Source organism: Allobaculum sp. Allo2 (genome assembly GCF_022701175.1).
In the GTDB taxonomy this organism is placed as follows: domain Bacteria; phylum Bacillota_I; class Bacilli_A; order Erysipelotrichales; family Erysipelotrichaceae; genus Allobaculum; species Allobaculum fili.
This window is the reverse complement of the sequence record NZ_CP078088.1, coordinates 2,540,562-2,596,124: the sequence shown is the minus strand read 5'-3', so window position 1 is coordinate 2,596,124 and position 55,563 is coordinate 2,540,562. Positions and strand designations below refer to the sequence as shown.

Here is a 55,563-nt window from a genome sequence, read left to right as displayed (position 1 = left end):
ATGGGGAAAAGGCAGATCCGGGAGATTGAAGGAAGGAAACCGGCAAAGTTCTGTGCGATAAACGGGCACTGCCGGAAGGGAAAGATATGAAACAGTTTTTAAGCCGAACCTGGATGGTTTACGGCATCGGCCAGATCTTGATGATGGCCCTTTGTGCCTATGTCGGCTGGTATGCGGTTGCCAATGCGGCGGTCGTCATTACGGCTGCGTATTGCGTGCATCTGGCCAGAAAGCGCAAAAACAGCTCGAAGACAACAAGGATGTCATCCGCAAAATGACGCGCAAGCAGAAGAAGACGCTTGAGGCGATCGACGATAAGCAGGTCCGCGAAATTTCCGCGACTTCGCGCATGATGCCGTATCTCTGCTTTGGCTGCCTGCTGCTCAACGGCTACACCTATTACTACAACACCGCCAATTCCCGCGCCGCAGCCGTATGGCTGGGAATTCCGGATGCCTGGAACGTATGGTTTCTGGTGATCGGAATGGTGTTTGGCTTTGTTTTCTACTTCGCGTTCTGCTTTAAAATGAACGAAATGATGACTCTGAAGGACTGATCTTCAGAGTCTTTTTCATGAGAAGCATGGTAAGTGTCAAACAATCGACGGGTATACGCGAGACTGAATATTAGATACGCTAAACGGGATCCCTTTCGAGATCCCGCTTGACGTATTTTTTATTCTTCATCGTTTTCTTCATACTTCGGATCCGGTCCACGGTATCCAATTCGAAGATATTCAGGTAAATCCTTTGAATACGGCAGAAGTGACTTCAATACATCTACCGCGATTTCATCGTCTTTGAACCATTTGAGTTCATCCAGAACGTACTCCATGTAGCGCTCTGGATTTAAGTCGTTCATTTCAGCCGATCGAAACAAAGTCATAAACGCTGCGACGACTTCCGCACCTTTGATACTCTTCGTAGTCTGGAAGTTTTTGCGATTGATCACGAATGGCTTTACGGCTCTTTCTGCCACATTATTGTCGATCGGATAATCACCGTCTTCCAGGTACCTTCCCAACGAGTTCGCTCGATCCATGAAGTACTTGGCTGCTCTGTAGGCGGTGCTTCTTTCCTCGAATCCACTCTGAATCTCCATCATGACTCTTGTGAGTCTTTCAAAGCAGGGCTTTGAAAGTTCCTGCCGAACTTCGGTTCTCGCCTCGTGCGAGTAAGAAGCAACGTGGGATTCGATGTGGTAGAGCTTCCCGAACAGAGACAGGGCTGTGAGCAGAATCTGGAGACCCGGACTTGGTTCGGGTCTCTCTGTTTCGTCCAGCTGGGCTGCCGCTTCTGCGGCCTCTTCGTCGTTCTCCAGTGTGGTCTTTTCCCACTTCAGGACGTCTGCCTGATACTGCGCGAAGTCTGACCGGACTTTGATGGCTTCGAAGATCTTTCTTCTCGCATGGGCCATACAGTTGAGCTTTCTGCAGGGGCCATAGTAGTTGGCATATGCATAAAGCCCGTCTGTCATAAGGGCATGACGAAAAGAACCGCCAAGGAGGGCGATTACGAACTCCTGTTTCTTGTAAGGGAAAAACTTATAGACAGCCATCTGGTTCTCTTCATAGATTCCGCTGACGGCGACAACCATAGAAGACTGTTTTCGATCTTTAACCTCCGTGCACTTTAAAACCGTCTCATCCATATGGACGACGTTACAGTTTGGGAGATCCTCAATCATTTGTTTTACGAGGGGCTTCAGATAAAGATCGTAAGTTTTTTCCAGGATGTTGCCCATGGTCTGACGGCTGATCGGCAGTCCCGTGAGACTCAGGTGCTTTTCCTGACGATAGGCCGGGGTTCCCATTACGAACTTATCGTAGGCAATTCCCGCGACCATAGAGGAAGTTGCGACACTCTTGTCGATCAGTGCAGGCTCGTCAGGTTCGGCGGTGCGGATGATGGCTTTCCCGTTTTCATCCGTACACTTGTTTGGGCACGCGACTGTCTCACGCAGCACTTCTTCCAGCCTATAGCGAGCGGGAATCCGATGAATCCTATAGTGACGTTTCATTCCAACAGTTTTCATCTCACAGCCGCAAACTGGGCAAATGCGCTTTTCCCCTTCTACACTGAAGGTAGTGGTTTCTTTGACCGCTTCCTGCTTTCTGCACTTGGTGGAAGGTTTTTCTTGCTTCCTTCAACAGAACTGAGCTTTAAATCTTCAGCTTCTTTACGATAGCGGTCTCCCTCTTCCTGATATTTCGCAGCCCGGTTAAAACAAACATCGGCTTTCAGATCAAGCTGAGCCAGCTGTTTATTCAGAATATTGATATCTGGGCCGCCGTCCTCGTTTTCAGAGTAATCCAGTTTCAAGGGAACCATCTTTTCCGTAGAAGGACCAAAGCGGCCGCTTTTCACGGCTTTATTGATTTCTTTAGCGAAATAGAGATCCAGGTACATATCCTCAATAAATTTGTCTTTCTCTTCTTCCGTCATGGTGCTGATCTGATGATGAAGATCTTCGAGGAGCTCGTTGCGGATTGTCTGGTAAGGGTTCGGCACATTCATGTATTAAATTTAACATATTTAGAGCGATAGATAAAGTAAATGGGATGATTTATCTTGATATTCCTTCAAGAAAATCATCCTTTTAAATTGGTTTAAACGTACTTATAAGTTCGTGGCAGAAATGCCGGCTGGGGAACAATCGACAGACCGGAAAGCAGAGAGGCCAGCTGCGAACAGTCAATTCGCATGAAGTCGGACTGGTCAGTGCTGACAGGCCACTGAAGGGAAGATCTGGAGAGTCGCTTATAAACAAGCCAGAATCCATTTCCGTCACGAAGGATACCTTTGATCTTGTTCTTCTGTCGATTAACGAAGAGAAAGAGGGATCCATCCAGCGGATCCAGAGCGAGAGGTCCTTGAACCAGGGAGACGTAACCGTCAATTCCTTTGCGAAGGTCAGCAGGCATCTGAGCCAGATAGATGTTTTTAACTTTGGAGAAATCGATACCGAGATCGATTGCAGGGATGATTGATTCCATGAAAAAGCCTCCTTGAATAAAGGAATTATCCCAAGGAGGCGGTCGAGAAAATACCCGTCTTTTATTTGACGCTTACGAAGCATGAATTCTCAGCCTGAAAGCAAAGGAAAAGCCGGTCCGTCAAAGTCTGAAAGAAAGGACGGGATCCGGCCAGAATAAAGAAAAAGACATCGCCAGACGATGTCCCTTTATTTGAGTCCATAAGCTGGACATGAATTTGCGATGGCTGGGGCAACTGGGATCGAACCAGTGAAATGCAGGAGTCAAAGTCCTGTGCCTTACCGCTTGGCTATACCCCAAGGCGCACAAAAAGCAAAGGTATTGTATCAACCGCGAATTTTCCTGTCAACGAACGCAGGAATGTGCGACTGAAGCCACTTGTGCTGCAAAGAGAGGCATTTGGAAACGACTTTTTCCAGCGCAGAATCGTTGATCCGGCGGCTTTCAAAACGAATCTGATCGTTTTCAAATAAGGAAATGGAATTGAAGGCGCTCTTGATCTGCCGTCCGAATACAGGGCGCATCTGAAGCAGTCCGGCTTCCGAAGCGATCCGGTAATCGGGATCAAACGACAGGTACGTATGGCAGTGAAACGTGGAAACAATGGCTTTGACAGAGCTGTCGGGGTCCTTGCCGCAAAGGACAAGATGGATCCGGCAGTTCAGTACGCCAAACCAGACTGACCACTCCTGCAGCAGCACGAGCTTTCTGGAAAGCAGGTCCGCCGTGGAAGAAGCAATCAGAATGTTTAAAACAAGCGGGTGGTCTTTCAACAGGTCTTTCATACTCTCTTAAATCCGTGGTTCTGTACGATATAATATTAGCAACTCAGGGAGGCATCGTCTAATGGTTCGAGCGGGTATAGATTTAGGAGCCCACAGTCTGCGGCTGATTGTGGACGGAGAGGGCGTTGTATTTGATGAGCCTTCTGTTGTCGCGTTCAATGAAAAGGGAGATGTTCTGGCCATCGGGGAGCAGGCGTACGATCTGCGCTCGTCCAGGGACCGGACGATCCGTTTAGTCCGCCCGATCCGTGATCAGGGCGTGGATACAAAAGCGCTCGAAGCCATGCTCAACGAACTGTGCTATGAATTCCGGCTGTTTCGACTGTTCCAGAAAACGACGCTTCTGTTAAGCTATTCTTCTGCGTTTTCGGAAGAAGATATTTTGCATCTGAAACAGACGCTTCTCGATCTGGGCGCCAGTCAGATTTATTTCGATCCGGAAATCTGGATGGCAGCCGTTGGATCCGGCCTGGATCTGTTCTTGCCGGTTTCGAGCTGCGTTCTTTCGGTCGGCTTTTCCAACTGCGATATCGCCATTTTCCGTCAGGGACAGCGCATTTATCACGCTTCGAACCCTTCGCTCAATGGCCGCAGAGCCAGCGAGCTGGCAGCAAAGTACCTGCTTCGCCATCACGATCTGATTCCGGATGAGCAGACGCTCGATTTGCTGATTCAGTCCATCGGCGCGGTACGTCTTTCATCTAAGGATCAGTACGTGCGCATCAAAGGGCGCCTGCGGGATACCGAAAAGCAAATTGAAATCCCGGTCAGCCAGAATGAAATGGCTGCGGTACTCGCACCGTTTGCCAGAGAACTCGGTCTGTGGGTTTCTTCGTTTGTGCGCGGCTTGCCGGAAAACATTCAGCTCGATCTTTCGGAACGGGGAATTGTCGCCAGCGGCGGTACGATGAAGATGCTTGGCCTGGCCGATCAGATCGGCGCGCTGGCCGGATGTCCCGTTTACTGCACCGATGAGCCCGATCGAACGGTCTCCCGGGGCATGGAAGCGCTTCTCGAAACCATTGGACGCTGAGAAAGGGCATACCTTTCAGGCTTTCGGACTTTTCGTTTGCAAACAAAGTGACAATTGAATATATTGATAGATGGCTATTTATACAATTCACGATAAATTTGCTTCAATTTGCGAACAGGATTCGCTAAAAATTGGCTGAAAATAGAAACTAAACAGGAGGAACTTGAGCATACATGGCTAAACAGGACATGATCGAACTTGATGGCTTGGTAACGGATACACTTCCAAACGCCGCATTTAAAGTAAAACTGGAAAACGGACACGAAATTCTGGCTCATGTTTCTGGAAAGATTCGTCTGCACCACATTCGTATTCTTCCCGGCGACAGAGTAAGAGTGGATATTTCCCCTTACGACCTCACACGCGGACGCATCACCTTCCGCTACAAATAAGGTATACCGCCTGAATAAACAGGATACATACGACAGGAAAGTTCAGAGTCAGCGAATTCTGAACAAGGAGGTACATCATGGAAGTTTTTACCCGGGCAGCATTCAATCAGCTTCCTGACGGCACGGATACTCGCGCCTCTTTTACATTTGAACCCCTCGCACGCGGGTTTGGAACCACCATTGGCAACGCCATCTGCAGAACTCTGCTCTCGGATCTTCCGAGCACAGCCGTTATGGCTTATAAAGTGGAAGGCGCTCCTGCCGATGCCGCTAAACTTGATGAAATCGAAGAAGATATTATTCGTCTGAAACTGAATCTGAAAAAGATCCAGCTTGAAACCGAAGATACGGGAATCACCGAACTGCAGTTAGTGAAAACCGGCCCTTGCACAGTAACCGCCGGCGATCTGATCTGCCCGGAAAACACAACGATTACCGATCCGGATCAGGTGATCTGCACCGTTAAGGAAAACCAGACACTGAACATGACGCTGTTTGCGGCGACCGACGGCGGCTACAAGACAGCAGGCGAAATTGAAAAAGAATACGACCTTCCCGAAGGAACGGTCTGCCTCGATACAACCTTTACACCGATTAAATCCGCAGAATATCTGTCCGAGCCGACGCTGCTTGGTCACGATACGAAGTATGACAAAGTCACATTCGACATTCATACCAACGGAAGCATTACGCCGCTGAACGCCGTTACGGAAGCTGCGCGTATTGTCATCGGCTATCTCGATAATATTTATCCGGCTGCGCAGATGGAACTCGAAGAAAGCTTCACCGTTCAGCCGCCGGTTACGGAAGAAGTGGCGAAGTCTTCGACAATGATGATCGAAGATCTTGAGCTGTCTGTCCGCTCCTACAACTGCCTCAAACGTGCAGGCATTCAGACTGTAGAAGAGCTGACCCAGAAGACCGAAGATGAAATGATGCACGTGAAAAACCTCGGCAAGAAGTCGCTTCAGGAAGTCAAGGACCGTCTCGAAGCCATGGGACTTGGTTTCCGGCAGTACGACTGATTCCAGGCAAGCAGGCTGCGCTGTATTCCCTGAGAAGAGGGAGAAATTTCAGCCCGCAAAGCGGGAACGGAATTTCAGAACACGAAGCGCGCTGTCAGCCAGCACGAAATCCATTATCGATACAGAAAGAGGAAGTCCGGATCGAATCGGACCTCCTCTTTTCTGCTTTCAGGGGCGTTATCGGCGTATAAAGGACGAAATCCACCGATATTCGACAGGCGGAAAAATACCATCCCAAGCGGCTGGATTTATCGTGAAGAAAAGGATCCCGTCCCTTTGAAAAACGTCTGTACATTGCATTAAGAAAAATGTAAGTATAGGGCAATTGATCTGGATTTTCGATTTAGCTATGATATTTTTATAGAAATGAAACCAAATGATTTGAAATGAACAGTATGAAAACAGCTTTCAGCGTTTGCGTTTACTCCCGTTTTTTCAATCTGCAGGGCAGTACAGAGTGAACAAAACAGGCAGAACAAGAACAGGCGTTCCGGATACCCAGAATCCAGAGAAGAAAGCCCAGACTTTTCACAAATCGAATCCCGAAAATGCTTCGGCCGCGCCGCATGCATTTACATACAGTAAGTACAGAAAGTGAGGAATTGCATATTTATGGCAAAAGATTTTTCAAAGATCGCAAAGCGATTATCAGCACGATTCTCGATAACATGCAGGGCTCGAATGAATTCGATGAGTCCAAATACTACACGATCGACATTCTCGACGTGGACGGTGAAACCGCCAAGGTAATGGTCTGCGATGATTACCGCTACCTGACAAAGGAAGAAGGCACCTGGAAAGAAGTGCCGCAGGCTTCCAAAGCGTAATCGCCAAAAGCCTGTTTTCTCGCGCAGCGTATGACGTTCGAGGACAGGCTGTATGACAGGCTTGCTAAAAAAGCACAAAACGTATTTAAAACGAAAAAGCGGCCCGTACCGCAGAACGTTCCCTTGAGGGAAGGCTCTGCGGTACGGGCCGCTTTCGTACAGGGATGTATGGGCAGGCTTAGTCTTCGAGTGTGCGGATTCCAAAGCGGAAGTAAAGGACGTGGCCGATCCAGACGGCCACAAGAATCCACTGGACCCAGGGCAGATGGAAGAGCATCAGCCAGCTGCAGAGAAGCACGAGCGAGATCGTCATCAGAACGCGCTTCTTAGCCTGCGGACGCATGGCACGGTGTTCAACCCAGTCTTTGGCATTGTCCTGATACAGCCGGGATGCGACAAAGCGATCGTGCAGCTTCTCGCTGCTTCGCCCAAAGCCAAAGGCGGCCATCAGCGCGAAAGGAAAGGACGGCAGAACGGGCAGGATGGCTCCAAGAACGCAAAGAAACAGTCCGACGAAGCCGATCAGCAGAAACAGCGGCTTTTCGATGCGGTTCTGGTTGTCGTAGTACAGATGGCGAAGAGCCATGACTGGATGATGGAGAAGCATGCGCGGGCCGGAATAGCGCATGACCTGACGAATCTGTTTGCGCCGCTCGTTTCGGTAACAGTGCACCTGGCACTGGGAACAGAATATTTTCGTTTCCATGAACGGGCATTTGGAAATGCGCACAACGGCGTATTCCAGCAGCTCTTTTTCTTCATGGGGATTGGGATACTTTTTGTAGTAGAGGGCGATCATTTCCTGGACGACACGTGCCTCAAAGGCCCGTTTCTTTTCAGCCCTGCGCTGCTTTTCGCCGGACGAAAGAGAACTTCCGCTTTCCGCCAGCATGGTATCCAGCCCCTGATCGAGGGAATCGATGAAGGTATCGATGCTGGCCTTTTTGCACGCTCTGCGAATTTCTTTGTCTGTCGCATCGGGTTTGGCGGCTAAAAGGTTATTGCGAAGGGTATCGGTAAACAGAACGCTCTCCTGCAAAACCACAGACTGTTTTGTACGCAGGAAATCCGTCTGTACGTCTTTCAGATTTTCATCGCCAAGGCGGGCTGTCCCGGCCTGCGGATCGAAAAAGCGCATGAGCAGGCGAAGCAGAGTGGATTGTCCGCAGCCGCTTCTGCCTTCGATTCCGGTGATTTTTCCTTCCGGAAAAGACAGGGAAAGACTTTCCAGGATCGCCTGATCGTCATAGGCAAAGGCGAGATTTTCCACCGCCATGGCGCTCGATTCTGGGCAGGCCCCTTTTTCGTTTTCCCTGACGGTAACTTCTTCATCAAACAGCGTCAGGACGCGGCGAGCGGCCCCAAGCGTGGAGGACAGACCGGTCGACAGATTGGCCAGCGCCAGAAATGGTCCAAAGGTTGAGGACTGGAGCACGAGACACGCAAGGAAGCTTTGTGCACCGATCTGATCGTGCCGGTAAAGATAGAGACCAAGAAAAAGCATGAAGAGCATCGAGAGAGTAACGATAGCCAGAGAGGCAGAAGAAGCGGCCACGGTCTGTTTTTCTGCTCGTCTTCCAGCACGAGCAGTTCTTCCGTCTTTTCGTTCATTCGTGCTTTGCGGACGCCTTCAAGATCGTACTGAATGATTTCGTCCGCGCCGCGCACGTTTTCCAGCACTGTCGCGCTCAGATCGCCGACAGCCTTACGACGGGCAATGCCGGTTTTCTGTGCGGCAGAACCGAAAATCAGCGGAATGCCAAAGGCAGCCAGCGCGTAGCTGCAAAGAAGCAGGACGCCGATGGACCAGTGAATCCAGAAACCGGCAGCTCCAAAGAGGACGGCGCAGCAGATCGCGATGCAGAACGGAGAAATCGTGTGGGCATAAAACACTTCCAGAAGTTCCACATCCGAAGTGATCAGAGCGATCAGATCGCCCTTTTACGCCCGTCCAGCCGGGCTGGACCGAGCCGGCACAGCTGACCGAAAACTTTATCGCGAATCGTGGCCAGAAGACGAAAGGCAATGTAGTGGTTGCACGCCTGCTCGCCATAGCGAAGGACGCCGCGCAAAACGGCGAACAGTCCCATGCAAAGGCAGGCTGTCCCGAAGGAGATCGAAATGGAGCCAGGTATATGGGAGAATGCGGCCAGGACGGCCATCATCCCGATTCCGGCAGCACACACGAATCCGGCGGTTCCGGCCAGAATGGCGAGAATCATCCAGCATTCCATGCCGTGCACCAGCTTGAGCAGACTGCGCAGTACGCCAAAGGTGGAGAGATTCTTATTCGTTTTCTTCGCGTTCATACAGACTTTCTCCTTTCACGTACTGTTCCAGTTTCTGCTGGGCAGAATAAATGCGTTCGAATTCGCCCCCGGCTTCTTTCAGATCTTCGAATCGTCCCTGTTCAACGAGTTTTCCATGGGCGAAAACGAGAATCTGCTTCGCGCGTTTCACGTTGGAAAGGCGATGGGTAATAAAGAAGACGGGATGCTCTTTGGAAAATTCCTCGATTAAATGAACGAGAATGGCTTCGCTGGCAGCATCAATGGAAGAAGTTGCTTCATCGAGCAGAAGCGCGGAGGGTTCGCTGGAGAGAAGCCGGGCGAACGCCAGCCGCTGTTTCTGTCCGCCGGATAGGTTGGATCCGCCTTCCTCCAGGACAAAATCCAGGCCGCCCCGCTTCTGGATGAGCGGCCAGATCAGCGTTTTTCTGAGAATCTCGATCAGGGTTGGATCATCGATTTCTCTTGATCCGCACAGGTTTTCGCGGACGGTTCCCGCAAAGAGGACCGGCTGGCTGTTCAGAACGCCGATGTGACGAGCCAGACTTTTTCTCGACAGACTTTCCAGCGGCTGATCGTTGAGCGTCAGCGTTCCATCGTCAAAACGCAGGCGTCCATAAAGCAGGGAAGCCAGAGTGCTTTTTCCCGAACCGGATTCGCCTGCGATGCCATACAGACCGTTTCCCTGAAGCGAAAAGGATACATGTTCGAGCGCTGGCTTTGTCGCCTCTGGATACGTGAAGGACAGATCTCTGGCTTCGATATCCAGAGCCGGAAAAGCCGAGTCCAGACAAAGTTCCTCGCTGCCGTCCTGAACGGGAGTGTCGAGAATTGCGAACATTTTATCGGCTGCCGCGGATCCATTCATGGAAATATGGAAATAACTGCCCAGCGTACGCATCGGCAGAAAAATTCCGCGGAAAGCAGGATGATCGAAAGCATTGTGGAGGCACCGATCTGTCCGTGCAGGCAGCCGTAAAGCGCCATACCCATGCCCAGCGCGCTTCCGCCGTAGGCAACAAGGTCCATGACGGAAATCGAGTTGAGTTGCATGATGAGAACGCGCATGGTAATGCGGCGGAAGTTTTCCGCCTGACGGTTCATCTTTTCGTGATAGAGGCCATCCGTTCCGTAAAGCTTGAGGGTGGTAAGTCCCTGCAGGTTTTCCAGGAAGTCATCCGACAGCCCCGTGTACTGATCCCAGTAGCGGGAAAGCAGTTTTTGGCAAATTTCTGTACGGCGATGATGGAAACAGGAATAAGCGGAACGCAGACAAACAGCACAAGGGCTGCCGGCCAGTAAAGAAATCCGACGATCAGAAACAGCGTGAGCGGAGCGAGCAGAGCGTAAAAGAACTGCGGCAAATACTGGCCAAACCAGACTTCGAGCTGTTCAACGCCTTCGCTGGTCAGCTGGGAAATTTCCGAGGTACTCCATCGGTTGCGATAGCTGCTGCCAAGCTGGCTGAGCTTGTCAAAAGACGTTCGCGCAGCTGCCGGCGAACAAGGGCCGCGGCCTGGAACGAAGCACGGGAGGCCATTTTTAAAGCCATCTGGCGCACAATCAGACAGGCAAGAACGAGTAAAGCGGTATTCCATACGGAAAGGGAAGGCGTCCCGAAAATGGAGGCTGCGCATACGCACAGCGCGATCGTGGAAAGGCTCGAAGCCAGCAGGGAAATCCACTGAAAGAAAATGTTTCTGCTAATATAAGGAAACGTATCCGGGAAGGCTTTCAGAAGACGTTTGTTCAGCATAAAGGGCTCCTTTCTGATGCTCCTTGCATAAAGACGGACATTCCGTCTCCAAATGAAAAAGGTCGCAATCCATGCTGCCGCGCTGACCCGGTCTGTTTTCAAAAGGCGGGGAGAGTCAGAAAGTTAGCGTGGATTAACGGTTTGCGCCGACTAACTATACAGATGGATTTTCCCGTGTGCAAGCCATTCCTTTCGCTTTTCGAACAAAAGGGATCCAATTTGTATGAATTCGCTTTCCGGACTGACGGACAGGAGAGCGGATGAAAGAATAGAAAATTTATCGTCTACGCAAAAAAATGAGCAGAAAATGAAAAAGGCCGCATGGCCGTAAGGAGAGGAGCGATTATATGCTGATATCGGCATCCCATCTGCATTTGGACTATGGAGACGGCCGTTCACCAATTCTCGACGATGAATCGATGGACGCCGAAGTTTCGGAAAAATCGGACTGGTGGGCCGCAATGGTGCAGGGAAATCCTCTCTGCTCAAAATCCTGGCGGATCCCCAGACCACAGCGGGCAAAATCATCCGCAAGTCCGGAATGAAAACCCACATTCTGGAACAGAATCCCGTCTTTACGCAAAAGACGATCTGGCAGGAGATGAAAGCGGCCAACGACGCACTGAGCGATCCGCGCGATGACTATGAACTCAAGGCCATTCTGACGCGTCTCAAGCTGGACGATTTTGACGCGCCGATCGAACCGCTTTCCGGCGGCCAGAAGCGCCGTCTTTCGCTGGCCCTGACGCTGGCGGACCGGGCGGATCTGCTTCTTCTGGATGAACCGACCAATCATCTTGATATTGAAATGATTGAATGGCTGGAAAACTGGCTTTCCAAAACGAAGGCGACTGTCATTACCGTTACGCATGATCGCCGCTTTCTGGAACAGGCATGCACCCGAATTCTGGAGCTGACCGACGGTCATCTGTACAGTCATCCCGGCTCCTACGCCGAATACCTGGAAGCCAGAGAAAAACGGGAAGCGGATGAACAGGCAAGAGCCGCCAAACGGGAAAACCTGTACCGTCACGAACTCGAATGGGTACGGGCTGGCGTGCAGGCGCGTTCCACAAAGCAGAAGTCCCGTCTCGACCGGTTTGAAGAACTGCGCGCGCAGCGAACCAGCCGGCAGAACAAGACGATGGAACTGCGCTTTCCCAGCGAACGCCTGGGCAAGAAGACGCTCGAATGGCAGAACCTTTCCTTTGGCTATACGCCTGAGAAAATTCTGTTTCATGACTTTTCCTACCACTGCAAAAGAACGGACCGCATCGCGCTCGTCGGACCGAACGGCTGCGGAAAATCGACGTTCCTCAATCTGGTCGACGGCGATCTGACGCCGCTCACCGGCGCCTTTAATTTTGGCTCCACAGTAAAAATCGGCTATTTCCGACAGATCCCCGATCCGGCGGATGGAAACCTTCGTGTTCTGGACTATATCGAAAAAGAAGCCAAGGCAGTCGTTACCCTCGACGGCGCACAGAGCGCTTCGGCTATGCTCGAACGATTCCTGTTTGATAAGACCAGGCAGTATCTTCCGTTAAACCGGCTTTCAGGCGGCGAACGGCGCCGTCTCGAACTCGTTCGCGTGCTGATGAAAGCGCCGAACGTCCTGCTGCTCGACGAGCCGGGAAACGATCTGGATATCGAAACGCTGGAAGTTCTCGAAGACTATCTCGATAATTTCCCCGGCATAGTGCTGTTCGTTTCTCACGACCGTTTCTTCATCGACCGTACCGCGACCGAGCTGTTTGAACTGCAAAGCGACGGAACCTTCCTGCGTATTAGCGGAGGCTATTCCGATCTGCAGGTGTTCAAGGAAGAAGAACGCCGCCAGGACAAAGCCAGACCGGCCAGTGCAGCCATTTCTGCCCGTCCAAAGGAAAAGAAGATTTCCTTTTCCTCCAAAGAGAAACGGGAGCTGGAAGAAATTCCACAGAAACTGGAAGCCAATACGGCTCGCATTGAAGAAATCGATAATCTTCTCGAGTCGGAAACGGATTATAAAAAGTGGCCGAGCTGAGCGATGAACGCGAAGCCCTTAGCCAGACCAATGAACAGCTTGAAGAGCGTTGGATGGAGCTCGAAGAAAAGCGGGAAGAAACCGCAAAACTTTACGCCGCGAAAAATAAGAAAACGAGTAAGAATACTAGACGAGTAAGAAGACGAACAGGAAAAACAAGAAAAAGAGGAAAGCCCGAAGAGCTCGCTCAAAAACGCTTCTCTCGAAAGAATTCGTTCGAAAAATTGAAAACTTAAAACGATGCGAAAAGCCGGTCTGGATTCGAGTCTGTCCAGACCGGCTTTTCGCATGGACGCTCTGGATCTGCAGGGCCTTCGGGCATAAGGCAGCCTGGCCTCTGGGGAGCATTTCTATAATGAATGCACAGCAGGTCTCTTTTTCGAGCAGAAGCCAGATGGAACGGATCAATGCTTTCAAATTAGGGCAAGATCTCGGGCCCAGGGCGCTCAAGAGTGCGGCCGACCTTCTGATCGACAGAAATTTGTTGGAGCCTGCAGAAAGTGAGTGGATAGCGATGAGTGATTTTCTGAATCATTTAAAAGAAGATGTCGAAAAGGGCGGCGAAGAAATCAAGGACGTATGGCATCATGCCAAAGAATCTTTTGAAGCCGATGCCGCTGCAGAAAATGCGGAACTGGATTCCTACCATGATCTGTTTGCCTGGGCAGACGGCAGTCTGCTCGCCCTTCCGTTTGACGAGAAGGAAATTTCGCAGAAAGACCAGGAAATGCGGACGCTGGCTGTCATGGCAGTGAAAGATCAGTCGATCTGTGCGCCAGCGGACGGTGTGATTGAATCAATCGATCTGCCGCAAAATACGATTGTGATCAAGACCAGTCCTGTGAATACGCTGGCGATTAAAGTATGCGTCGGCACTGTTTCCTTTGAAAAGGATGCGACGATTCTCGTTCATCCCGGTCAGGATGTACAGGCCGGCCAGCCGTTAGTTCGCTTCGCCCATCCGATCGAAGCTAAGTCGAAGCTGATGCTGGCGGAACCGAAGACGTTTGCGGATTTTAAAGGCGCCGGCTACGTTCCAAACCATGAACCGGGCGTCATCGGACGAAACGAAATTATTATCACCACCCAGCCGAAGGCAAAAGTGTACAAGGCGTAAAGACGGGCATATCCAAAAGGGCCCATGACAGGGCTCGATATAATGAAGTCAATCAAGGAGGTCTGAATCATGAGTGATTTCTTTAAAGATCTGGGAAAAGATGTGAAAGAGGGCTGGGACAAAATGTCCGACTCTGTAGAAAAGGAAGCGGAAAAGCTGAAAGCTGACTTCGAAAGCGACAAGGAAAAAGCCAAGGAAAAAGCCGCAGACGTAAAAAGAGACCGAAGCCAAAGAAGCTGAATGCAAGGCAGATCTTGCCAAGGATGATGCCAAGGCAAAAGCCGATACCAAAGCCTTCAACGAAAAGTCAAAGCCGGTGCAGAAGAATTTGCCAGCGATGTGAAAAAAGGCTATGACGACGCCAAGGACAAAGTCGAAGACGCTGCTGACAAAGCAAAAGCTGACGTAAAAAGACACAGCCGATGCGAAAGAAAAGTCGAAGCTTTCAACAAAGATGTGAAAGCCGACGTGAAAAAGCAGAAGACAAACTCAAAAAGTAGTCCCCAGGCATACCCAAAACTGAATAATTATCTGGCCGGATAACTCCGGCCTTTTTCCTGCTGAAAACTTTTTGTTCCGTAACGGACCGGCTGCCTTTACGAAGAACCGGTCAGTCGGAAAACGGGAAAATGAAGCATTTTTCCAGGGGATAACCGAGGCGAAAAATCATTGAAAAAGTGCCCGCAAAGCATCAGAAATGATCTGAATGCGATGGGACCGGACGGCTCCTTCAACCGGGATTTGAAAGGCAAAAAGCTGGATTCTGAGATGAAAAAGTTAAGAATTCTGATCAGATGTTTGTCTTTTTGCACTTGACATTTTTGTATGGAATCGATGGCTAAAATTGTTGTCGGATTCCCTATAAGCTTGTTAAAATCAACAATAAGAGGTTATAGCTATATCTGAAACGATTGCATATGTCAGGCGAAGCGGATATGCCTACAGGAATATTCGAAAAAAACGCCTCATGCGGCAAGAAATTCTAACGATTTGAGGTTTACAAATCAGGGAATGTTGATTTTTCAATCGTTACAGGTAGTATAAAGAACGTAGAAGAAATAGAAGGGTATCTTTATGGTCAAGAACAACATCGAAGTGGACATTAAAGTTAAAATTCTCGAAGGGGATATACCCAGGAACGTCTCGGCACCAAAATTGGAACTACTTCCCAGTACGTTAATCGCATCATCAAGAAGAAAGAGGGCCTTCTGAACAAGACCTTTATTCAGATGATGGAGGCTCTTGGTTACGATATTGAACTGGTTTATGTCCCTTGCGAGAATCACGACAATTAATAATCTCGAGCAAGTACAATCATCGACGAACTGATCATAGAAAAACAGAGAGATCCGCGCGGTTTCTCTGTTTCTTTTTCTTTACCTGGATTTTTGGAAAAGCGGAAGATTTCACCCGCCCATAAAAGCGTGAGGGAATCCTGCTATACTGAAAAACGAGCCCGATCCGCTCCTGCTGAAAGATCGATTAAAGTGCTTCTCCTGCAAATCTCGAAAGAGAGGAGTTCGAAACAATTCCAGAAGCCATGCAGGAAACGGCATCAAGAATACGGAGGAATACCATGTCGCAAGCTAACAACGGAAAAAAGTCATCGCCTACAACCGGAGCGCCCGGCATGAGTATGAAATTCTCGAAACTTACGAGGCAGGCATTGAACTCAAGGGAACCGAAATCAAAAGCGTACGAAAAGGAAAAGTGCAGCTGAAGGACTCCTATATTTCCATTCGCAATGGACAGGCCACGGTGAAGGATATGCATATTTCCCCGTATGAATTTGGCAACCGCTTCAACCATGATGAAACCCGGGACCGCCGTCTGCTGCTTCACAAAAACGAAATTCTGAAACTCGATCAGGCAGTCCGCCTGAAAGGGCTGACTCTGGTTCCACTGTCCATGTATATTTCCCATGGTCTGGCCAAACTGGAAATTGCGCTGGCCCGAGGCAAGAACATTCATGACAAGCGGGAAACCGCCAAAAGCGCGATGCGGAACGCGATATTCGCAAGGCGCTCAAAGGCAGCTGGTCCTGATCGCGCTTTACCGCTCTGGATCTGTACCGCCTGGAAAACGGTCAAAACCGGCCGCCGCTTAAAAAAATTGAAATCGAAAATCTTTTGCTTGCATACAGTTTGAATTTTGCTAGAATATTTAATCGAGGACGACATGCCGGGGATGTTTCTGGCATTCGATGAGTAATTGTTTGGACTCAGTCACAGCCGGGTGATTCCGTTAAAATCATTCAAAATAAACGCTAACACATTTAACTTCGGCCGCACCAACACTGGTGCCATGGCCTTCGCTGCTTAATTTATTCACTACGCGTGATCGCAGCCTGTTCAGATCAGTTCGCTTTCTTATCGTCTGAACAGATGGCGTAAAGAAGATAAGCTGACGAAGCGACTGGCTTCGCCGGACGAAAATCCAACAGTCACCCCATCAGAAATTGTGTCTGTCCAAGTCTGATGGTCAAATGACAGACTAAGCTGTAAACACTGATTCGTGGGACATTGCTTAGACGCGAGTTCGACTCTCGCCATCTCCACCAAATGAAGACCACAGTGATGCAAGTCCTCTGCAGAGATAGTGCAAGTCTATCCGTCTTCATCAAATATGGGGTGTTAGCTCAGCTGGGAGAGCGCATGGCTGGCAGCCATGAGGTCAGGGGTTCGATCCCCCTACGCTCCACCATATGGAAATAACCCTTTAGGTAAAGCGCCTAAAGGGCCTTTTTTTTGTTATGTGCGATTTGTGTGCGATTTTTCTTGGTCGTATGCAGTGCCGACAGAACATCGTCTTCTGATCTGTCGACCAGGTGGCCGATTATTCCTTTCCGGAAAAAGAAAAGAGTCGGTCAGGGATCTTAATAAATCGCTGAAACAGATTGAATTGGTATTTCGATTAGGTTGCCATCTATCCCTTCAATAAGCAAAGCATCATCATAATTGTCAAAATCATCTTTATCTAAAATCTGAATGAATATGCCGTTAACCGGCGGGCTATCTGTACAAACCACCGAAATGGGCTTATCTGTTTTCATTTTTACTCTGTTCATTACGTCTTCTAAACTCATTTGATGGTCTCCCGGAACTAGATGTGCTCCTGTCTTGGAAAAATTTATCACAACAGTATCTGTATCTTCATTTGAAGTCTTTGAGATATACTCTCAATTTTAGTTTTTATCAATTGAAAACTGTTCCACTTTGGTCGGAAGGGGGCCTCCCTGTCATAGTTATCGGAACCCTGCTCTTCCGGGTGAATACATCAGGCCACTTTTCTTGTTAAGGCACGAGAAATACGACCTGTTCAAGATTGATGGATATATACCATATTTAAATATAAAGCAGGTTTCTGAATTTTCTGAAACAGAAATGAGATCCTGTGTCTGCAAAACAGGAAGATCAGACCGCTTGTCGCTTGCATCAGAAATTGCACCTCCTTGGACAGACAAAAAAGCGCTGGCTAGGCAGCGCTCTCTGAATCGTGCTGCGGAATGAATTTTTCCATCTCCTGAGCAATGGCGTCATTCTCGTAAATGCCCTGGTCGCGGCAGGCGCAATGGAAGTCATAGCATAAATCCAGCGGCATACAAACATTTGATGATGATTTCGGGATTTACGTCTTTCTTCTTTTGGAAATATACCAGTGCAGGAAGACTCCAATAAGGACAATCACGATGAGGCTGGATATCGCCTGAATCAGATAGTAATGCGTGCTGTGCATGAATTTTGGTTACCATGTGCAGAAAAGACATTCGAATCCATTCCAAAGGCGGTGTGTCGATTTACCCGCTCGCTTACAGCAGCAGGGCGATTAGTGAACTGACCAGATCCACAAGGAATTGGGGAGCGGAAAGAAGCAGGGAACAGTAGAGAAGATCTTCCAGAGCTCTTTTGATTCTGGATCGGGTACGTGATTTGCTTTTGCAGGAGCGATCTTCAGTCAAATCGGGATTCGATTCATGGTACATCGGTTTTTACCTCGCTTTCTGCAGACTTGAAGTCCAAAGATGAAGAATAAGAAATTCAGAAGATTGAGGATTCCCAAACACCCGAATCCGAAAAGGCAGAATCCGGGCTTTCAGGATGCGCCCGAGAAAATGGATGAAAAAATGAAAAAGAAATGCGGACAGAGCACTGGAGAACGTGGAAAACTTTCAAAATGGAAATTTTACCCGTCTTCGCGGATCCTTCCGCCCTGTACCAGCGATGATTTTTGATTTACGCTTCCTGAATCGGACTGAGAATGCTGGCAAGTGAATCCCGCATTTCCAGGTGCAGGCATCTGCTGCTCAGTCTTTCTGAAAAACAGATCATTCAAAGGTTAGGAGAATCGCATATGACAACGAGGGAGAACGTATTAAGCGCAGAAGAAAAGAAATTAGTCTTACGCAAAGCGAACTGGCGGAGCGTCTTGGCTACACCAGCAAAGCTGCGATCAGCCGCATTGAACGCGGCGAGAACAATTTCCCGCTCAACAACATTGAGGCGTGGGAAAAGCTCTGCATACCACCCGCGATTACCTTCTCAGCAAATCCGACATGAATGATCTCAACGGCCAGTCCTTTACCTGGACAGCCAGGGATAATGTCATGAATAAAATCGACGCCGGCGATACTGTGAAATTGGACAAGACCTCCGCTGCGCAGAGCGGCGATCTGGTTCTAGCGGATGTGAATGGCGCCATCGTCGTGCGCCGCCTGATTCAGAAAGACGGCGTGACGATGCTGCGGGCTGACAATCCGGATTACGAAGATTTCTTCAATCCGAAGTTTCAAATTCTTGGGGTTGCGGTTTCGGTAGAGAAGGTGCTTCATTAAATGCTTTTGAACGGTACGTTCTAACCGTTTCTGCCGTATCTTCTCCCTATCCTGTCCGCGTTGAGTCGAGCGTTCGCTCCGGATTTGTTAAAATTCAGGAGCTGTCCACTCAGTCTGAATGGGACGAGCGAATCCTGCTAAAGCTGGCAGGCTGACCGGTCGCTTTGCAGGCGACACTTAAAAACGGCGGGAAGATTTACCGCGAAACAAAACGGGGAATCCGGCGCACGATAAGGTGAATATTACGCGCGGTTGTGCGGGACTGCCGGCAGGATGGACAGACGCAGCTGCAGGAGAGAAAACGGAAATGAAACTGGTATCGAGAATGACACCCGCTCTGCTAAAAAGTGGAACGAGACGCAGACGATGGAAGAAAAGGATCTTTGTGGACTGGTTTTCTGCATGCCCAATGGCGCAGATGCGCTCTGGTCCAGACCAGAGCCGGAAGATCTGGAAATTGTAGTGGACAGACAAAATCTCAAAAATCCCGTGGAAGGCAAAACGGATCTTGTGCGGACCTGGACGAGTGTGAAAGACACGCCGCTTCGCCATCCGCACGCGTTTTCCATACGGCCTGCGGCTTCAATTGAGCGGACCTGCGTACTGATGAACACGTCGATGATTGATGAAAAATGGGTTCGACCGGCTTTGAAGCCGCTCCTTGCCCCGGATGACGAAGTTTGCGTTCTGGCATTCAGCTTTTTTGACGATACGAAAACGCTTGAGGATTGGAACCGTCAGTACAAGAAGGGCCAGGGCATCTGGTACCGCTCGAATACGGATGTGTTTTTCGCCTACGGCCTGAAAGAAAAACAGATTCACTGGGTCAATTACTTCACCGACTCCATCCCGCAGATGAAAGAAGCCATTCTTAATTCCAGTGTGCTTCTTCTGACTGGCGGCGCGCCGGATCTGATGTATCGGCGCATTCGGGAAAAGAAGCTTTCCGGCCTGCTTCGGCGCTATCAGGGTCTGGTGATCGGCTATTCCGCCGGCGCCATGATCCAGCTTAGGGAATACCACATTACCCCGGATGAAGATTATCCGCAGTTCTGCTGGAAAAACGGACTCGGCTATCTCACGGACTTCGATGTGGAAGTGCATTTTCAGAACACGCCCCATCAGCTCCGGCATATTGAGCGGGCACTGAGCGAACGCCACCGTCCGGTTTATGCGATCGACGAAAAAGGCGGCATGATTGTTCAGCCCGATGGAACAAAAAGCTTCTTCGGAGCGGTGACATGCTTCGATCCAAAAACCAAATAAGCAGGAAAACGGAAAGTAAGAAAACTGACAAAGAGACAATCCGGGCGGCACAGAATGACGTGACATAGGATGACGTATAGTTACGCGTTATTCTTTAAAAACCGCCTGCCTGTCGATGATGAAATTCCGAAATATAAAGTCCAGGGCATGCCCTGGCTTTTTGGCAAAAGAAAAAGGCGGCTTTTGCTTTGATTTGCGAAGGCCGCCCTTTGAAGTTCATGGGTGAGGATAGATCCGTGAATTACAAGTCTAAGTTAAAACGTACGAAGTTCGAGTGTGGATTCCAAGATGGAACGTTCGATCCGGCGAAGCTCTTCTTTACGACGGCTAACCGGGATCATGGCTGTGATTTCGTCATCATCGTAGCCAACGACCATATTCTTTTCGGATAACATGATCGGTCGTTTCAGAACCGACGGGTTTCTCTGGATAAAACGAGTGAGCTGGGTCAGTGACATTTCATCGATTTCTTCCTTCAGTGTGAGATACGCTTTTGAACGTGTCGAGATAATGTCTTCTGTACCGTTTTCGCAACGGGAAAGCAGATATTTGATCTCAGCTTCAGAAAGCAGGTTGGAGAAGATATTCTTTTCAACAAAATTAATGTGGTTATCTTCGAGCCATCTTTTTGCCTTGCGGCAGCTTGCGCATCCAGGCGACGTGTAGAACAATACGGCATCTTTCATATTATTTTTCCTCCGAAACATAATTGTTTCCTTTTTCTTGATAGGTCAGTGTCTTAGATTTGCATTTCCTGAAGGAATGCATTTCTTAATTGCATCTTTATTTTATGTCTTACCCGAGTAAAGATGCAACCTTTTTAGAAAGAAAATCCGAAAACTTTATTTGCAGCAATCGTCCTTTAAATAAAGGGGGAATCAATAATAACTAATTTGAACGCGCTTTCATTGAGGTACATTTGAGTTCTTAATATTGTGGCGAAAGCGTTAAATTGATGAGAAAAGTGGCAAATAGAGCTAGTCTTGCCCTTTCTCGGTTTAAACGCAGAGCGGATAATTTGTACAATTTGTTTTTTATGAAGATAAAAATCAATCAAATTTGTACATTCGTTGCGTGAAATGGCTCTCATGAATCTTTATATTCTTTCTTAGCCTTAACATTATCTTTATACGAATTAAGGATTTTTTAATTTTTGATACTCAAAAGCCGCATTCCTTTTGCGGATATGTCCGATGATTTTCTTGCGATTTGCCCAGATTCAGGCTGCTCTGGGGCACATTCATTCTATGAGGATAAATATCCCATTAATATAAGACGGAATATAAATCCGAATCAGATGAAATAAAATGACGATATGCATAATATCCGCTCTCCAGCGGGCAAAAAATTGAAACGGCATCCATAAAATCCTCTATAATGATTTGTGACCCAGCAAGGAGAGAAACAAAATGGAAATTATTGAAGTACTTAACAATAACCAGAGTTACCTCGAAGATTTCATCACCCGGGTTGTCTACAACTCGAACGCTCTTGAGGGCAGTACCCTGACGCGTAATGAAACCTACGCGCTGACCTTTGACTCCAACCATTGCGCCATCAACGCCAATGCCAAGGAGATTCATCAGGCGATCAACCACAAGCGTGCCATGATGCAGATGCTAAAGCGTCTGAACGCCGGCGAACCGCTGACGGCCGAATATCTGATGTCCGTCAACGATACGATCAACGAAAACATCATGTTCGGCGGAGCCTATCGTGAAGATCCGGCTATCGTATCCGGATCGACCAAGGTATTCCCAGGACCTGATGAAATCGAATCCTTCCTGAACCGTTTCATTGCCAAATATAATGACCTCGTTAAAAACGGATTTACGATGGAAGACGTAGCGGACATGCACATTTCGTTTGAGAACATTCATCCGTTCTCGGATGGAAACGGACGCACCGGCCGCATTCTGATCAACTCTATGCTGATCGCCAACAACCAGACCCCGATTGTCATCCCTCTCGAGATGCGCAATGACTACATCAAACTGCTGGAAACCAACAATGTAAAAGACATGGCCAAGATGTTCACCGGCCTTCAGGAAAAGAAGCTGAACGTCTGAAAACGTTCGCGGATCTGCAGTAGTCTTCTCTTTCGCTTTACCCATTATCAGAAATCAGAAAAGCAGCTTTCGGGCTGCTTTTTTGCTGGGCGGGGAACGGGAGATGCGCATAGGAAGGAACATAGACAGGAAGGGACATAGATAGGAGGCCCACAGAAAGAAACAAAAGATACAAACAAAAGATACATAGGAAGGGCAAAGTGAGACGCAAAATTTTCTCACGGCACAGATCCCTGAAACCATATCCCTGTATATCCATATATGGGGAAGATATATGGGGAAGCGGGCCTCTGGTACGGATCGGCAGAAAAGAATGCAAAGAGGCCGGCAGCAGGTCTGGAAAACGGATACAAATTTTGCATTCTTCCGATGCATGAAAACGGTTTACAGGTACAATAGGGAAGCGCGCAAAGCGCAGAAGGGAATTTAAATCATGCTTACTCCAGGAACACCGGCTCCGGATTTCACGCTGCCGGATCAGGATGGAAATCTGCACACGCTCTCTTGCTATAGAGGAAAGAAAGTCGTTCTGTATTTTTATCCGAAAGACAATACGTCTGGCTGTACAAAACAGGCCTGCAGTTACCGGGACCATTTTGAAGACTTTGAAAAGGAAGGCGCGGTCGTCATCGGCATTTCCAAGGATACGATCCGCTCCCACGCCAACTTCAAAGCCAAATATGAGCTTCCGTTTCTGCTGCTCGCCGATCCGGAACGAAAGGTTCTCCATGAATACGATGTCGTAAAGGAAAAGACCATGTATGGGAAAAAGGTTCTCGGTACCGTACGGACAACGTACCTGATCGATGAAAACGGCATCATTCTCAAAGCCTATGAGAAGGTCAAGCCGGAAACCGACAGCGAGACGGTTTTAAAGGATATTGAAAACGCAAAGCTCTAAGCCAAACCGTGCAAGGCACAAATCCTGCTTGTGCCTGACTATGTTAAAATTGATACAGATTCATCCGTAGAACGGAGGACGAATTCTGCCCAGCGCTTCCATTGCCCGCCATTCCTTATTAAGCGAAAGGGAAGGTTTATCATCGAGCGGCACTGCGAGGCACCGTTTAAACAAAAATCAGTTGCGGATGAGGGAGGATAAGATGATTAAACGAATTGGCATTCTTACTTCCGGCGGCGATTCCCCGGAATGAACGCAGCGGTACGTGCCATCACTCGTGTAGGCATCAATGCCGGACTGGAAGTCTATGGAATTTTCAACGGATATAAAGGAATGGTTGAAGGCTATATCGAGCCGCTCACTTCCGAATCCGTCAGCGAAATTCTTACCCGGGGCGGAACCGTTCTCGGGTCTGCCCGTCTGCCGGAATTCAAGGATGTGGAAGTCCGTAAAAAGCCATCAAGCAGCTTGAACGCCGCGGCATTAACGCTGTAGTTGTTATTGGCGGTGACGGTTCTTACCGAGGCGCGCTTGAACTGACTCACATGGGCATTAACTGCATTGGTCTGCCGGGAACGATTGATAATGATATTACATGTACGGATTTTACGATCGGATTCATGACAGCTCTCGAAACAATTGTCGATGCAGTCGATAAACTGCGGGATACATCCAACTCGCATCACCGCTGCTCCATTGTAGAAGTCATGGGAAACCGCTGCGGCGACCTCGCCCTGTGGGCAGGTATCGCCTGCGGAGCGGAAATCGTTGTTACCAGCGAAAGCGGTTTTGATGAGCAGGATATTCTCGATCGTCTGCGCGATCTCGATCAGATTAAAAAGAAAAAGCACGCGATCATCATCATTTCGGAAAAAATTACCGATGTTCACCAGTTTGCGAAAAAGTTACGCTCAATACCGGCTTCTCCGGCCGGGCTACCGTTCTTGGTCACATCCAGCGCGGCGGCTCGCCCTGCCCGTTTGACCGTATGCTCGCCAGCCAAATGGGCGAGAAGGCCGTGGACTTGCTGATGCAGGGCATCGGCGGACAGTGTGTCGCTATCCGGAATAACAAGATCACGTCTTTCCCGATCGAAAAAGCACTTGTTATGCCGTCTGAATCGAAAAACCGCTCACCAACCTGTTCGAACGTCTCGGATAGAGAGATCATTCGTGCAATTGCGAGGGGAATGGTTTAAAATCTCAACGGATTCAACTCTAGAGGTGTATGTATGGATAAAAAACAAAAGTTGTATGTACGATCGGCCCAGCCAGCGAAAACCCTGAAATGATCGCAAAGCTGGTCGAAGAAGGTATGAACATCTGCCGTCTGAACTTCTCTCACGGCGATTATGAGGAACATGGAGCACGGATCGAGCGCATCCGCCAGGTTTCCAAGGAAATGAAAAAACCGATTGGTATCATGCTCGATACCAAGGGCCCGGAAATTCGTCTTGGCAAATTTGAAGACGGCGGCGTCCAGTTTGAAAAAGGCGACGTAGTGACCATCGTCAACGATGCGGAACTGCTCGGCAACCGCGAAAGATTTGCGATCAGCGTACCGGAAGTTTTTAACGATGTAAAACCCGGCGACTTCATCCTGATGGATGACGGTAAAATGCGCGTGGATATTACGGAAGTTACTCCAGGCAAGGAATTCAAAGGAATTGTAGCCAACCCCCACTTCCTGAAGTCTAAGAAGGGCTGCAACCTGCCAGGAATCATTCTTTCCATGCCTTTCCTTTCCAAGAAAGATGAAGCGGATCTGCGCTTTGGTGCGAAAAACGATATCGACTACGTAGCTCTGAGCTTTGTACGTCGTAAAGAAGACGTTCTTGCGGTTCGGGATGTTCTCATTTCCGAAGGCAAGGATGATATTCAGATCATTGCGAAAATCGAAAACCAGGAAGGTTTCGACAACCTGCCTGACATTCTGGAAGTAGCCGACGGCATCATGGTTGCCCGCGGTGACCTCGGCGTGAACGTATCACTCGAATACGTACCAATCTACCAGAAACAGATGATCAAAATGGCAAACGATGCCGGCAAGCCGGTTATCACCGCTACCCACATGCTCGAATCCATGCAGGGCAACCCGCGTCCGACTCGTGCAGAAGCCAGTGACGTTGCCAATGCGATCATGGATGGCACCGATGCGGTTATGACTTCCGCTGAAACAGCTGCAGGAAGCTATCCAGCAGAAGCCGTTCATACATTCACAAAAATTGCCAATGCCATCGAACCGATGATTGACTACAAGAAACGTCTGGCTGATGGTATTGCTTCTTCCAAGCGCAACATGAGCGACTCCATCGCCATTTCCGCTGCGGAAACCGCTCTGGCCATGGACATCAAGGCCATCATTGCCTTCACACAGTCCGGCCTGACCGCTAAACGTCTGGCGAAATTCCGTCCGGAAGCACCGATCATTGCGGTAACTTTCGATGAAAAAGTTCAGCGCTCTCTGCTTCCTGTCTTCGGTGTACAGCCTGTCGTTACCGACGTGCAGAACACCCAGCAGAACGACGTTCAGCTCGCTCGCAACATCGCTCTGAAAAACGGTCTGCATCACGGAGACAACATCATCGTTGTAGCCGGCTATCCAGTTGGAAGCGGATCGACCAACATGATGAAAATCGTTACTGTCTAAACCGACTGACGATTCTTCCGCTTAATTTGATTTCCTTTCAGGAGCTGCAATAAAACTCTGTGGCTCCTGTTTTTTATGCATTTATTTTTATTTTTTGCTTATTTATTTGCGTCCGGCCAGGAGAGGGGCGATCTGTCCGGTTCTTCCATCGCAAAACCGGCCAATCCGGTTCGTGAAGGCTATACGTTTGAGGGCTGGTTTACGGATTCCGAAGGCAAAAACGCCTTTAACTTCGAAACGGCAAAACCAGAAACCGATACCGTGATTTACGCCAGGTGTACGCGGATCCTCACAGCCCTGGATGCCCCGGCTAAACTCAGAGTTAGCACATCCCGTAGTGAAACCGGCGTACTGAGCGGAACATTCCGCTGGGATGCAGTAGAAGCGGGTGAAGGAAAAGTCAGCGGGTATGGCGTGACGCTGACGGATCCGGATGGAATCGACTGGACGCAGGGCGGCATGGCCGGAACGTAAACCGAGTTTGCGACGGCTCTGACCAAAGAAGGCGATTGGACAATTACCGTTACCGCAGTGGGCAGCGAAGAAAACGGTTCGAGCGACAGCCAATCGGCAACGCTGACCGTCCGCGTCACCTTCGATGCGCAGATCGAGGAAGAATCGGAAGATGTTCTCTGCCTTTGTGCATCTTCCATCACGAAGCTGAGCGATCCGGTTCCCACCGGCTACACGTCTGAAGGCTGGTTTACAGAGGAAAGCTGCACGAACAAATTCGATTTTGCGCAGGCAAACCGGAGCAGAGCCTGACCCTGTACGCCTAGTGGGCCGAAGAAGAACCGGTTGTGGAACTGAACTGGACGCTTCTGAATCAGGCCATTGCCAAAGGCCAGAACGTCAATACGAAGCTGGCCAGCTATCAGGACAAAGACAAGAGTGAATTCTCCGCAGCCTTTGGACGCGCAAAAGCGCTCAGAAGTGCAGAAGAGGTCACGCAGTCGGAAATTGACCGCATGGCCAGAGAACTCGCTTCGGCAGAACTTGTTCTTCGTCTGAAATCCAGTAAAGATCTGCTGAACCTTGAATAATCCGGCTGATCGAGCAGGAAATCAAGGCAGTCGGATTCTTCCCGATTTACAATGGAAACCGAATTGCCAAAGAATTCAAAGGCCGGCTGCAGAGCGAAATCTGCAGCCGCCTTTCTTTATATGGTTATGTTCGAGTTACATGGTTATGTTCGAGTTCGTCAGGGAATGGGTATATTCGTGTTCTTCCGGCGTAAGTTCTTCGGATTGGGTTCTGGGTTCTGCGCCCGGTCCGGTTTCAGGCCCATGCTGCCGTGCAGGGCTGCCTGCTGACCATCCAGGAAAACGCGGAAAGAAGAGTAATGAAGATCGCTCAGGACAGAGATCGCAGGCAGATATAAAAATAGATAGGCAGTATCAATTCATAATCATTTCCCTTCAGTTTTATGCGCAAATCACTCACTTCATCGCGGAAAAACAAGCGGGGTGCTCTTGAGTGTAAGCGTGCACAATGCTAACCTGAAATCATGAGACCATCTGTGATGGATGGAAAGAGGAGGAAACATGAGGAAAGCTTCCAGAAAGATCGCAAGCAGCTTTTTAGCCGCTGCTATGCTGATCCCCTCATTCCGTTGTTTACGCAACTGGAACGACGACAATCAGCAATGACGTGAACGTTGTCTACTCTGCAGGCATTGACCAGTACACGAAAGATCATGCAGCAGATGTTTTCAAGCTTCTTGGCGAGGATGTAAAACTCACGACGAGCGATGCTGCTGTTGAGGGAAAAACAAACCTGCTGGTCGGAATCCAGGGCGAGGATTCTCCGGCGAAAACCTACTTTGACACGCATACCATTACGGCTGAGGATCTCTTTTCCAAGACCGATAGCTATGCGCTTGAAATTCAGGATGGAACGATTGCCATTCTGGGCGTTTCTACCGATGCCGCCTTCTATGGCCTGACTTCGCTGAAACACATCTTCAAACAGGTGGAAAACAAGGAAGTTCGAAACCTGCGCATGGAAGACTTCGCGGACGTTAAGACCCGCGGATTTATCGAAGGCTACTACGGAAACCCGTGGTCCTTTGAAGACCGTGCGGATCTGATGACATTTGGCGGCGACTATAAGCTCAACGGCTATTTCTACGCCCCGAAAGACGACCCCAAGCACAATGCAAAATGGCGTGAACTGTATACCGAAGAAGAACTGAAAAACCACGCCATGCTGGCGGAAGCGGGAAACAAATCCAAATGCTATTACATTTACGCGCTTCATCCCTTTATGACCAATGCGATCAGCTTCGGTTCCAACTACCAGAGCGATCTGAAGATCATCAAGGACAAGTTTGAACAGATGATGGGTGTGGGCGTAAAACAGTTCGCCATTCTGGCTGACGATGCCGGTGTTCCAGGCGGCGAACCGCAGAACTACGTAACGCTCATGACCGATCTGACCAACTGGCTCAAAACCAAGCAGTCCGAATATCCGGGCCTGAAAACCGACATGATTTTCTGTCCGAACGACTATATGGGCAACGGCAGCAGCCAGCAGATGCAGACGCTCAAGCAGCTGCCGGATTCCGTTTCGATCATCGAAACCGGAGGACGTGTCTGGGGTGAAGTCGGTCCTTCCTTTAACAACCGTTTCTATTCCAACATGGGGCGTCCAGCGTTCATGTGGATCAACTGGCCTTGCTCGGACAACACCAAGGATTCCCTGATCATGGGTGCCGCGCTGACCTTCCTGAAACCGAATACGAATCCGGAAACCGTGAACGGTATCGTTCTGAACCCGATGCAGCAGTCGGAACCGTCCAAAGAGGCGATCTTCACCAATGCGGACTACGCCTGGAACATCTGGACTTCGGAAGAAAAATACGATTCCGTATGGCACGATTCCTTTAACTATATCGACCATGGCGATTCCACAGATACCATCGGTTCTGCCGCGTATCGTGAACTGTCCAAGCACATGCAGTATTCGAGAGCTGTGAACACGGAAGAATCCGTTGAAATCAAGGATGCCATGAGCGCTCTGGGCAATAAGCTGGCAGCCGGCGACGCGACCGTCGTCGACGATGTAAAAGCGCTCCGTCCTGAATTCGAAAAACTGCACCAGGCCGCCCTGGATTACCGTGAATATACCGGCAACGAACGTACCCTTGGCCAGATCACGTACTGGATTGATGCCTGGGAAGATACGACCGATGCGATTCTTGGCTACTTCGATACCATCGACAAGCTGGAAAGCGGCGCACCGCTGTCGGAAATCTGGGATTCGTTCTCCGCAGCACAGGCTGCCCGCGACCAGTCCGAAACGCATAAACTCTGGTACATCGATCACTGGGAATATGCGAAAGCCGGAACGAAATACGTCACTCCGTTCATGAACCGTCTGGACACGCTTCTGTCTGACCAGATTCTGCCGCTCGTTGATCCGAGTGCAGACCGCGTTCATATCATTACCAACCGTATCGATACGCCGACCGGCTCCATGGCCAACGCCACCGATGGCAATCCGAATACGGAAATCATTTACAAAACCCCAAGCAAAGTAGAACCTGGCGATTACATCGGTGTCATGCGCACAACCCCGATTGATGTCGATTCTGTCAGCATCCTTCTTGGTCAGTCCGGAAACCTGAACGATACATTCCCGTCCGCCAAACTGCAGTACACCCAGGATGGCGTAAACTGGATCGATATCGGAGAAGAAACGAGCAGTACCACCGACATGAGCCAGACTGGCCTTGGCCTGAAAAACGTTCTGGGCATGCGCGTTCTGTGCACAGGCAGTAACCCGAACATCTGGCTTGGCGTCCGTGACTTTGTCCTCAATCCAGAAGCCGGAGGCGACAGCGGGGAAACCGGAGAAGGCTCCTTCTCCCTCCCTGCAGGAAATGGCGCATATCAGACGAACACGAAAGAGAAAGCCTATGACGGCGATGCTTCCACGTACCTGTGGACCAACCAGAAAGCCGCTGTCGGCGATACCTTTACCTGGACATACGGCGAAGAAGTCCGCGCACGCAACGTCCATATCATTATGGGCAACGGCTCTTCCGCCGATAAATGGACCAGCTTCGTTCTCGAAACGTCTGTAGACGGAACGAACTGGACCGAACACAAAACGTTCACCAGTACGCCAAAAGGCGCCGATGAATACAACTTCGACCTGCAGAACGCATCGGTAAAATACGTGCGTCTGCGCAACCTCGAAGCGGTAGAAAATTGGGTTCAGCTTTCTGAATTTACTGTAGAAACCGAAGCTGGCGATCCGTACAACGCCAGCCATCTGATGACCAACACCGACATTGAAGCCGGCGTCTTCTTCACCGCAGCCGAAAGCAAACTGAAGGCGGAAGGCAGCATTACGCTCCAGCCGGGCGAATACCTCGGTATGGATCTGGAACGCATCGTTGAGATGGAATCGATTGATCCAGGAACTGATGCAGCAGGTCTGAGCGTTCAGACAAGCCGCAACGATTACGAATGGCAGGCATTTGATGCCAAAGATCCGATTGGCCGCTATGTCCGTCTGATCAACAATACCGACCAGCCGGTAACCTTCACCATCGACGATGTAATGACCGTTACATGCAAGACCGAAGCGGTGATCAAGCTGGATTCCTCGACGATGGGCAAAGATGACGAGTACGGCTATCAGGATACCCGCAATAACGGCGCAGCCTTTGACGGCGACGTAGATACGACAACCCTCTTTGCGGACTACCCGAAAGCGGGCCAGAACATCATCTACGATCTTGGACAGCTCCGTCCGGTTTCCAAAGTGACGATTTACACGCAGGATTCCGCAACCAACTACCTGACCGACTTCAAAGTCTCTGTTTCTGCCGATAAGGGAAACTGGACCGAAGTCTTTACAATCGGTGATGGTCAGCCCGATACCAATGAGCTGACAGTCAATGCGGTAAACTCCGAACTCTTTACCGCGTCTTCCACCTATCCAAACAAAGTCATGGCTTCCGGCGAAATTACTTCGACGAATGCCCGCTACGTGAAGATTGAGTTCACTGCCGATAACGACGTTCGCTTCGCTGGCTTCAATGAAATTGAAATTAATGACGGCGCGTACGTTCCGGTTTACAACGCCGCATTCCGTACGGATTCCGCACAGCGCGAAGACTATATTCCAGCTAACCTGGTTGACGGCAGTCTTGCTACCGCATGGACACCGGATACCGATGCAGCCGGATTCATCGAATACGACTACCCGAAGGCCTCGAAAAGAACCACTTCAACGTCATCACCAAAGGCGACGCCAGCAAGGCTGCCTTCTCCGTTCTTGGCGTTAAAGACGGCGAAAAGAAATGGTACGACCTCGGAACGCTCGACCATTCGCTCAGCCAGTTCGCAGTCGATATCGATAAAGTGCTGACCGTGAAGATCAGCTGGCCGGAAGGCACACAGCCAGTCGTTTCGGAAATCATCGCCTACAAGGCATCCCTCGAAGAAATCGATACGACGCTGCTGAAAGCCGCAATCGATAAAGGCGAAGGTCTCACGCTGAGTGATTTCAACGAAGCGTCCCAGAGTGCCCTTGGGGCCGGACTTGACAGCGCAAAAGCGGCTTACCGCAATAAGCGCAGTCAGGAAGCGGTCGATGCAGCAGCCAAGAGCCTGAACGATGTTCTGCTCGAAGCCCGAAAGACCCCTTCGGCTTCTGCACTCGAAGAAATCTAAGTTTTACCCCGAACGCACAGATTCGATTTTGTGAAAACGGAATGATGAAATATAAATCTGGTCCCGGATTTGGACGATGCCTGGATGGCTTCCAAATCCGGGGCCGTTTTTGTGCAGGAGAGGGCACGACAGAACGAGATCGGAACGCGGTTTAAAACGCGCTGAATAGAAACCCAGTACATAGAATTCCGGCACTCGCACAGAAAGACAGGAAAATAAATAGAAAATAAATAGAAAATAAATATTGGAAACAGCGCAAGATCCTATCCGACACGGATAGGATCTGAGTGAAAAAGTATCATTCCTTGATCTGAAAGAATTCCTTGAAAACGCTTGAGTGAATACGCTCTCAATGGTACGCTTAATCCGCTGCACCATTTTGAATGGTGTCATAAGGAGGAAAAATGAGGAAAACTTCCAGGAAAATTGCGAGCAGCTTTTTAGCCGCCGCAATGCTGATTCCTTCATTCAGCCTGCCCGCTGCCGCATCCGAACCGGATACGGGAGCCGCAAGCGCTGAATATAAAATTTATCCGACGCCGCAGTCTGTTGTGTACGGAACAGGCGCGACGACGGTTTCTAAGGATGTCCATGTCGTGTATTCGGCAGGAATTGACCAGTTCACAAAAGACCATGCCAAAGAGGTATTCGCTCTGCTCGGTCAGGACGTAACCCTGAGCGAAGGCGACACGCCAGAAGAGGGCAAAACCAATCTGCTCGTCGGAATCCAGGGCGAGGAATCCCCGCAGCGGATTATTTTGAAACCCATACGATTGCAGCCAAAGATCTGTTTGAAAAGACCGACAGCTATGCGCTGGAAATCGGCGAGGGAACGATTGCCATTCTGGGCGTATCGACCGATGCGGCCTTTACGGCCTGACGTCGCTGAAGCATATTTTCTCGCAGGTGGAAAACCGTGAGGTCCGCAGCCTGCGCATCGAAGATTTTGCCGACGTCAAAACCCGCGGCTTCATTGAAGGCTACTACGGAAACCCGTGGAGCCACGAAGACCGTCTCGATTTAATGAAATTTGGCGGCGACTATAAGCTCAACGGCTACTTCTATGCGCCAAAAGATGACCCGAAGCATAACGCCAAATGGCGGGAACTGTATACGGAAGACGAGCTGCAGAAGCATAAAGAGCTTGCAGAAGCCGGCAACAAATCCAAGTGCTACTACATTTACGCGCTGCACCCCTTCATGCATAATGCCGTGAATTTCGGAGATAACTATGCGCGCGATCTGAAGATCATCGAGGACAAATTCGAACAGCTGATGCAGGTCGGCGTAAAACAGTTCGCAATTCTGGCAGACGATGCCGCGGTGCCTGGCGGCAATCCGCAAAACTACGTCACGCTCATGACGGATCTGACCGAATGGATCAAAACTAAGCAGTCCGAATATCCGGGTCTGAAATCCGACATGATTTTCTGCCCGGCGGATTACATGGGCAACGGCTCGAGCGCGGAAATGCAGACGCTCAAGCAGCTGCCGGATTCGGTTTCCATCGTGCAGACCGGCGGCCGGATCTGGGGCGAAGTCGGACCTTCGTTCAACGATCCTTTTATGAACGAATGGGACGCCCGGCGTTCATGTGGATCAACTGGCCATGCTCCGACAATACGAAAGACGGCCTGATCATGGGCGGTGCCGAAGCGGTACTCAAGCCCAATACCAATCCAAATACGGTTAACGGCATCGTTCTGAACCCGATGCAGCAGTCGGAGCCCAGCAAGCAGGGTCTGTTCACCAACGCCGATTATGCGTGGAATATCTGGAGCGACGCGGATCACTACACTCAGGTATGGAACGACTCCTTCGCCTATATCGACCATGGAACCGGTAAAGAAACCGCGGGTTCGAACGCCTATCGCGAGCTTTCCAAGCACATGAAAAACTCGAAGCAGATCGGCAACAGCGAATCCGAAGAACTCAGTCCGAAGCTGGACGCTTTTAAAGCAAAGCTGACTGGAAACCAGACGATTACGGACGAAGACATCGCCGAAATCCGCGCTGAATTTGAGAAGCTGCGTGATGCCGCAAGAACGTATCGCGAAGAAACCGGAAACAAACGGACGCTCTCGCAGATCATTTACTGGATTGACGCATGGGATGATACGACCAGCGCGGTGCTCGGCTATCTCGATGCCCTCAGCGCACTGAATCACGGCGAATCCACCGCGGCGGTATGGGATCATTTTGCGAGCGCCCAGAACGCCAAGACCCAGGCGGGAACCCATGGCTTCCATTACGTGGATCATACGGAATACGCCAAGGCGGGCCGCATTCACATCACGCCGTTCATGAACGCACTGGATTCGGCGCTTTCCGCACGGATTCTTCCGCTGATCGACCCGAACCTGGATACGGCGACGTTCATTACCAGCCGTTCGGATACGCCGGAAGGATCGCTGGACAATGTGTTTGACGGCAATGCCTCGACGCAGATCGTTTTCAAAACGCCAAGCACCCTTTCTGCAGGCGACTACGTTGGTGTCATATATACCCAGCCGAAAGACATTTACGAAATTCAGTTCCTGCTCGGTCAGTCCGGCAACCTGAATGATACGTTCTCCAAAGCCAAAGTGCAGATCACCGCGGACGGTAAAACCTGGACCGATCTGAATGACACCGTGTATACAACGCCGCAGGAAATCCATCTGAGTGATCTCGATCTGAAGGGCGTGCGAGGAGTCCGTGTTCTTTCTACCGAAGACAAAACCAACACCTGGCTTGGCGTTCGCGACATTCGAATCAATCCGGAGCAGGGGGAGCAGTGAGATCGAACTGCCTTCTTCCACCTTCACGCTGGGAGACGGCTGCGCCTACTATCAGCAGAGCACGGCGGATCAGATGACGGATGGCGATACGTCCACCTTCGCCTGGATTTCAACGCCAGGCGATTACGCACCAGTCGGCCCGATCGTAACCCGTACGTTCTCGGAGGCCGTTCAGCTTAACGAAATCGTCTTTGTCAACGGCGGCGCGAAAAACGATAAGCTCACGCATTTCGCTCTGGAATACTCCGAAGACGGTACCACATGGAAAACCGCCGGCGAGTATACCGATCCAAAACCGGAGTCGGCGCAAAGTACCTTCCGTGTAAAACTTCATGGTGCAAGCGTAAAAGCCATTCGCATTAATAACCTGGAAAGCGTCCACAAATGGCTCCAGATTGCCGAATTCAACGTCGTTCCAGGCGACGGTTCGGATTACGATACAGAACATCTGATCACCAATGCGGACAGCACCAGCGCGGTAACTTCGGAAATCGAAAACGGCCGCCAGCTGCTGACCAGCGATGGTCAGAATCTCGTCCTCAAAGCTGGGGAATACGCCGGCGTTGATCTTGGCGAGATTACGAAAATCGCGTCGCTTACGCACGGAGACCTGGGCAGCCTGTCACTGGAAGTTTCCCGCAACGGATACGAATGGGTAAGCGTTGCAGCGGATGCGTCCAGTGCAGAAGATGCCCGCTATGTACGTCTGATCAATACGACGGATGCTTCCGTTTCCGCAGATCTCAGTACGCCGCTTTCGGTAACGGTAACGAAGATCAGCGGTCCGTACCGTCTCTCGGATACGGTCGGCATTACGTCCGCCGGCTGGGCGAGCGAAGATACGCGTGACAATGGAGCGGCGTTTGACGGCGATGTGGATACCACCACCGAATTCGCCACGCTCCCCGCAAAAGGCTCCGAAATTATTTATGACCTCGGTCAGAACCGCTCGATTTCCAAACTGGAAATCGTAAACCAGGACAGCGCCGTCAACTATATCCGCGACGCGAAAATCCAGATTTCCAGCGACCTTGAAAACTGGACGGACGTTATGGAAATCGGTGACGGTGTGGAAAACACGGATGACGCAGACGTAACGGCCAAGGATGCCGATGCCGGCTACATGGCCAGCAGCCGCTATCCGAACAAGGTTACCAAAGTCGGAACGCTCGAAACCGCGCAGGACGCCCGCTATATCCGCATTTATTTCACCGCAGGCAACGCCAGCCGGGCCGTACTGTTCAATGAAATTCTGATCAACGACGGCGAATACAAATCCGTTCCGCATCCAGCCGTAACGGCTGCTGTGGAAGAAGCGCAAAACCACAGCGCGCTCAACATGTTCGACAGCGATCTGTCCACGTCCTACAAACCAGCCTCCAGCCAGGCCGGATCGGTACAGTATGATTTCTCCGACGAGCTCGATGCCAATACGCTGAACATCATTCAGAAAGGCACTTTGAGCAATGCCACCGTTTCGGTTCGCGCGGTCAATACAGACGGCAAGATTGAATGGAAAACTCTTGGTCATCTGGTACGTTCGCTGAACACGATGGGGTCGAACGATATCGATAAGATTCTGTCCGTGAAGATCGAATGGACGGATGGAAACGCGCCGGAAATTTCGGAAATCATCCGCTTCACCAGCGAGAATCCGACCGTGCAGAATCTGGATTATTCCCAGCTTCTTCTGGCCTGGAACAAGGCGACCGCGCAGCAGTCTTCCTTTGTGAACGGATCCGATCTGGAAGAAGCGATCACGCAGGCGCATGAAGTCATCAACGCTGCTTCCGCTTCCCAGAACGAGATTAACGAAGCCGCCAGAGCCCTGAACAGTGCACTGCTGACGATGCGCATTGCACCGGAAGCTGACCGCCTGAACGGTCTGAAGTAAGACGAGTTCTTTCCAGGTCATCAGGATTCATCGTCTTTCTCAACCCATTACGCCGCAGTAAACCGCAGCCATACGCTGCGGCTGCTGCGGTGTTTTTGCGTGCAGTCCAGATCGTTCAAAACTCGTTCGCGCGCTGTAAGCGGCTTGAAAAATGGAAAAAACGGTCGAAAACCGGCAGGAAAACGTATCAATCCCCGCGTATGGCCGAGGGGATTTTCGGGAATCTATGGTTTTTTCGATTTTCGCTAAAATGAAAACACTGATTCCGTCCGCATCCGACAGGCGGAATCTTTGAAAAATTACGGCTGCTCCCGACGCAAGCGATCGCAGAAAATGCGAAAGCTTCCTTGCGAAAGGCCGGGAAGAAGCCGCAAGAGAAAAGGAAAGTGGAATTACATATGAAACGAGAACAGCTGGGGTCCCGTCTGGGCTTTATCCTGCTGAGCGCCGGATGCGCGATCGGTATTGGAAACGTCTGGAAATTCCCCTACATCGCCGGACAGAACGGCGGTGCAATTTTTATTCTGATTTACCTGTTCTTCCTCGTGGTTTTGGGCATCCCCGTCATGACGATGGAGTTTGCGATGGGACGTGCCGCCCAGAAAAGTCCAGCCAAAATTTATAAGACGCTGGAACCGAAAGGAAGCAAGTGGCACTGGCATACCGGTTTTGCGATTGCGGGCAACTACCTGCTCATGATGTTTTATACGACCGTCGCCGGATGGATGCTGAAGTACTTTGTCGATATGTGTCTGGGCCGGTTTGAAGGTCTGGATGGCGCCGGGATCGGTGCGGCGTTTGATGCCACGCTGGCCAATGCAGGCAGCGAAGTATTTTACATGGGCGTCATTGTCGTCGCCGGTTTTCTGATCTGCATGCTCGGTCTGCAGAAAGGCCTCGAGCGCGTAACGAAAGTGATGATGATTTCGCTGCTCATCTTAATGAGCGTCCTGGCGATCAACTCCCTGTTTCTGGAAGGCGCCAACGCCGGTCTTCGCTACTATCTGCTGCCGGACTGGAACCGCTTCATGGAAATCGGACCGTGGAATGTCATCGTCGCGGCGATGAACCAGGCGTTTTTTACCCTTTCGCTCGGTATTGGTGCCATGGCGATTTTCGGCTCCTACATTAATAAGGATCGTGCCTTGCTCGGCGAATCGATCAACGTCGCCGTTCTGGATACGTTTGTCGCGATTGTTGCCGGCCTGATCATCATTCCAGCCTGCTTCGCCTATTCGGTCGATGTCAATGCCGGTCCGGGTCTGATCTTCGTCACGCTGCCCAACGTCTTTAACGCGATGCCGTTTGGCCGTCTGTGGGGCGCGCTGTTTTTCCTGTTCATGACGTTTGCAGCGTTCTCAACCGTTCTGGCGGTTTTCGAAAACATCCTTTCGAGCTGCATGGACCTGTTTGGCTGGGACCGCAAAAAAGCGTGTCTGGTCAATATGGCGGCAGTCTTCGTACTGTCGCTGCCCTGCGCTTTGGGCTGGTCGCTTCTGTCCGGCGCGGCACCGCTAGGAGCGGGAACGACCATCCTGGATTTTGAAGACTTCCTGGTTTCCAACATTTTGCTGCCTGGCGGATCGCTCATTTTCGTTCTGTTCTGCTGCACCAAGTTTGGCTGGGGCTGGAAAACTTCCGCAAGGAAGCCAACGAAGGAAAAGGCGCCAAAGTGCCTGAGTGGCTGCACCCTTACTGCAAGTACGTTCTGCCGGTCATCATTCTGGTGATTCTGGTGATCGGTCTGATCTGATCCTTCGCATATGTTCTGAAGCTGCTTTTTACAAAATCATTTCGCCGACCGCTAACCGTATTGCGGGCGGCGTTTTTGTATGGCCCGAAGCGAGCGGCGCGTATTGCGGGACATAAGAAAACCGCCTGCCGTAAGTTTTAAAACTTTGCTGGCAGGCGGTTTTGCTTCGCCGTTGGGAAAACAGGACTGAGGCGTGCCAGAGGTATGTCTGAGGCATGCGTGTTACCGGGGCTCCGTCTGAGAGACAGGAAATAGCCGGTAAGGCGATCGGATTTATTCGACCGCTTTGAGCGATTCTACCATCTGAATCTTGCGCAGACGGTATTTCATGATCCAGTTGACGAGCAGAGCGAAAAGCATGGTCAGACCGATGGAATAGACATAGGACTGCCAGAAAATCGTGCGGCCAAAGCGGATCGTATCGAGTTCGGCAAGGTTCATAATCAGATCGTGCAGGTAAATGCCCAGCAGCAGACCGACGAGTCCGCCAATGAGGGCAAGGATTATGCTTTCGCGGTTGATGTAGGCGTTGACTTCCTTTTCGGTAAAGCCAAGGACCTTGATGGTCGCAATTTCACGCAGACGTTCGGAAATGTTGACGTTGGAAAGGTTGTAAAGTACCACGAACGCCAGCATCGCCGCCGACAGAACGAGAACGACTACGATCGACTTGATCGAGGAAATCATGTTTTCAAAGTTGTCGATTGTCGCCGAATAGAAGGTGACGGACCGGACGCCCTCGTGCTGGAGAACGCAGCTGCCCAGCTCGCTTTCAAATTCCGGAGACGTATCGTCGTTAAGCAGCAGAATCTGCGCGTCCGGCTCTTCCTGAACATGGAGACGGTCGAACGTCTTTTGCGTTACGTAAAGCATGTGGCCGGTGTACTGTTCGAAAATGCCGGCGATCGGAAGATCTACTTCTTCATCGTCCGCCGTTTTGAAGAGGATCGTATCGCCTTTGGACAGGTGCATTTTCTCGGCCGTCTTGACGGAAACGAGAACGCCGTCGTTTAAAGACAGACGTTCGGAACCGTCCATCGGGATAAACGTCATGAACTCTTCGAAGGCTTCAGGATCTTCGACAATATTGAGCGTGGCGGACACATCCTTATCGTCATAGTGAACGGTAACAGGAAGGGTTTCGAGATTGAACGTATCTTCGATGCCCTTTTCCTTTTTCAGATCGGCGGCCAGCTGCCGTCCGTCTTCTTCTTTGGCATCCACGGCAGCATCAAAGTGGTAAATCGCCTGGAACTGGCGCGGAACGATATCGCTGATGGAGTCGTTCAGACCAAAGCCGGCGACCAGCAGGGCGGAACAGCCCGCGATGCCGATGACGGTCATGAAAAGCGCTTCTTATAGCGGAAGAGGTTGCGCAATGTGACTTTATGCATGAACGAAAGCTTTGACCAGAACCAGCCGACGCGTTCTAACAAAATCCGCTTGCCGGCCTTTGCGGCTTTTGGCCGCATGAGCTGGGCCGGCACTTCGCGCAGTTCCTTAATAATGGAGAAGAGCGCAGCGAGCAGCACGACGCCGGTAACGCTTAAAGACGCAAAGAGCATCAGACCCGGCTGGAAGCGGAACTGAATGGCTTCCAGGTTGTACATGATGTTCCAGGCGGAGTAGATGATCATCGGGAACACGTACATGCCGACGGCACAGCCGAGAATGCTGCCAAGAACGGAAGCGGATCCCGCGTAGAGCAGGTACTTCGCGGCGATTTGCCGGCGGGAGTAGCCAAGGGCCTTGAGGGTTCCCATTTCGTTGCGCTGCTCATCGACCATGCGCGTCATTGTCGTCATGCAGACGAGCGCGGCGACGAGAAAGAAGAAGACAGGGAAGACGGAGGCGATGCCGTCCATGCGGTCGGCGCAGGCTTCGTAGTCTTTATAGGAATAATGCGAGTTGCGATCGAGCACGATCCATTTGGCTTCGAGATCGTCGAGCTGCTTTTTCGCGTCCGCGATTTTGTCTTCGGCTTCTTTTTGTTCGTATTGTATTCGGCCAGACCGTCTTCGTATTCTTTCTGACCGCTGGCGTAATCGCTTCTGGCTTTTGCCAGATCGTTTTGGGCCTGATTGAGCTGGGCTACGCCATCGTCATACGTTTTTGGTTTGCGGCCAGCTGCGTTTCACTCGCAGCCAGCTCATTTTGCTGGGCCGCAAGTTCCTGACGCTGTTTGACTAAGGCGTCGCGCTGTACGATGGCGCTCTGCGCCTGAGCAATTCCGTCATTTAAGGCAGTAAGAGAGGCGTTTGCGGCATCGAGCGATCCGCCAATCGAGGTGAGAATAGAACTTTTCTGCGTGTTCAGCGCAGCTAGAGCGGAAGCTGCGTCGGGCGCGCCGGGCACTGCCTGGGCCAGTACGCCCTGCAGCTGTGCCTGCAGCGCCGCAAGCTGTTCTTTTAAAGCCGGCAGCTGCGTATTTTGGGGATCGGCGCTTTCGAGCGCGGCAATCTGTTGGCTCAGCGTCTGGATACCCTGATCGAGCGATTCGATTCCGGAAATGGCCTGATCGATGGACTGGACGCCCTGAATGGCCTGCGTGAGCGCATCTCGCCTGGCAATCAGATCGCTGGCGGTCGTATCGATGCCCTGCAGCTGAGCCAGCCCGGCATCAATCTGAGCAAGGCCGTCGGCGATCTGCTGCTTTCCGGACTGGAGCGCGCTGCGTCCCTGATCGAGCTGCGTTTTTGAACTGGCCAGAAGCGCTTCGTTATCGGAAATCTGCTTTTCGCCATCCGCAATCTGCAGCGCGGCATCCTCGAGTTTCTTTTTCGCGTCGTCGAGCTTCTTTTTCGCATCGGCGAGCTTGTCCTGGGCTTCCTTTTCCTGGTCGTCAATTTTCTGACGCTGTTCGTCTTTCCAGAGGACGGTTCGGCTGTCGGCGAGCGTTTCGACTTCATCGACGACCGGATCGGTCAGATCGAAGTAGGCGTCGGAATACGTATCCGCTTCTTTGGCCCCGTCGACGGTCAGATCGATTTCCGTAAAGTAGTCGGCCTTGATCGCGGACTGCGGGATAAAGAAATACGTATCGACTGTACCGGAACCGATCGAAGAAGAGCCGTGTACGTAGGACAGGTAGTTTGGAGAATAGGCTTTGCCGGTAATGGTGTAGGTGTCGTATTTGAGATCGTCGCTGACCGGCGTGTCGTTTCCGGAATACAGATGAACCGTATCCCCGATCTCAAAAGACCCGAAAATGTTTCCCGTGGCGCTGTCGCCTTCCACCATGCACTCCCTGTCGTTTTGCGGCAGGCGGCCTTCGACCAGACGCGGCGTATTGATCGTCTGTCCGTCCGTATAGGAGAGGACTTTAACGGTCATTTCCCGGCTGCCTTTGCGGCAGAGATAATCGGCGGAAAACTGACCTTGCGCGTCCTTCACGCCAGGTTCCTTTTTCAGCGCCTCGAGATCCTTGTCGCTTAAGCCGACGGTGGAGTACACCTGTATATCCTGCAGGTTGTAGCGGTCAAAGTAGACGTCGGCCGAATTTTTCATATCCGGCGCGCTGGCTTTGATGCCCGCAAAAAACGAGACGCCCAGAGCGGTGATGGCCAGGATGGACAGGTAGCGCCCCAGGGAATGGCGGATTTCACGGAACAGGTCTTTCCATAGTGCGGGTGTCATCAGTATTCAATCTCCCGTGCGCTCATCGGATGCTCGTTGCGGGTAATGCTTTCGATTTTTCCGGAACGCACTCGAATAATCTTGTCGCCGATCGGTGTCAGCGCCAGATTATGCGTAATGACGACGACTGTCGTCTTTTCCTTTACAGATGTTTTGCAGGACTTCGAGAACCTGCTTGCCCGTCTGGTAGTCCAGCGCGCCGGTCGGCTCGTCGCAAAGGAGCAGGCGCGGATTTTTCGCAATCGCGCGGGCGATTGCGACACGCTGCTGTTCCCCGCCGGAAATCTGGGAAGGGAAGTTGTTTTCCCGGTCGAGCAGTCCGACGGATTTCAGCGTTCCGGTAATATCGAGCGGGCTTTTGGAAATCTGGGCCGCCAGTTCGACGTTTTCGCGGACGGTCAGATTCTGAATCAGGTTATAAAACTGGAAGACGAACCCGACGTCATCGCGCCGATAGAGCGTCAGCTGCTTCGAATCAAAATCACTGACGATTTTATCGCCGACGCGAATGGTTCCCGAGCTGACGGTATCCATGCCGCCAAGCAGGTTGAGAATGGTGGATTTTCCAGCCTCGCTGGCGCCGGCGATAATCACAAACTCGCCTTCTTCAATCGAAAAGCTGACGCCGTCCAGGGCATGAATGCATACTTCACCCATCTGATAGTCCTTGCGGACGTCCTTGAATTCAATAAAACTCATCGCAGAACACCTCCTGAAGTCTCTAAATAGGGAAGGTTAGTTATCTTTTATTATGACCTGCTTTTGAGCAGGACTGTGCGAAAACCTTCATTTCCTGCCTCTCTTTGACCGTTTGGCAGCAATACGAAAAGCCGGGGCCAAAGAGAGGACCAAAGCGGCTGGAAAGCGTTTTTCAGGCCGGATTCTATCCCGAGAGGAAAAATGGAAAAATCCGGACAAAACGATGCAAAGACTGTCGAAAAAGGAAACTGTTGCCGGCCTGTACAGACAGGATGAAACGATCTGATATACTAAGCAATGGCATCTTGCTTTTAAAACCAGATGAAAGAATATTCCAAATTACTTAAATAGATCCTGTTTTCCTGTGTTTCTGCTCCATGTTTTCTGGACGAATGAAATGCGGATGGATTTCTGTGCGGATTTGGTTATGGCGTCTGTCGATCTGTTCTCTCCTTGTATTTTCGGCCTGCCAAAGCCATTTGCACACACAGCTGTCGATCTGTATATTTCAGTCATGTCCGATTAGTGGAAAACGGAGCATGGTCCGCTAAAATGTAGGCGGACCATGAAACGATGGCTCCCGCAAAATGGAGAACAGATCAATTATGAAAGTAAAAGTCATTACGGATTCCGGCAGCGGCTTAACGCAGAAGCAGGCCGAATCCTTAGGAATAGAATTTCTTCCCCTGCAGGTTCTCGTCGACGAGACACAGTATCTCGACGGCGTGGATCTGACCTGCGAAAAGCTGTATGAGCTTCTCGATGAAGGCAAAATGCCCACGACCAGCCAGCCGCCTCTTCTTCTTGAAGAAGAGCTTTTCGAACGGCTGAAAAGCGAAGGCGTAACGGACGTGATTGTCATCAATCTGTCCAACGGCCTCTCTTCAACCAACCAGATCATCCAGGCGACCGCAAAACGCTTCGATATCGTCGTGCATACGCTCGATATTTATACGACCCTCGCCGTGCAGCAGTATCTGGTCATTGCGGCCCAGCAGCTGCTCGAACAGGGCAGGGATCCGGAAGCCATCGTCGACGCGCTGCGCAAGTCAGTCGACGGTTCAGCCGGTTATCTGATGGTCGACAATCTCGACCATCTCGCCGCAGGCGGACGTCTGACGCCGCTTGCTGCCAAACTTGGCGGCATGCTCAAGATTAAGCCGGTCCTGCGCGTTTCCAAAGATACGCAGGGCAAAGTCGACTCCTTTGAAAAAGTCCGCACCTTCCATAAGGCGGTCAGCCGCGGCGTAGAACAGGTAGCCAAGGGTCTTGTGGACGGCGTCGACTACGAACTGTTCGTTCTGAACGGCAACGCGGATGCTTCGGCAGAGGCGGCAAGAGAAATGATGGCGGCGCTGCGTCCTGGAACAAAGGTTCATGTGCTGAACATGTTCCCGGTCATCGCGGCGCACACCGGACTTGGCTCGGTCGGCGTACAGTACATCCCGAAAATTGAAGGAGTGGAATATGATGAAACTCGCATTTGTGACTGACAGCGGAACCGGATTCAGCAGTGAATACTGGAAAAAGCATGGAATTTATTCCGTACCTCTGCAGATTACAGAAGGACAGAACACCTACGACGAGTTTGAAGATATCTCCTATGCCCAGGTCATTGACAACCTTCACCAGCAGAAACTGATGAAGACCTCGCTGCCTTCGCTTGGAAAAATCGAAGATCTCTTTGAACAGCTCAAAAAGACGGATATGAGGGCGTATTCTGCGTTCCGATCTGCCGCGGACTTTCCGGCACCCTGAATGCCATGGAGTCCGCTGCGCACCAGATGGATCTGGCCTTTTACGGGTTTGACTGCGGAACGACAGCCGTAACCCAGTCCCACTGCATTATCACCGCCAAAACGATGTATGAGCAGGGAAAGAGCATTGAGGAAATCATGGAAAAGCTCGAACAGATTGCGGGAAACTGCGATACGTTCGTTCTTTGCGACGACCTCCAGCACATGCGCCGCGGCGGCCGTCTGACCGCAACAGCAGCCGCTCTTGGCGGACTGCTCAAAATCAAGCCGATCCTTCACGTCAACCGCAAGACTGAAGGCCGCGTTGACGCGGTCGATAAAGTCCGCACGATGTCCCGCGCGCAGGATCGTACGATCAGCCTGCTCAAGGATATGGGCACCAATAAGGACTATGACTTTACCGTCGCTCACGTGGATTCTCTCGAAAGCGCGAAGGCGTTCGCCCGCAAGATCAAGGAAAACTTTGACGGGGCTACGGTTCGCGTAATCGATCTGGTCAGCGCCGTCGGCATTCATACCGGACTCAACTGCCTGGCGGTTCAGGTTTTTGATCCAGCCGGCTATCCGGTCATGGTTTATACCGACGAAGATACGATCCGCATTTAATGCGACTTTCGTACGAAAACGAAATTAAAAATTGGAGAGACAATAAAATGCCGCTGCAGGCGAGGAAAACCTGCGGCGGCATTTCGCGTTTTTCAAAAAGAAAAGACCGAGGAAACTCGGTCTGTGAATTTATTTGCGGGTCAGCAGCGCGGTTCGTACGGTGAAGTTTCCGTATTCGTCGAGCGCGCGAATCTGTACCATGCGCGATCCGGGTTCGTGGATCAGCATGGACGGATTGAGAATATAGAGCTTGCAGCGCGAACAGTCGCTGAGCTTGGTTACAAAACTCTGGGCGTCCACTTCGTCGCTGACGCCGACGGTCAGATTCTGCACTTCGAGTTTCGGCGCAGTCGTATCCACAACCTGAATGTCGACCTGGGACTGGTGCCCGTCGATCGTGCAGGCTCCGGTATAGCTGCCGGCCTTATTGATGTTGAGGTTGGTCGAGCAGACGGGTGTGCTTTCAGTTTCGTAATGAATCTTATCGATCATGTCATACAGCGAATAGTCCGAACCGGCTTCGACGGGGCTTACTTCCTTTTGAAGGTAATCGCTTCGGAAGCCATGAGCGGGTTGAACAGACTGGAAAAACAGCCAGTACAGTAATCGCCAGAATGGAGCTGAGTACAAGACGCGGCGTCTGGGACTGCCGCATATGAAGTAAGAAACGACGTTTTTCTGATAAAATCGACGACGCGCTCTAGCCGAGCGGGCCCGGCGTGCTTGAATCGGATTGAAATACATGATGTTCCTGCCTTGCGCAGCCAATTTCAATAACGGTACCGGTCTGCAAAAGATGCGGGGAAAGACCGGAGAAAATAAAAAGACGACCTCTGCGCAAGACACAATACTGTCACTGATTGCGGCTAAAGGCAAGCGCAAAAATGATGAAAACGTAATGAAAATGACACGCTGAAAGCGTGTAAGAAAAGCGTCTGTTTTCATAAAAAGAAGGATGCAGAAGCCATTCCTGTTTTGTCTGTTCTGAACTGGAAAAGCGCTTTCTTCCGGATCACAGACGACTGAAAACGCGTGTAAATTCCAAATACCATCTTTGAAAATTGATTGAACAAAACTTGATTTTTCTTTAGATTTCGCAAACCATTCCCTGTCTACAATCAGAAGGAGAGAAAAGCACCGCACGCGCCAAATCCAGACAGAAAAATTGAACGCATTTTTCATGGAATGGAGAAATGGAAGAAAGAAACCGGATCTTTCATTATGGAATAAGGCTTTAGCTCTCAGATTTTGAAAGCTTCAGGAGGATCTTTATTCGAAAGGATGGCCGCCCTTTGAGCGGCATCCTGTGAAGGAACAGAGAAAGGAGCTGTTGAATATGACAGGAAAACGATTTGGTTTGCAAAAGGCTCTGTGCGTGTGCTTAGGCATTCTTGTTTTTTCGGGCTGTACTGATTCTTCATCGAGCACTGCCGGCACGGTGCAGCCTTCTTCTTCCAGCACCGCCATGCAGACCATTTCTTCGAGCTCAGAAGGGGAGCTGTGGGTGATGGAAAATGACACGATCGCATCCAGGCTGCAGTACTGCCGCCCGGGTGAAGGCGGTCATATGATCACCCATGCCGATCTGAATTATGGCTTTGAAGCACCGGCCGACCTGCACTATGTTTCGGAGAATGGAACGATCTCCTTTAAGAAAGACGGAAGCTGGAAAGCGGTAAAACCTGGAGAAGACTGTATTACGCGGCTGCAGGACTGGGATCTGGAAGAAATGAAGGAAAGAGGTCTGGATCCGGATATCGCTCTGCAGCTGCCGAAGACGGATCGGTTCCATGTGTATGTAACGGAAGACTATCCTGTCTATACGCTCCGAAATCCGAAAACGGAAGAATACCGTCTCGTGGATGATCGTGCGGCCTGCACCGCTTTGGTCGATCAGGGATGGGAGCAGGTGGAAGAAATGTTTGTGATGTCAGCCGATTCGGGCACGAAAGTGCGTGCTTTCTACAATCCGGAAGACGGCGATCGGATTTATACGGTCGATTCGGAAGAAGCAGATCGCCTGCTCGAAAAGGGATGGACGGAAGAGGCTTCTCAAATGACTTCCGATACCGAAGAAGGCATTCCTGTGTACTGTCTGACGGCAGAAATCAACGGGAAGTCCCGCCATCTGTATACAACAAAGTACCATGACTGGCGCGCCTATGGAGATTTATGGAAAGTCGATGACGATATTGCCTTTTACGCCGTTCGGACGCCTCTGTATGACGATGGAACGCTTTATTGAGGAAGAATAGTTTCCGCATTCGAAAAAATGACTTTAGACCGGCCGATCGTACAGATCGAGCCGGTTCTTTTAATCGATCCGGTTCTTTTATGGGAAAAGAGCGGATATCGATGTACAGGCAGGAGAATAGAATCCCGGTGCTTGAGACGGCAGAGCGGACTGGCCGCACGGCATCTGGAATATTTCCCTGAAGACAGTCGGGCAGCCGTATAAAGATTCAGATTGAAAAACAGATCGTCAGACTACCCGGTTTTGAATCTGAAAAAGGACAGACTTGCGCATTTTCTCCTTTTCTGATAAGGTATTTCGGCAAGTCTATCTTGCTTCCTGTCCTGCCTGATGACAGGACCGACAGACCAGAGGGAGGTGTACATGATGAAAAAGTATGAGGTTATGTACATTGTGAATGCATCGCTCGATGACGAACAGTTCGCAGCTCTTGAAAAAGACTGTATGCTCCAATCATTGAGAACGGCGGCTCCGTTGACAAAGTGGACAACTGGGGCGTAAAAGATTTTGCCTACGAGATCAATCACATGAAAAAAGGCCACTATGTGGTTATGTACTGCACCGCTAACAACGAAGGAATTGAAGAATTCCAGCGTCTGTGTCGTATCAACAACAGCGTAATTCGTGTCATGGTTATCAAAAAAGAAGAAGAAAAGTAAGAGGTACCGTCTATGATGAACCGCGTTGATTTAATTGGTCGACTGACGAGAGATCTGGAACTTCGCCGGACTCAGTCAGGTAATAACATGCTCAGGTTTACTCTTGCTGTAGAGCGCCGCTATAAACAGCCTGGACAGCCGGAAGCTGACTTCATCAGCTGCACGGCGTTTGGCAAAACAGCGGAGAACATGGCTCGCTTTTTGCATAAAGGCTCGCTGATCAGCGTCGAAGGACGCATTCAGACCGGATCCTACGTTAACCAGCAGGGACAGAAAGTCTACACGACCGATGTCATTGCGGACAACGTACAGTTCCTCGAACCGAGAAACGCTCGAGGCGGATACGTTCAGGATCAGGGCTACGGCTACAATGGCGGTTATTCGGATAATTCCCAGAGCTACGGCGGCTACGGCAGTCAGGACGCTTCGGGAGGCCAGAACTATTCTGGCGGTTATTCGAACCAGAGCTACGGCTATGGTTCGCAGGCATCCAATCCTTACGCGAAGAGCGAAAACACAGGATTTGGAGCTGCTTCTGCTTCACCCGACAATGACACAAGCGGCATCGTCGACGATTCGTCCACCCTGGACATTTCTTCCGACGATCTGCCGTTCTAAACGAATTCAAGAAAGGAGATCCGACACATGGCATTCAAAAAACAGCGCATGGGCCGTAAAAAGTCTGCTACTTTACAAAAAACAAAATCAAGGAAATTGATTACAAAGATGTTGAACTGCTGAAGCGTTTCATCAACACGAACGGAAAAATCATCCCCAGACGTGTTACTGGAACTCGCGCCCGCTACCAGAGACAGCTTGCTACTGCCATCAAACGCGCACGCCAGATGGCTCTGCTGCCTTACGTTGCAGACTAATTTCGGTTAATTTACCCATACCCATTCAGACAGGCTGGCTTCGGCTCGCCTGTCTTTTTCAATCCGCACAAAAGGCCTTTCTGCTGCTGAGAACAGAACGGCCTTTTTCCATGAATGGGGAATGTTCGATTTTCAGAAGGGAGATCTTCGCTTTCGAGCGTCTGCAGCTCCTTGCTGGAGAGCTGAAGAAGATCCGGATTTCTGACGAGCCGTACGGCCTGTCGGGAGATGGCTTTTTCCAGCATCGTCCGTACATCCCGCGCGTTCGCAAAGCCTTTGGGGGCCGGACGGGTCAGCTGCTGGAAATAGGCGCCTGCTTTCTTTGCGGCTGCCGGACTCAGTGTGTAATCGAGCGCTCTGGCCATGTGTTCGAATATGGAAAACAGCTGGTCAGGCAGAAAGTCTTCAAAGTGAATGCACGTCGTAAAGCGGGAGCGCAGCCCCGGATTGGAGTCGAGAAAGCGGTCCATTTCCGCCGGATAGCCCGCTGCTATAACGACAAGATCGTCGCGGTGATTTTCCATCTCGCGCAAAAGAACTTCGATGGCTTCGTGTCCAAAGTCGCGTTCGGACGAGCGGGCAAGCGCATACGCCTCATCGATAAAGAGAACGCCGCCGATGGCTTTATCGATGACCTTTTTCGTTTTCATCGCCGTAGAGCCGATGTATTCGCCGACCAGATCGCCGCGCGTGCATTCCACAAAGGTTCCGCGCGAAAGAAAGCCGAGATCCTTGTAAATGCGGGCGACAATCCGGGCGGTAGTCGTTTTGCCGGTGCCGGGGTTGCCGGAGAAGATCAGATGGCGGGCGGCCGGTGCGCTTTTCAGCCCGCGCGATTGACGCAGCCGGCTGATCTGGAGCAGGTCGCAAAGCGTATGGATTTCGTTTTTCGCTTCTTCCAGACCGGTCAGCGCATCCAGCTGTCGTAAATCTTCCTGCAGTGCACTGGAGGAAAGCGAAGAATCGTCCGGCGAGGACTTTGTTTCTTTTTGCCGGTTGCAGACTCGTCTTCGCGTTGGTCTTCTTTGTTTCCAGCGGGCGCCTGTGAGACCTCTGCGAATTGTTTGGCAGACAAATTCGACATAGATGCATCCGAAGAATCCAAATCGGTTCGACCTGGATCGAAAAGCGTATCGATCTGATCGTGAATGGCGTGAAGCAGATCCTGATTGGCATTGGGGAAGTCTGGATCAGCAATCTGAAAGAAATGGTCCGCAAACTGAAAATCCTCATCGAGTGAAACAGAATCGTCGAAAACATTTGTATTCAGCACAGTCGGATTCTCATGAATCCATGCGCTCTCCGGCCGGCTTTCTCTGGGAAAGAAGGCGATGAATTTCTGAACGGCGCTTTCGGAGCGGGTCCGGTTCCAGACGCCCATCATAAGCGTATATCCCAGTTTTCGGCGCATGTCCCAGCCAGTCAGCTCATGCAGGAAATCGCACGTTCCTAAAGCGGTCAGCAGATTCTGGCGCAAAGAAGATTCAACAGTCATGCCCTCATTATAAAAGCGAAGAAAGGAAAACCGTCCCTTATGCCTGTCTTCAAGGTATGTCTTCACTGCCAGTCTTCACCGTATGTCAGTGAGGCGTATCGTCTCTGCCTGTCTTTCCCGCATTTCTTCTTTCCATATCTCCACTGCGGTATTTTCGCTGCCGGTATTTCCTGCCGCCTTATGCGGGCATACAGACCGGCGGATCCAAAACGTGTCTCGCCTGCAGCTGCCGCACTTTGGGCAATCCGAATGACTTTTCACTCGATTTGTGGCCTTGTCTGTCAAAATATTTGGCTGGGCAAATCAAAATGAAATACTGCGAGGCTTCGTACAATAGGGATAGAAAGACTTCGCAAGGAAGCATTGAGGTGATTTTATGTTATTTGGAATTCTGGCCCCTTATTCGTATGGACTCGACTTCAACATCGGTCTTACGGCCTGGCTGGGCATTGCCTGCATCATTCTGGAGGTCGTCGGCCTCTGGAAAATGTTTGAAAAGGCGAACGTGGCTGGCTGGAAAGCGCTGATTCCGGTTTACAATCTGTATCTGCTTTACAAGATCAGCTGGCAGACGAAGATGTTCTGGTTTGGCCTGGGAACGGAACTGTTCGCTGGTATTTTCTACTATCTGGCGGTTGGAACGTTCAATTCCGCATTCCTGTATTTCGCCTATGGCCTTTCGATTGTAGCGGCCATTATTCAGGCCTGCCTCTGCTACAACGTTTCGCTGGCGTACGGCCATGGCATCGGCTATTTTCTGGGCATCTATCTGCTGGATTTCCTGTTCTATCCGATCATCGGCTTCGGTTCGAGCCGCTACATTGGAAACCGCTACGAAGGCTATACAAGCGGCAGCCGCTCGTAATCGAAATTGTTTTTCAATTTATTTCAAATGGAAGGCCGTCTGAACAGAGGGTCTTTTGTATGGACGAGGGCAAAGATCAGTAAAAGAAAATGGCAAACACACCGCAGACTTACCGCAAGTGCGCCGGGAAATACGGCCGGCAAGTATGTGATTTTGTCAGAAATATGGAGCGCACAGCCAAATCAGCCTAAGATATACGTGTATATGAAAATTCAGTCTATTGTCCGGGCCGGAATGCTCACCGCGGTTTTTGGCGTCTTTCTGTTTCTGAACACGCTTGGCGGACTGTGGGTCGAATCGCTCTTTCCGTATTTTTCGGACTGCCGATTCTGCTGTGCTGTCTGATCTGCGATCAGGATTCCAAAGTACCGCTCTGCGCGTTTCTGGCCATGTTTCTACTTATGTTCATGCTCTCCGGCATCACGACCTGGCTGGTCGCCGGATCAATGCTGGTATGCGGGTATGTGTTTGGCCGCGGCGCCATACGCCAGAAAAATCTTTTGTTCTCTGTCTGGCGACCATGCTCATTCTGTTTGTGACGGATCTGCTTTCTATGACCGTCTTTGCCGCAGTCTTTGGTTTTGACGTTAAGGAAGAACTGTCCGTCATGGGACCGTTTTTGTGGATGGTCTCGCCGATGATGATTCTGATCCTGCTGGCGTTTATTGAAAGTCTGCTGGAAACGCTGGTGGCGGCGCTGGGCTGCGTCGTTCTCTGCCAGCGGGTTCTGCACCGGCCGGTGCCGTTCAAGCTGCCGGAAAACTGGGACGTTTCTCCGTGGTGTTTCTGGCTGCTGCTCGTTTTATGGGGCGTATGGGAAATTCTGGTTTACCAGAACAATCCGGCGCTCACGGTATGGCGCGATCTGGCGCTCGGTCTTCTGATTCTTGATTTTTTACTGATGGTCTGGCAGGGCTATCTGCTGCAGTTTCGAAAAGCCAGAACGGCGATGGACGAACTGCGTGACGATCCCTCCGTACAAAACCATCCGTCGAAACTGAAAAAGAAAAGAAAAGCCATTCAGAACCGCCTGTTCTGGATGACCTTCCTTTCGCTGATGCCTCTGCTCAATGTGTATACGGCATTGACAGGGATGTATAATTTAGTCTTACGTACCTTTGCCAGAAAGAAAGGTTCGTAAGTCCTGCACGCAACCGCCCGCTAAAGTAAGATTCGATCCGTTTGTTTTGAAAAAGACGCTCTTTGTTCGAAAAACGATCGATCCGTGTGCGGCAAGAGAAGCTGCTGGCTTCTTGAAACCTGCAGGAGGTATGGAAAGACAAAGGAGCACATCATGAAAGAATACGGGAAATGGCTGTTTGCTTTCTATTTCCTGCTTGCGCTTGGCGGTGTCATGACTGTCTACGAGGCGATTGCGGGAGAATGGATCATGTTCGCCCTGCTTCTGCTGCTGGATGCGGGATTTCTGTTTCTGATTACCGCGTTCTGGCTGCAGTTAAGAAGGAAGGGCATCCAGTCCGATGCCAAGATCAGCCGCATTCTGGGGCGCGACGCCAAAGAGGCGCTCTCCATTGGCGAAGTCGGCATCATCACCTACAACGAAGAATACGAAGCCACCTGGGTTTCGGACTATCTGCGCCCCTTTTTCCCGAATCTGGTCAATCACAAGCTCACCGTGGTGATTGACGGCATTAAGGACCTGTTTCAGAGCGATATTGATTCGGTCGTCTGCATGTATAACGGCAACACGTTCGAATTCATTCATAAGGAAGACAGTTCGGTTCTGTTTGCGCGCAACATTTCGGAACTCGAACGCTATAAAAGATGATTGCGCAAAACAGCATCGTCGTCGGAACGCTGACACTCGACAACTATTCCGAGTATCTGTCCTACGACAACGAAGCGCTGATCAACGACATCAACACGCGCATTCGCACGCCTCTTCTGGCCTGGGCCAAGGAGATGCACATTTTAATGCGCCGTACGCGCTCGGACCGCTATCTGCTCGTTCTGGACTCTGAAATCCTCACGTCCATGCGCAAGAAGAACTTCCCGATTCTTCAGAAAATCAAGGACGCAGCCAACAAGTCCGATCTGTCGATGACCATTTCCGCTGCCTTCGTCAGCGACCAGCCGAGCTTTCTGGAAATCGACCGTCTGCTCAACGAACTGACCGAACTCGTTCAGTCGCGCGGCGGCGACCAGATCGCCATTAAAAGGGGAAAATCCGGTCGAATTCATCGGCGGCAATTCCGAAAAATCCACCCAGCGCTCCAAGGCGCGCGTCCGCACTGTCGGCGCCAGCCTGCAGGATGTCATTCGCTCTTCCCAGAAGGTGTTTATTCTGGGTCACGTTAACACCGACTACGACGCCATGGGCGCCGCGCTGGCCGCTTCCAACTGGGTTCGCGCGCTGGGCAAGGATCCGTATATCGTATTAAAGGACGTGCCGCGCGATTCGCAGCTGTCCGATACGATGAACGCCTACTCGAGCACCATTCTCAGCCGGCATCGCTGCATTACCGAAGAGCAGGCACTGGAAATGGCGGACGATAAGAAAGATCTGCTCGTTCTGGTCGACCATTCCAACCCGGCCATTTCATCGGGCAAGGAACTGCTCAAGCGGGATATTCGAAAAGTCATTATTGACCATCACCGCCGCAACGCGGAAGCCAGCCAGGAAAATGTTCTGGTCAGCTACATCGAACCGGAAGCCAGTTCGACTTGCGAGCTTATGACAGAACTGCTGGAATCCTCGACGGTCTCCATTCCAATCTATGAAATGGAAGCGACAATCATGTATCTTGGTATCGTTGTCGACACCAGCCGCTTCAAGCAGCACACGTCCGAGCGGACGTTCCAGGCTGCCGCGACGCTGCGCTCCTGGGGCGCGAACGCCAACCGCGCCGAACAGGCTCTGCAGGTGGATTATTCCGCCTATCGCCGCAAGGCGCAGATGATTGAAAAAGCAAAGCTGTATCGCGATAAATATCTCATTGATATTCTGGATGAGCCGGTCAGCCGGACGATGCTCTCCAAAATTTCCGATGAGCTGCTCAGCTTCAAAGGCTGCAGCGCGGCATTCACCATCGGAATCAACGAAAACAACGGCAGCGTAGCTGTCTCTGCACGCAGCGACGGAAGCGTCAACGTGCAGAAAATTATGGAAAAATGAACGGCGGCGGCCATTTCACGGCCGCGGCCCTCGAGAGAGAAAACGCAACGGTCGAAGAAGTCGCTGCCCAGCTGCAGGATCTTCTCGATGAAGAGGAGGAGTAGAAATGAAAGTAATTTTGTTAACCGATGTCCGCAAAGTCGGAAAAAAGATGAAGTCAAGGAAGTTTCGGACGGATACGCCCGCAACTACCTGATCAAGAACGGTCTGGCTGTGGTCTGCTCCAAGGAAAACACCCGTGCCCTGGACGAGCGCATCGCCGCGCGCAAGGAAGAAGACGACCAGAACCGTCAGGAAGCTGAGCGCATCGCCAAAGAGCTGGAAAACATGCAGCTCGAGTTCACCCTCAACACCGGAAAAGGCGGCAACACGTTTGGCCAGATTTCGTCCAAGCAGATCGCCCATGCCCTTTCGGAAAAAGGCATTGTCGTCGACAAGCGCAAAATCATGATGGAAACGCCGGTAGATTCCTTAGGCACCACGAACGTGAAAGTGGATCTGTACAAAGGAAAAATCATCGGAACCATTCACGTCCATGTCAGCGCGAAAGGAGCTTAATCTGTCATGATTCAGGAACTGCCCAATGCGAGCCGCATGGAGCAGGCCTTGCTCGGTGCCGTACTGATCGACCCTGAAGTCCTGTCCAAGTGCCGGGACGAGGATCTTACGGCAGCCGAGTTTTTGTTCCTGCTCACCAGCAGATTTATTCCGCCATGCTGGCGCTCGCGTCCGCCGGCCGTCAGGTTGATTTTGAAAATATTGTGCTCCGCCTGCAGGAAAACGAAGAACTCGAAAGCAGCGGCGGCATGGACTATATTTCCGAACTCGTCGACGGTGCTGTCTCCGGCGCGGTCGCGGGCCGCTATATTGAGACCATTCAGGCCAAGGCGCAGCTGCGCCGCCTGATCAGTACTGCGGATCGGATCTCGGAAGAAGCTTCGGGATCTTCGCTCGAACTCGATTCCATTCTCGATGACGCCGAACGGTCCATCATGGACGTCACCCGGCGCCGTCGCGGTTCGGACTTTCGTTCTTCGGCGGAAATCTGCGAAGAAGTAAAAATGAAATTTCCATTTTGCGCGAACAGAGCGGCATCAGCGGCATCCGGACCGGGTATACCGATCTCGACCGGATGACCAACGGTCTGCACCGCGGTGATCTGATTATTCTCGCCGCCCGACCGGCGATGGGTAAGTCGGCGTTCGCGCTCAATGTCGCCAACCAGGTTGCCCGACGCAACCCGGGCGCGGTCGCCATTTTCTCGCTGGAAATGCCGGCGGCTTCGCTCATGAAGCGTCTGATTGCCTCGGAATCCAGAATCGATGGCGGCAAGCTCACCAGCGGCAAGCTCGACGACGGCGAAATGAACGGCCTTTCTGATGCGTGCGCTCAGCTGTCAGACCGGGAACTGTTTATCGACGATACGTCGATGGTCAAAGTCAGCCAGATTTTCTCGAAATGCCGCAAGCTGAAAAACCAGGCCGGTTCGCTCTCTCTGATCGTCATC

At 50.9% G+C, this 55,563-nt stretch carries 61 protein-coding genes, 2 tRNA genes, 1 other RNA gene and 8 pseudogenes (1 of these 72 cut by a window edge); 51 read left to right on the top strand and 21 right to left on the bottom strand.

Annotated elements, in window-relative coordinates; translation table 11 throughout:
* Nucleotides 1–86 precede the first annotated feature (86 nt).
* Both KWG61_RS14920 and KWG61_RS14915 read left to right on the top strand, forming a co-directional pair.
* Nucleotides 87–278 (top strand): hypothetical protein, encoded by a 192-nt coding sequence (locus KWG61_RS14920; protein ID WP_242744499.1) that lies wholly within the window; start codon nucleotides 87–89, stop codon nucleotides 276–278.
* Nucleotides 212–556: a hypothetical protein gene (locus tag KWG61_RS14915; protein ID WP_242744497.1), complete on the top strand. Its 345-nt coding sequence runs from the start codon at nucleotides 212–214 to the stop codon at nucleotides 554–556. The genes KWG61_RS14920 and KWG61_RS14915 overlap by 67 nt, the downstream gene beginning before the upstream one ends.
* Before the next feature lie 119 nt (nucleotides 557–675).
* Here KWG61_RS14915 and KWG61_RS14910 read toward each other — a convergent pair whose 3' ends face one another.
* The 5 genes from KWG61_RS14910 to KWG61_RS14890 form a co-directional block, all read right to left on the bottom strand.
* On the bottom strand, nucleotides 676–2,034 hold the full coding sequence (locus tag KWG61_RS14910; RefSeq protein ID WP_242743384.1) for a transposase: 1,359 nt from the start codon (nucleotides 2,032–2,034) through the stop codon (nucleotides 676–678).
* A gap of 38 nt (nucleotides 2,035–2,072) precedes the next feature.
* Nucleotides 2,073–2,516 (bottom strand): hypothetical protein, encoded by a 444-nt coding sequence (locus KWG61_RS14905; RefSeq protein WP_242743428.1) that lies wholly within the window; start codon nucleotides 2,514–2,516, stop codon nucleotides 2,073–2,075.
* 92 nt (nucleotides 2,517–2,608) lie between these two features.
* Nucleotides 2,609–2,995 (bottom strand): IS66 family insertion sequence element accessory protein TnpB, encoded by a 387-nt coding sequence (gene tnpB / locus KWG61_RS14900; protein ID WP_230268547.1) that lies wholly within the window; start codon nucleotides 2,993–2,995, stop codon nucleotides 2,609–2,611.
* Nucleotides 2,996–3,218: 223 nt separating this feature from the next.
* Nucleotides 3,219–3,294: transfer RNA gene (locus KWG61_RS14895), tRNA-Gln, on the bottom strand.
* Between the two features lie 27 nt (nucleotides 3,295–3,321).
* A complete protein-coding gene (locus KWG61_RS14890; RefSeq protein WP_230267175.1) occupies nucleotides 3,322–3,780 on the bottom strand; it encodes a hypothetical protein in 459 nt (152 codons plus the stop codon).
* A gap of 61 nt (nucleotides 3,781–3,841) precedes the next feature.
* Here KWG61_RS14890 and KWG61_RS14885 point away from each other — a divergent pair, with 61 nt between their 5' ends.
* The 4 genes from KWG61_RS14885 (at nucleotide 3,842) to KWG61_RS14870 (ending at nucleotide 7,057) form a co-directional block, all read left to right on the top strand.
* The gene (locus KWG61_RS14885; RefSeq protein WP_230267176.1) at nucleotides 3,842–4,813 is read left to right on the top strand and encodes a rod shape-determining protein; all 972 of its coding nucleotides are present in this window, start codon (nucleotides 3,842–3,844) and stop codon (nucleotides 4,811–4,813) included.
* Nucleotides 4,814–4,986: 173 nt separating this feature from the next.
* The gene (gene infA, locus KWG61_RS14880) at nucleotides 4,987–5,205 is read left to right on the top strand and encodes a translation initiation factor IF-1 (protein WP_230267177.1); all 219 of its coding nucleotides are present in this window, start codon (nucleotides 4,987–4,989) and stop codon (nucleotides 5,203–5,205) included.
* A 77-nt stretch (nucleotides 5,206–5,282) separates the two neighbouring features.
* Nucleotides 5,283–6,230: a DNA-directed RNA polymerase subunit alpha gene (locus KWG61_RS14875; protein WP_230267178.1), complete on the top strand. Its 948-nt coding sequence runs from the start codon at nucleotides 5,283–5,285 to the stop codon at nucleotides 6,228–6,230.
* A gap of 602 nt (nucleotides 6,231–6,832) precedes the next feature.
* Entirely contained in the window at nucleotides 6,833–7,057 is a 225-nt protein-coding gene (locus KWG61_RS14870) for a hypothetical protein (protein ID WP_242744495.1), read from the top strand.
* 178 nt (nucleotides 7,058–7,235) lie between these two features.
* Here the strand turns inward: KWG61_RS14870 and KWG61_RS14865 are convergent, their stop codons facing one another.
* From KWG61_RS14865 to KWG61_RS14845, 5 genes and pseudogenes are all read right to left on the bottom strand, one after another.
* Nucleotides 7,236–8,492, bottom strand: coding sequence for a nitrous oxide-stimulated promoter family protein (locus KWG61_RS14865; RefSeq protein WP_242744493.1), 1,257 nt, complete (start codon nucleotides 8,490–8,492; stop codon nucleotides 7,236–7,238).
* Nucleotides 8,399–8,965 (bottom strand): hypothetical protein, encoded by a 567-nt coding sequence (locus tag KWG61_RS14860; RefSeq protein ID WP_242744491.1) that lies wholly within the window; start codon nucleotides 8,963–8,965, stop codon nucleotides 8,399–8,401. The genes KWG61_RS14865 and KWG61_RS14860 overlap by 94 nt, the downstream gene beginning before the upstream one ends.
* Nucleotides 8,966–8,985: 20 nt before the next feature.
* Nucleotides 8,986–9,366, bottom strand: coding sequence for a hypothetical protein (locus KWG61_RS14855; protein ID WP_242744489.1), 381 nt, complete (start codon nucleotides 9,364–9,366; stop codon nucleotides 8,986–8,988).
* Complete coding sequence (locus KWG61_RS14850; protein ID WP_242744487.1) at nucleotides 9,344–10,246, bottom strand: ATP-binding cassette domain-containing protein; 903 nt, start codon at nucleotides 10,244–10,246, stop codon at nucleotides 9,344–9,346. Before KWG61_RS14850 ends, KWG61_RS14855 begins: the two co-directional genes overlap by 23 nt.
* Nucleotides 10,210–10,943, bottom strand: a pseudogene (locus KWG61_RS14845) (ABC transporter transmembrane domain-containing protein). Before KWG61_RS14845 ends, KWG61_RS14850 begins: the two are co-directional and overlap by 37 nt.
* 609 nt (nucleotides 10,944–11,552) lie before the next feature.
* Between KWG61_RS14845 and KWG61_RS14840 the strand changes: the two are divergent.
* The 8 genes and pseudogenes from KWG61_RS14840 (at nucleotide 11,553) to KWG61_RS14805 (ending at nucleotide 16,947) form a co-directional block, all read left to right on the top strand.
* Entirely contained in the window at nucleotides 11,553–13,127 is a 1,575-nt protein-coding gene (locus tag KWG61_RS14840; RefSeq protein WP_242744485.1) for an ABC-F family ATP-binding cassette domain-containing protein, read from the top strand.
* Nucleotides 13,115–13,363 carry a hypothetical protein gene (locus KWG61_RS14835; RefSeq protein ID WP_242744484.1) on the top strand — a complete coding sequence of 83 codons (249 nt, stop codon included), beginning with the start codon at nucleotides 13,115–13,117 and terminating at the stop codon, nucleotides 13,361–13,363. Before KWG61_RS14840 ends, KWG61_RS14835 begins: the two co-directional genes overlap by 13 nt.
* Nucleotides 13,364–13,641: 278 nt before the next feature.
* Complete coding sequence (locus tag KWG61_RS14830; RefSeq protein WP_230267183.1) at nucleotides 13,642–14,244, top strand: PTS glucose transporter subunit IIA; 603 nt, start codon at nucleotides 13,642–13,644, stop codon at nucleotides 14,242–14,244.
* Between the two features lie 69 nt (nucleotides 14,245–14,313).
* Nucleotides 14,314–14,484 carry a hypothetical protein gene (locus KWG61_RS14825; protein WP_242744482.1) on the top strand — a complete coding sequence of 57 codons (171 nt, stop codon included), beginning with the start codon at nucleotides 14,314–14,316 and terminating at the stop codon, nucleotides 14,482–14,484.
* Between the two features lie 914 nt (nucleotides 14,485–15,398).
* Nucleotides 15,399–15,539, top strand: a complete 141-nt coding sequence (locus KWG61_RS14820) for a hypothetical protein (protein WP_242745731.1) — start codon at nucleotides 15,399–15,401, stop codon at nucleotides 15,537–15,539.
* 310 nt (nucleotides 15,540–15,849) lie between these two features.
* Nucleotides 15,850–16,289, top strand: a pseudogene (smpB, locus tag KWG61_RS14815) (SsrA-binding protein SmpB).
* A gap of 138 nt (nucleotides 16,290–16,427) precedes the next feature.
* Nucleotides 16,428–16,804, top strand: a transfer-messenger RNA (tmRNA) gene (gene ssrA / locus KWG61_RS14810).
* Nucleotides 16,805–16,871: 67 nt separating this feature from the next.
* Nucleotides 16,872–16,947 (top strand) — tRNA-Ala (locus tag KWG61_RS14805).
* A 172-nt stretch (nucleotides 16,948–17,119) separates the two neighbouring features.
* Here KWG61_RS14805 and KWG61_RS14800 read toward each other — a convergent pair.
* The 3 genes from KWG61_RS14800 to KWG61_RS14795 form a co-directional block, all read right to left on the bottom strand.
* Complete coding sequence (locus KWG61_RS14800; protein ID WP_230267187.1) at nucleotides 17,120–17,329, bottom strand: hypothetical protein; 210 nt, start codon at nucleotides 17,327–17,329, stop codon at nucleotides 17,120–17,122.
* A 389-nt stretch (nucleotides 17,330–17,718) separates the two neighbouring features.
* Nucleotides 17,719–17,844: a hypothetical protein gene (locus KWG61_RS16600; RefSeq protein WP_255658196.1), complete on the bottom strand. Its 126-nt coding sequence runs from the start codon at nucleotides 17,842–17,844 to the stop codon at nucleotides 17,719–17,721.
* A 208-nt stretch (nucleotides 17,845–18,052) separates the two neighbouring features.
* Nucleotides 18,053–18,226, bottom strand: a complete 174-nt coding sequence (locus KWG61_RS14795) for a hypothetical protein (protein ID WP_242744481.1) — start codon at nucleotides 18,224–18,226, stop codon at nucleotides 18,053–18,055.
* A gap of 361 nt (nucleotides 18,227–18,587) precedes the next feature.
* Here KWG61_RS14795 and KWG61_RS17865 point away from each other — a divergent pair, with 361 nt between their 5' ends.
* From KWG61_RS17865 to KWG61_RS14785, 3 genes are all read left to right on the top strand, one after another.
* Nucleotides 18,588–18,800, top strand: coding sequence for a helix-turn-helix domain-containing protein (locus KWG61_RS17865; protein ID WP_367614405.1), 213 nt, complete (start codon nucleotides 18,588–18,590; stop codon nucleotides 18,798–18,800).
* A complete protein-coding gene (locus KWG61_RS14790) occupies nucleotides 18,746–19,075 on the top strand; it encodes a LexA family transcriptional regulator (protein WP_256460715.1) in 330 nt (109 codons plus the stop codon). The genes KWG61_RS17865 and KWG61_RS14790 overlap by 55 nt, the downstream gene beginning before the upstream one ends.
* Before the next feature lie 366 nt (nucleotides 19,076–19,441).
* Nucleotides 19,442–20,341: a Type 1 glutamine amidotransferase-like domain-containing protein gene (locus KWG61_RS14785; protein ID WP_242744479.1), complete on the top strand. Its 900-nt coding sequence runs from the start codon at nucleotides 19,442–19,444 to the stop codon at nucleotides 20,339–20,341.
* A gap of 254 nt (nucleotides 20,342–20,595) precedes the next feature.
* On the opposite strand, the gene spx is transcribed toward KWG61_RS14785, so the two are convergent.
* Nucleotides 20,596–21,027 (bottom strand): transcriptional regulator Spx, encoded by a 432-nt coding sequence (gene spx, locus KWG61_RS14780; RefSeq protein ID WP_230267190.1) that lies wholly within the window; start codon nucleotides 21,025–21,027, stop codon nucleotides 20,596–20,598.
* Between the two features lie 723 nt (nucleotides 21,028–21,750).
* Here spx and KWG61_RS14775 point away from each other — a divergent pair.
* From KWG61_RS14775 to KWG61_RS14710, 16 genes and pseudogenes are all read left to right on the top strand, one after another.
* On the top strand, nucleotides 21,751–22,410 hold the full coding sequence (locus tag KWG61_RS14775; protein ID WP_242744477.1) for a Fic family protein: 660 nt from the start codon (nucleotides 21,751–21,753) through the stop codon (nucleotides 22,408–22,410).
* 433 nt (nucleotides 22,411–22,843) lie between these two features.
* Complete coding sequence (locus KWG61_RS14770) at nucleotides 22,844–23,311, top strand: peroxiredoxin (RefSeq protein WP_230267192.1); 468 nt, start codon at nucleotides 22,844–22,846, stop codon at nucleotides 23,309–23,311.
* 249 nt (nucleotides 23,312–23,560) lie between these two features.
* Nucleotides 23,561–24,281: pseudogene (locus KWG61_RS14765) on the top strand (ATP-dependent 6-phosphofructokinase); the annotation flags it as partial.
* A 33-nt stretch (nucleotides 24,282–24,314) separates the two neighbouring features.
* Nucleotides 24,315–24,509, top strand: coding sequence for a hypothetical protein (locus tag KWG61_RS17860; RefSeq protein WP_367614418.1), 195 nt, complete (start codon nucleotides 24,315–24,317; stop codon nucleotides 24,507–24,509).
* A gap of 41 nt (nucleotides 24,510–24,550) precedes the next feature.
* A pseudogene (pyk, locus tag KWG61_RS14760) lies at nucleotides 24,551–25,960 on the top strand (pyruvate kinase); the annotation flags it as partial.
* Nucleotides 25,961–26,035: 75 nt separating this feature from the next.
* The gene (locus KWG61_RS14755) at nucleotides 26,036–26,434 is read left to right on the top strand and encodes an InlB B-repeat-containing protein (protein WP_230267195.1); all 399 of its coding nucleotides are present in this window, start codon (nucleotides 26,036–26,038) and stop codon (nucleotides 26,432–26,434) included.
* Nucleotides 26,435–26,491: 57 nt separating this feature from the next.
* The gene (locus KWG61_RS14750; RefSeq protein ID WP_230267196.1) at nucleotides 26,492–26,725 is read left to right on the top strand and encodes an InlB B-repeat-containing protein; all 234 of its coding nucleotides are present in this window, start codon (nucleotides 26,492–26,494) and stop codon (nucleotides 26,723–26,725) included.
* Nucleotides 26,726–26,760: 35 nt separating this feature from the next.
* Nucleotides 26,761–27,003 carry a hypothetical protein gene (locus tag KWG61_RS14745; RefSeq protein ID WP_230267197.1) on the top strand — a complete coding sequence of 81 codons (243 nt, stop codon included), beginning with the start codon at nucleotides 26,761–26,763 and terminating at the stop codon, nucleotides 27,001–27,003.
* Between the two features lie 571 nt (nucleotides 27,004–27,574).
* Nucleotides 27,575–27,958, top strand: a pseudogene (locus KWG61_RS16595) (glycoside hydrolase family 20 zincin-like fold domain-containing protein); the annotation flags it as partial.
* A 3-nt stretch (nucleotides 27,959–27,961) separates the two neighbouring features.
* A complete protein-coding gene (locus KWG61_RS14740) occupies nucleotides 27,962–31,342 on the top strand; it encodes a beta-N-acetylglucosaminidase domain-containing protein (protein ID WP_256460897.1) in 3,381 nt (1,126 codons plus the stop codon).
* A 2-nt stretch (nucleotides 31,343–31,344) separates the two neighbouring features.
* Nucleotides 31,345–31,647 (top strand): hypothetical protein, encoded by a 303-nt coding sequence (locus tag KWG61_RS14735; protein ID WP_242744471.1) that lies wholly within the window; start codon nucleotides 31,345–31,347, stop codon nucleotides 31,645–31,647.
* A 404-nt stretch (nucleotides 31,648–32,051) separates the two neighbouring features.
* On the top strand, nucleotides 32,052–32,567 hold the full coding sequence (locus KWG61_RS14730) for a glycoside hydrolase family 20 zincin-like fold domain-containing protein (protein WP_242744469.1): 516 nt from the start codon (nucleotides 32,052–32,054) through the stop codon (nucleotides 32,565–32,567).
* A 103-nt stretch (nucleotides 32,568–32,670) separates the two neighbouring features.
* A pseudogene (locus KWG61_RS14725) lies at nucleotides 32,671–33,440 on the top strand (beta-N-acetylglucosaminidase domain-containing protein); the annotation flags it as partial.
* A gap of 96 nt (nucleotides 33,441–33,536) precedes the next feature.
* On the top strand, nucleotides 33,537–34,427 hold the full coding sequence (locus KWG61_RS14720) for a discoidin domain-containing protein (protein ID WP_367614404.1): 891 nt from the start codon (nucleotides 33,537–33,539) through the stop codon (nucleotides 34,425–34,427).
* The gene (locus tag KWG61_RS14715) at nucleotides 34,381–36,321 is read left to right on the top strand and encodes a discoidin domain-containing protein (protein ID WP_242744464.1); all 1,941 of its coding nucleotides are present in this window, start codon (nucleotides 34,381–34,383) and stop codon (nucleotides 36,319–36,321) included. The genes KWG61_RS14720 and KWG61_RS14715 overlap by 47 nt, the downstream gene beginning before the upstream one ends.
* Before the next feature lie 398 nt (nucleotides 36,322–36,719).
* A complete protein-coding gene (locus KWG61_RS14710) occupies nucleotides 36,720–38,051 on the top strand; it encodes a sodium-dependent transporter (protein WP_367614225.1) in 1,332 nt (443 codons plus the stop codon).
* A gap of 296 nt (nucleotides 38,052–38,347) precedes the next feature.
* Here KWG61_RS14710 and KWG61_RS14705 read toward each other — a convergent pair whose 3' ends face one another.
* From KWG61_RS14705 to KWG61_RS14690, 4 genes and pseudogenes are all read right to left on the bottom strand, one after another.
* Nucleotides 38,348–39,418 (bottom strand): ABC transporter permease, encoded by a 1,071-nt coding sequence (locus KWG61_RS14705; RefSeq protein ID WP_242744463.1) that lies wholly within the window; start codon nucleotides 39,416–39,418, stop codon nucleotides 38,348–38,350.
* Nucleotides 39,415–39,996: an ABC transporter permease gene (locus KWG61_RS14700; protein WP_242744462.1), complete on the bottom strand. Its 582-nt coding sequence runs from the start codon at nucleotides 39,994–39,996 to the stop codon at nucleotides 39,415–39,417. The genes KWG61_RS14705 and KWG61_RS14700 overlap by 4 nt, the downstream gene beginning before the upstream one ends.
* 169 nt (nucleotides 39,997–40,165) lie before the next feature.
* Nucleotides 40,166–41,710: a hypothetical protein gene (locus tag KWG61_RS14695; protein ID WP_242744461.1), complete on the bottom strand. Its 1,545-nt coding sequence runs from the start codon at nucleotides 41,708–41,710 to the stop codon at nucleotides 40,166–40,168.
* Nucleotides 41,710–42,409 (bottom strand): annotated as a pseudogene (locus KWG61_RS14690) (ABC transporter ATP-binding protein). Before KWG61_RS14690 ends, KWG61_RS14695 begins: the two are co-directional and overlap by 1 nt.
* A 605-nt stretch (nucleotides 42,410–43,014) precedes the next feature.
* Between KWG61_RS14690 and KWG61_RS14685 the strand changes: the two are divergent.
* Genes KWG61_RS14685 through KWG61_RS14675 form a run of 3 tightly spaced genes read left to right on the top strand, consistent with a single transcriptional unit; the run spans nucleotide 43,015 to nucleotide 44,772 of the window.
* Nucleotides 43,015–43,902 carry a DegV family protein gene (locus tag KWG61_RS14685; protein WP_230267203.1) on the top strand — a complete coding sequence of 296 codons (888 nt, stop codon included), beginning with the start codon at nucleotides 43,015–43,017 and terminating at the stop codon, nucleotides 43,900–43,902.
* Nucleotides 43,877–44,167, top strand: a complete 291-nt coding sequence (locus KWG61_RS14680) for a DegV family protein (RefSeq protein ID WP_242744460.1) — start codon at nucleotides 43,877–43,879, stop codon at nucleotides 44,165–44,167. The genes KWG61_RS14685 and KWG61_RS14680 overlap by 26 nt, the downstream gene beginning before the upstream one ends.
* Nucleotides 44,140–44,772: a DegV family protein gene (locus KWG61_RS14675; protein ID WP_367614403.1), complete on the top strand. Its 633-nt coding sequence runs from the start codon at nucleotides 44,140–44,142 to the stop codon at nucleotides 44,770–44,772. The genes KWG61_RS14680 and KWG61_RS14675 overlap by 28 nt, the downstream gene beginning before the upstream one ends.
* A gap of 129 nt (nucleotides 44,773–44,901) precedes the next feature.
* Here the strand turns inward: KWG61_RS14675 and KWG61_RS14670 are convergent, their stop codons facing one another.
* Nucleotides 44,902–45,402 (bottom strand): hypothetical protein, encoded by a 501-nt coding sequence (locus KWG61_RS14670; protein WP_242744459.1) that lies wholly within the window; start codon nucleotides 45,400–45,402, stop codon nucleotides 44,902–44,904.
* Nucleotides 45,403–45,505: 103 nt separating this feature from the next.
* Here KWG61_RS14670 and KWG61_RS14665 point away from each other — a divergent pair, with 103 nt between their 5' ends.
* The 6 genes and pseudogenes from KWG61_RS14665 to rpsR all read left to right on the top strand — a co-directional run bounded on the left by KWG61_RS14665 (nucleotide 45,506) and on the right by rpsR (nucleotide 48,560).
* On the top strand, nucleotides 45,506–45,688 hold the full coding sequence (locus KWG61_RS14665; protein ID WP_242744458.1) for a hypothetical protein: 183 nt from the start codon (nucleotides 45,506–45,508) through the stop codon (nucleotides 45,686–45,688).
* 420 nt (nucleotides 45,689–46,108) lie between these two features.
* The gene (locus KWG61_RS14660) at nucleotides 46,109–47,017 is read left to right on the top strand and encodes a hypothetical protein (protein ID WP_230267206.1); all 909 of its coding nucleotides are present in this window, start codon (nucleotides 46,109–46,111) and stop codon (nucleotides 47,015–47,017) included.
* A 372-nt stretch (nucleotides 47,018–47,389) separates the two neighbouring features.
* Complete coding sequence (locus KWG61_RS14655) at nucleotides 47,390–47,527, top strand: hypothetical protein (protein ID WP_242744457.1); 138 nt, start codon at nucleotides 47,390–47,392, stop codon at nucleotides 47,525–47,527.
* The gene (gene rpsF, locus KWG61_RS14650) at nucleotides 47,509–47,685 is read left to right on the top strand and encodes a 30S ribosomal protein S6 (RefSeq protein WP_242744455.1); all 177 of its coding nucleotides are present in this window, start codon (nucleotides 47,509–47,511) and stop codon (nucleotides 47,683–47,685) included. Before KWG61_RS14655 ends, rpsF begins: the two co-directional genes overlap by 19 nt.
* Before the next feature lie 12 nt (nucleotides 47,686–47,697).
* The gene (gene ssb / locus KWG61_RS14645) at nucleotides 47,698–48,303 is read left to right on the top strand and encodes a single-stranded DNA-binding protein (protein WP_242744453.1); all 606 of its coding nucleotides are present in this window, start codon (nucleotides 47,698–47,700) and stop codon (nucleotides 48,301–48,303) included.
* 27 nt (nucleotides 48,304–48,330) lie between these two features.
* A pseudogene (gene rpsR, locus KWG61_RS14640) lies at nucleotides 48,331–48,560 on the top strand (30S ribosomal protein S18).
* An 11-nt stretch (nucleotides 48,561–48,571) separates the two neighbouring features.
* Here rpsR and KWG61_RS14635 read toward each other — a convergent pair.
* Nucleotides 48,572–49,357 carry an AAA family ATPase gene (locus KWG61_RS14635; protein ID WP_367614402.1) on the bottom strand — a complete coding sequence of 262 codons (786 nt, stop codon included), beginning with the start codon at nucleotides 49,355–49,357 and terminating at the stop codon, nucleotides 48,572–48,574.
* Nucleotides 49,358–49,467: 110 nt separating this feature from the next.
* A complete protein-coding gene (locus KWG61_RS14630; protein ID WP_242744451.1) occupies nucleotides 49,468–50,055 on the bottom strand; it encodes a hypothetical protein in 588 nt (195 codons plus the stop codon).
* A 376-nt stretch (nucleotides 50,056–50,431) separates the two neighbouring features.
* Between KWG61_RS14630 and KWG61_RS14625 the strand changes: the two genes are divergently transcribed.
* The 9 genes from KWG61_RS14625 to dnaB form a co-directional block, all read left to right on the top strand.
* Nucleotides 50,432–50,920 (top strand): DUF5684 domain-containing protein, encoded by a 489-nt coding sequence (locus tag KWG61_RS14625; RefSeq protein WP_230267209.1) that lies wholly within the window; start codon nucleotides 50,432–50,434, stop codon nucleotides 50,918–50,920.
* Between the two features lie 287 nt (nucleotides 50,921–51,207).
* On the top strand, nucleotides 51,208–51,459 hold the full coding sequence (locus KWG61_RS14620) for a hypothetical protein (RefSeq protein WP_242744449.1): 252 nt from the start codon (nucleotides 51,208–51,210) through the stop codon (nucleotides 51,457–51,459).
* The gene (locus KWG61_RS14615) at nucleotides 51,441–52,061 is read left to right on the top strand and encodes a hypothetical protein (RefSeq protein ID WP_242744447.1); all 621 of its coding nucleotides are present in this window, start codon (nucleotides 51,441–51,443) and stop codon (nucleotides 52,059–52,061) included. Before KWG61_RS14620 ends, KWG61_RS14615 begins: the two co-directional genes overlap by 19 nt.
* Nucleotides 52,062–52,214: 153 nt before the next feature.
* Nucleotides 52,215–52,709, top strand: coding sequence for a hypothetical protein (locus tag KWG61_RS14610; RefSeq protein ID WP_242744445.1), 495 nt, complete (start codon nucleotides 52,215–52,217; stop codon nucleotides 52,707–52,709).
* A complete protein-coding gene (locus tag KWG61_RS14605) occupies nucleotides 52,706–53,239 on the top strand; it encodes a hypothetical protein (RefSeq protein ID WP_242744443.1) in 534 nt (177 codons plus the stop codon). The genes KWG61_RS14610 and KWG61_RS14605 overlap by 4 nt, the downstream gene beginning before the upstream one ends.
* On the top strand, nucleotides 53,217–54,056 hold the full coding sequence (locus KWG61_RS14600) for a DHH family phosphoesterase (RefSeq protein WP_242744441.1): 840 nt from the start codon (nucleotides 53,217–53,219) through the stop codon (nucleotides 54,054–54,056). The genes KWG61_RS14605 and KWG61_RS14600 overlap by 23 nt, the downstream gene beginning before the upstream one ends.
* 87 nt (nucleotides 54,057–54,143) lie before the next feature.
* Entirely contained in the window at nucleotides 54,144–54,614 is a 471-nt protein-coding gene (gene rplI / locus KWG61_RS14595) for a 50S ribosomal protein L9 (protein ID WP_367614224.1), read from the top strand.
* 155 nt (nucleotides 54,615–54,769) lie between these two features.
* Nucleotides 54,770–55,192: a DnaB-like helicase N-terminal domain-containing protein gene (locus KWG61_RS17855; protein WP_367614223.1), complete on the top strand. Its 423-nt coding sequence runs from the start codon at nucleotides 54,770–54,772 to the stop codon at nucleotides 55,190–55,192.
* On the top strand, nucleotides 55,132–55,563 hold the 5' portion of the coding sequence (gene dnaB, locus KWG61_RS17850) for a replicative DNA helicase (protein WP_367614222.1). 405 nt of this gene lie beyond the right edge of the window; only the first 432 of its 837 coding nucleotides appear in the window; the start codon lies at nucleotides 55,132–55,134; the stop codon falls past the right edge of the window. Before KWG61_RS17855 ends, dnaB begins: the two co-directional genes overlap by 61 nt.

Coding starts and splice junctions, on each gene's coding strand:
- KWG61_RS14920 (WP_242744499.1), top strand. CDS start 87: ATGAAACAGTTTTTAAGCCGAACCTGGATGGTTTACGGCATCGGCCAG.
- KWG61_RS14910 (WP_242743384.1), bottom strand. CDS start 2,034: ATGAAAACTGTTGGAATGAAACGTCACTATAGGATTCATCGGATTCCC.
- KWG61_RS14905 (WP_242743428.1), bottom strand. CDS start 2,516: ATGAATGTGCCGAACCCTTACCAGACAATCCGCAACGAGCTCCTCGAA.
- tnpB (WP_230268547.1), bottom strand. CDS start 2,995: ATGGAATCAATCATCCCTGCAATCGATCTCGGTATCGATTTCTCCAAA.
- KWG61_RS14890 (WP_230267175.1), bottom strand. CDS start 3,780: ATGAAAGACCTGTTGAAAGACCACCCGCTTGTTTTAAACATTCTGATT.
- KWG61_RS14885 (WP_230267176.1), top strand. CDS start 3,842: ATGGTTCGAGCGGGTATAGATTTAGGAGCCCACAGTCTGCGGCTGATT.
- infA (WP_230267177.1), top strand. CDS start 4,987: ATGGCTAAACAGGACATGATCGAACTTGATGGCTTGGTAACGGATACA.
- KWG61_RS14875 (WP_230267178.1), top strand. CDS start 5,283: ATGGAAGTTTTTACCCGGGCAGCATTCAATCAGCTTCCTGACGGCACG.
- KWG61_RS14855 (WP_242744489.1), bottom strand. CDS start 9,366: ATGAACGCGAAGAAAACGAATAAGAATCTCTCCACCTTTGGCGTACTG.
- KWG61_RS14850 (WP_242744487.1), bottom strand. CDS start 10,246: ATGCGTACGCTGGGCAGTTATTTCCATATTTCCATGAATGGATCCGCG.
- KWG61_RS14830 (WP_230267183.1), top strand. CDS start 13,642: ATGAGTGATTTTCTGAATCATTTAAAAGAAGATGTCGAAAAGGGCGGC.
- KWG61_RS14825 (WP_242744482.1), top strand. CDS start 14,314: ATGAGTGATTTCTTTAAAGATCTGGGAAAAGATGTGAAAGAGGGCTGG.
- KWG61_RS14800 (WP_230267187.1), bottom strand. CDS start 17,329: ATGAGTTTAGAAGACGTAATGAACAGAGTAAAAATGAAAACAGATAAG.
- KWG61_RS16600 (WP_255658196.1), bottom strand. CDS start 17,844: ATGCCGCTGGATTTATGCTATGACTTCCATTGCGCCTGCCGCGACCAG.
- KWG61_RS14795 (WP_242744481.1), bottom strand. CDS start 18,226: ATGTACCATGAATCGAATCCCGATTTGACTGAAGATCGCTCCTGCAAA.
- KWG61_RS14785 (WP_242744479.1), top strand. CDS start 19,442: ATGGAAGAAAAGGATCTTTGTGGACTGGTTTTCTGCATGCCCAATGGC.
- spx (WP_230267190.1), bottom strand. CDS start 21,027: ATGAAAGATGCCGTATTGTTCTACACGTCGCCTGGATGCGCAAGCTGC.
- KWG61_RS14775 (WP_242744477.1), top strand. CDS start 21,751: ATGGAAATTATTGAAGTACTTAACAATAACCAGAGTTACCTCGAAGAT.
- KWG61_RS14770 (WP_230267192.1), top strand. CDS start 22,844: ATGCTTACTCCAGGAACACCGGCTCCGGATTTCACGCTGCCGGATCAG.
- KWG61_RS17860 (WP_367614418.1), top strand. CDS start 24,315: ATGGGCGAGAAGGCCGTGGACTTGCTGATGCAGGGCATCGGCGGACAG.
- KWG61_RS14755 (WP_230267195.1), top strand. CDS start 26,036: ATGCATTTATTTTTATTTTTTGCTTATTTATTTGCGTCCGGCCAGGAG.
- KWG61_RS14740 (WP_256460897.1), top strand. CDS start 27,962: ATGGAAGACTTCGCGGACGTTAAGACCCGCGGATTTATCGAAGGCTAC.
- KWG61_RS14730 (WP_242744469.1), top strand. CDS start 32,052: ATGAGGAAAACTTCCAGGAAAATTGCGAGCAGCTTTTTAGCCGCCGCA.
- KWG61_RS14720 (WP_367614404.1), top strand. CDS start 33,537: ATGAAAAACTCGAAGCAGATCGGCAACAGCGAATCCGAAGAACTCAGT.
- KWG61_RS14710 (WP_367614225.1), top strand. CDS start 36,720: ATGAAACGAGAACAGCTGGGGTCCCGTCTGGGCTTTATCCTGCTGAGC.
- KWG61_RS14705 (WP_242744463.1), bottom strand. CDS start 39,418: ATGACCGTCATCGGCATCGCGGGCTGTTCCGCCCTGCTGGTCGCCGGC.
- KWG61_RS14695 (WP_242744461.1), bottom strand. CDS start 41,710: ATGACACCCGCACTATGGAAAGACCTGTTCCGTGAAATCCGCCATTCC.
- KWG61_RS14685 (WP_230267203.1), top strand. CDS start 43,015: ATGAAAGTAAAAGTCATTACGGATTCCGGCAGCGGCTTAACGCAGAAG.
- KWG61_RS14680 (WP_242744460.1), top strand. CDS start 43,877: ATGATGAAACTCGCATTTGTGACTGACAGCGGAACCGGATTCAGCAGT.
- KWG61_RS14660 (WP_230267206.1), top strand. CDS start 46,109: ATGACAGGAAAACGATTTGGTTTGCAAAAGGCTCTGTGCGTGTGCTTA.
- KWG61_RS14655 (WP_242744457.1), top strand. CDS start 47,390: ATGATGAAAAAGTATGAGGTTATGTACATTGTGAATGCATCGCTCGAT.
- ssb (WP_242744453.1), top strand. CDS start 47,698: ATGATGAACCGCGTTGATTTAATTGGTCGACTGACGAGAGATCTGGAA.
- KWG61_RS14630 (WP_242744451.1), bottom strand. CDS start 50,055: ATGACTGTTGAATCTTCTTTGCGCCAGAATCTGCTGACCGCTTTAGGA.
- KWG61_RS14625 (WP_230267209.1), top strand. CDS start 50,432: ATGTTATTTGGAATTCTGGCCCCTTATTCGTATGGACTCGACTTCAAC.
- KWG61_RS14615 (WP_242744447.1), top strand. CDS start 51,441: ATGCTCATTCTGTTTGTGACGGATCTGCTTTCTATGACCGTCTTTGCC.
- KWG61_RS14610 (WP_242744445.1), top strand. CDS start 52,215: ATGAAAGAATACGGGAAATGGCTGTTTGCTTTCTATTTCCTGCTTGCG.
- KWG61_RS14605 (WP_242744443.1), top strand. CDS start 52,706: ATGATTGCGCAAAACAGCATCGTCGTCGGAACGCTGACACTCGACAAC.
- rplI (WP_367614224.1), top strand. CDS start 54,144: ATGAAGAGGAGGAGTAGAAATGAAAGTAATTTTGTTAACCGATGTCCG.
- KWG61_RS17855 (WP_367614223.1), top strand. CDS start 54,770: ATGCTGGCGCTCGCGTCCGCCGGCCGTCAGGTTGATTTTGAAAATATT.